This window comes from Streptomyces sp. NPDC018019, assembly GCF_044327805.1.
GTDB lineage: Bacteria > Actinomycetota > Actinomycetes > Streptomycetales > Streptomycetaceae > Streptomyces.
In genome coordinates, this window is the sequence record NZ_JBIRGD010000048.1 from 1 (window position 1) to 47,353 (window position 47,353).

51 protein-coding genes and 1 pseudogene are annotated in these 47,353 nt (G+C 69.5%); 19 read left to right on the plus strand and 33 right to left on the minus strand.

Annotated elements, in window-relative coordinates; all coding sequences use genetic code 11:
• The 3 genes from ACH4FX_RS40815 to ACH4FX_RS40825 form a co-directional block, all read left to right on the plus strand.
• On the plus strand, window positions 1-313 hold a 313-nt coding region (locus ACH4FX_RS40815), incomplete at its 5' end, for a DUF6349 family protein (protein ID WP_398486718.1).
• Window positions 314-514: 201 nt separating this feature from the next.
• Complete coding sequence (locus ACH4FX_RS40820) at window positions 515-793, plus strand: DUF6211 family protein (protein ID WP_398486719.1); 279 nt, start codon at window positions 515-517, stop codon at window positions 791-793.
• 44 nt (window positions 794-837) lie between these two features.
• Window positions 838-1,491: a hypothetical protein gene (locus ACH4FX_RS40825; protein WP_398486721.1), complete on the plus strand. Its 654-nt coding sequence runs from the start codon at window positions 838-840 to the stop codon at window positions 1,489-1,491.
• Between the two features lie 250 nt (window positions 1,492-1,741).
• On the opposite strand, the gene ACH4FX_RS40830 is transcribed toward ACH4FX_RS40825, so the two are convergent.
• The 5 genes from ACH4FX_RS40830 to ACH4FX_RS40850 form a co-directional block, all read right to left on the minus strand.
• Window positions 1,742-2,704: a hypothetical protein gene (locus ACH4FX_RS40830; protein WP_398486723.1), complete on the minus strand. Its 963-nt coding sequence runs from the start codon at window positions 2,702-2,704 to the stop codon at window positions 1,742-1,744.
• A gap of 421 nt (window positions 2,705-3,125) precedes the next feature.
• Entirely contained in the window at window positions 3,126-4,604 is a 1,479-nt protein-coding gene (locus ACH4FX_RS40835) for an MFS transporter (protein ID WP_398486725.1), read from the minus strand.
• A gap of 511 nt (window positions 4,605-5,115) precedes the next feature.
• Window positions 5,116-5,943, minus strand: a complete 828-nt coding sequence (locus ACH4FX_RS40840; protein WP_398486727.1) for a hypothetical protein — start codon at window positions 5,941-5,943, stop codon at window positions 5,116-5,118.
• A 517-nt stretch (window positions 5,944-6,460) separates the two neighbouring features.
• Entirely contained in the window at window positions 6,461-6,886 is a 426-nt protein-coding gene (locus ACH4FX_RS40845) for a tautomerase family protein (RefSeq protein ID WP_398486729.1), read from the minus strand.
• 33 nt (window positions 6,887-6,919) lie between these two features.
• Window positions 6,920-7,633 carry an SDR family oxidoreductase gene (locus ACH4FX_RS40850; RefSeq protein ID WP_398486731.1) on the minus strand — a complete coding sequence of 238 codons (714 nt, stop codon included), beginning with the start codon at window positions 7,631-7,633 and terminating at the stop codon, window positions 6,920-6,922.
• 79 nt (window positions 7,634-7,712) lie between these two features.
• Here ACH4FX_RS40850 and ACH4FX_RS40855 point away from each other — a divergent pair, with 79 nt between their 5' ends.
• The 5 genes from ACH4FX_RS40855 to ACH4FX_RS40875 all read left to right on the plus strand — a co-directional run bounded on the left by ACH4FX_RS40855 (window position 7,713) and on the right by ACH4FX_RS40875 (window position 11,904).
• On the plus strand, window positions 7,713-8,195 hold the full coding sequence (locus ACH4FX_RS40855; RefSeq protein ID WP_398486807.1) for a winged helix-turn-helix transcriptional regulator: 483 nt from the start codon (window positions 7,713-7,715) through the stop codon (window positions 8,193-8,195).
• 112 nt (window positions 8,196-8,307) lie between these two features.
• Window positions 8,308-9,156, plus strand: a complete 849-nt coding sequence (locus tag ACH4FX_RS40860) for an ABC transporter ATP-binding protein (RefSeq protein WP_398486733.1) — start codon at window positions 8,308-8,310, stop codon at window positions 9,154-9,156.
• On the plus strand, window positions 9,153-10,016 hold the full coding sequence (locus ACH4FX_RS40865) for an ABC transporter permease (protein ID WP_398486735.1): 864 nt from the start codon (window positions 9,153-9,155) through the stop codon (window positions 10,014-10,016). Before ACH4FX_RS40860 ends, ACH4FX_RS40865 begins: the two co-directional genes overlap by 4 nt.
• Entirely contained in the window at window positions 10,013-11,275 is a 1,263-nt protein-coding gene (locus ACH4FX_RS40870; protein ID WP_398486737.1) for a sensor histidine kinase, read from the plus strand. Before ACH4FX_RS40865 ends, ACH4FX_RS40870 begins: the two co-directional genes overlap by 4 nt.
• Window positions 11,272-11,904 (plus strand): response regulator, encoded by a 633-nt coding sequence (locus ACH4FX_RS40875; RefSeq protein WP_398486739.1) that lies wholly within the window; start codon window positions 11,272-11,274, stop codon window positions 11,902-11,904. Before ACH4FX_RS40870 ends, ACH4FX_RS40875 begins: the two co-directional genes overlap by 4 nt.
• A gap of 256 nt (window positions 11,905-12,160) precedes the next feature.
• On the opposite strand, the gene ACH4FX_RS40880 is transcribed toward ACH4FX_RS40875, so the two are convergent.
• Window positions 12,161-12,403 carry a hypothetical protein gene (locus ACH4FX_RS40880; RefSeq protein ID WP_398486809.1) on the minus strand — a complete coding sequence of 81 codons (243 nt, stop codon included), beginning with the start codon at window positions 12,401-12,403 and terminating at the stop codon, window positions 12,161-12,163.
• Window positions 12,404-12,412: 9 nt separating this feature from the next.
• On the opposite strand from ACH4FX_RS40880, the gene ACH4FX_RS40885 reads away from it, so the two are divergent.
• Window positions 12,413-13,168: an SDR family oxidoreductase gene (locus ACH4FX_RS40885; protein ID WP_398486741.1), complete on the plus strand. Its 756-nt coding sequence runs from the start codon at window positions 12,413-12,415 to the stop codon at window positions 13,166-13,168.
• Between the two features lie 188 nt (window positions 13,169-13,356).
• Window positions 13,357-13,619 (plus strand): annotated as a pseudogene (locus ACH4FX_RS40890) (DUF1524 domain-containing protein); the annotation flags it as partial.
• Between the two features lie 606 nt (window positions 13,620-14,225).
• Here ACH4FX_RS40890 and ACH4FX_RS40895 read toward each other — a convergent pair.
• Entirely contained in the window at window positions 14,226-14,390 is a 165-nt protein-coding gene (locus ACH4FX_RS40895) for a hypothetical protein (RefSeq protein ID WP_398486743.1), read from the minus strand.
• Window positions 14,366-14,839 carry a TnsA-like heteromeric transposase endonuclease subunit gene (locus ACH4FX_RS40900; protein ID WP_398486745.1) on the minus strand — a complete coding sequence of 158 codons (474 nt, stop codon included), beginning with the start codon at window positions 14,837-14,839 and terminating at the stop codon, window positions 14,366-14,368. The genes ACH4FX_RS40895 and ACH4FX_RS40900 overlap by 25 nt, the downstream gene beginning before the upstream one ends.
• Window positions 14,840-15,235: 396 nt before the next feature.
• Here ACH4FX_RS40900 and mobF point away from each other — a divergent pair, with 396 nt between their 5' ends.
• Window positions 15,236-19,684 (plus strand): MobF family relaxase, encoded by a 4,449-nt coding sequence (mobF, locus tag ACH4FX_RS40905; RefSeq protein WP_398486747.1) that lies wholly within the window; start codon window positions 15,236-15,238, stop codon window positions 19,682-19,684.
• A 163-nt stretch (window positions 19,685-19,847) separates the two neighbouring features.
• On the opposite strand, the gene tgmC is transcribed toward mobF, so the two are convergent.
• Genes tgmC through tgmA form a run of 3 tightly spaced genes read right to left on the minus strand, consistent with a single transcriptional unit; the run spans window position 19,848 to window position 22,206 of the window.
• Window positions 19,848-20,990 carry an ATP-grasp peptide maturase system methyltransferase gene (tgmC, locus tag ACH4FX_RS40910; RefSeq protein WP_398486749.1) on the minus strand — a complete coding sequence of 381 codons (1,143 nt, stop codon included), beginning with the start codon at window positions 20,988-20,990 and terminating at the stop codon, window positions 19,848-19,850.
• The gene (gene tgmB / locus ACH4FX_RS40915) at window positions 20,987-21,955 is read right to left on the minus strand and encodes an ATP-grasp ribosomal peptide maturase (RefSeq protein ID WP_398486750.1); all 969 of its coding nucleotides are present in this window, start codon (window positions 21,953-21,955) and stop codon (window positions 20,987-20,989) included. Before tgmB ends, tgmC begins: the two co-directional genes overlap by 4 nt.
• On the minus strand, window positions 21,952-22,206 hold the full coding sequence (gene tgmA / locus ACH4FX_RS40920; RefSeq protein ID WP_398486752.1) for a putative ATP-grasp-modified RiPP: 255 nt from the start codon (window positions 22,204-22,206) through the stop codon (window positions 21,952-21,954). Before tgmA ends, tgmB begins: the two co-directional genes overlap by 4 nt.
• A gap of 227 nt (window positions 22,207-22,433) precedes the next feature.
• Here tgmA and ACH4FX_RS40925 point away from each other — a divergent pair, with 227 nt between their 5' ends.
• Window positions 22,434-22,709 carry a DUF6087 family protein gene (locus ACH4FX_RS40925; protein WP_398486754.1) on the plus strand — a complete coding sequence of 92 codons (276 nt, stop codon included), beginning with the start codon at window positions 22,434-22,436 and terminating at the stop codon, window positions 22,707-22,709.
• Window positions 22,710-22,842: 133 nt separating this feature from the next.
• Here the strand turns inward: ACH4FX_RS40925 and ACH4FX_RS40930 are convergent, their stop codons facing one another.
• The 8 genes from ACH4FX_RS40930 to ACH4FX_RS40965 form a co-directional block, all read right to left on the minus strand.
• Window positions 22,843-23,322 (minus strand): hypothetical protein, encoded by a 480-nt coding sequence (locus tag ACH4FX_RS40930; protein ID WP_398486756.1) that lies wholly within the window; start codon window positions 23,320-23,322, stop codon window positions 22,843-22,845.
• A 67-nt stretch (window positions 23,323-23,389) separates the two neighbouring features.
• Window positions 23,390-23,707, minus strand: a complete 318-nt coding sequence (locus tag ACH4FX_RS40935) for a hypothetical protein (RefSeq protein WP_398486758.1) — start codon at window positions 23,705-23,707, stop codon at window positions 23,390-23,392.
• Entirely contained in the window at window positions 23,704-23,910 is a 207-nt protein-coding gene (locus ACH4FX_RS40940) for a DUF5999 family protein (RefSeq protein WP_398486760.1), read from the minus strand. The genes ACH4FX_RS40935 and ACH4FX_RS40940 overlap by 4 nt, the downstream gene beginning before the upstream one ends.
• Window positions 23,911-23,941: 31 nt before the next feature.
• On the minus strand, window positions 23,942-24,097 hold the full coding sequence (locus tag ACH4FX_RS40945) for a hypothetical protein (RefSeq protein WP_398486761.1): 156 nt from the start codon (window positions 24,095-24,097) through the stop codon (window positions 23,942-23,944).
• 86 nt (window positions 24,098-24,183) lie between these two features.
• Window positions 24,184-24,669 carry a LuxR C-terminal-related transcriptional regulator gene (locus tag ACH4FX_RS40950; RefSeq protein WP_398486763.1) on the minus strand — a complete coding sequence of 162 codons (486 nt, stop codon included), beginning with the start codon at window positions 24,667-24,669 and terminating at the stop codon, window positions 24,184-24,186.
• 30 nt (window positions 24,670-24,699) lie between these two features.
• Window positions 24,700-25,431: a hypothetical protein gene (locus ACH4FX_RS40955; RefSeq protein WP_398486765.1), complete on the minus strand. Its 732-nt coding sequence runs from the start codon at window positions 25,429-25,431 to the stop codon at window positions 24,700-24,702.
• A 55-nt stretch (window positions 25,432-25,486) separates the two neighbouring features.
• Window positions 25,487-26,350: a hypothetical protein gene (locus ACH4FX_RS40960; protein ID WP_398486767.1), complete on the minus strand. Its 864-nt coding sequence runs from the start codon at window positions 26,348-26,350 to the stop codon at window positions 25,487-25,489.
• Window positions 26,351-26,641: 291 nt separating this feature from the next.
• Window positions 26,642-27,154 (minus strand): hypothetical protein, encoded by a 513-nt coding sequence (locus ACH4FX_RS40965; RefSeq protein WP_398486769.1) that lies wholly within the window; start codon window positions 27,152-27,154, stop codon window positions 26,642-26,644.
• A gap of 395 nt (window positions 27,155-27,549) precedes the next feature.
• Between ACH4FX_RS40965 and ACH4FX_RS40970 the strand changes: the two genes are divergently transcribed.
• The 3 genes from ACH4FX_RS40970 to ACH4FX_RS40980 are packed head-to-tail and all read left to right on the plus strand — an operon-like array spanning window position 27,550 to window position 29,806.
• Window positions 27,550-28,713, plus strand: coding sequence for a helix-turn-helix transcriptional regulator (locus ACH4FX_RS40970; RefSeq protein ID WP_398486771.1), 1,164 nt, complete (start codon window positions 27,550-27,552; stop codon window positions 28,711-28,713).
• A gap of 15 nt (window positions 28,714-28,728) precedes the next feature.
• Window positions 28,729-29,454 carry a 5-formyltetrahydrofolate cyclo-ligase gene (locus ACH4FX_RS40975; protein WP_398486773.1) on the plus strand — a complete coding sequence of 242 codons (726 nt, stop codon included), beginning with the start codon at window positions 28,729-28,731 and terminating at the stop codon, window positions 29,452-29,454.
• Window positions 29,455-29,470: 16 nt separating this feature from the next.
• Window positions 29,471-29,806, plus strand: a complete 336-nt coding sequence (locus ACH4FX_RS40980) for a GNAT family N-acetyltransferase (RefSeq protein ID WP_398486775.1) — start codon at window positions 29,471-29,473, stop codon at window positions 29,804-29,806.
• Here the strand turns inward: ACH4FX_RS40980 and ACH4FX_RS40985 are convergent.
• Window positions 29,754-30,611 carry an alpha/beta fold hydrolase gene (locus ACH4FX_RS40985; RefSeq protein ID WP_398486777.1) on the minus strand — a complete coding sequence of 286 codons (858 nt, stop codon included), beginning with the start codon at window positions 30,609-30,611 and terminating at the stop codon, window positions 29,754-29,756. The two genes, ACH4FX_RS40980 and ACH4FX_RS40985, sit on opposite strands and share 53 nt — an antisense overlap.
• Window positions 30,612-30,672: 61 nt before the next feature.
• On the opposite strand from ACH4FX_RS40985, the gene ACH4FX_RS40990 reads away from it, so the two are divergent.
• On the plus strand, window positions 30,673-31,263 hold the full coding sequence (locus ACH4FX_RS40990; RefSeq protein WP_398486778.1) for a TetR/AcrR family transcriptional regulator: 591 nt from the start codon (window positions 30,673-30,675) through the stop codon (window positions 31,261-31,263).
• Window positions 31,264-31,352: 89 nt separating this feature from the next.
• A complete protein-coding gene (locus ACH4FX_RS40995; protein ID WP_398486780.1) occupies window positions 31,353-31,814 on the plus strand; it encodes an NUDIX domain-containing protein in 462 nt (153 codons plus the stop codon).
• 298 nt (window positions 31,815-32,112) lie between these two features.
• Here ACH4FX_RS40995 and ACH4FX_RS41000 read toward each other — a convergent pair whose 3' ends face one another.
• From ACH4FX_RS41000 to ACH4FX_RS41055, 12 genes are all read right to left on the minus strand, one after another.
• Window positions 32,113-32,601 carry a hypothetical protein gene (locus ACH4FX_RS41000; protein ID WP_398486782.1) on the minus strand — a complete coding sequence of 163 codons (489 nt, stop codon included), beginning with the start codon at window positions 32,599-32,601 and terminating at the stop codon, window positions 32,113-32,115.
• Window positions 32,598-33,872, minus strand: coding sequence for a type IV secretory system conjugative DNA transfer family protein (locus ACH4FX_RS41005; protein WP_398486784.1), 1,275 nt, complete (start codon window positions 33,870-33,872; stop codon window positions 32,598-32,600). The genes ACH4FX_RS41000 and ACH4FX_RS41005 overlap by 4 nt, the downstream gene beginning before the upstream one ends.
• 212 nt (window positions 33,873-34,084) lie before the next feature.
• Entirely contained in the window at window positions 34,085-34,354 is a 270-nt protein-coding gene (locus ACH4FX_RS41010) for a hypothetical protein (RefSeq protein WP_398486786.1), read from the minus strand.
• A complete protein-coding gene (locus ACH4FX_RS41015) occupies window positions 34,354-34,683 on the minus strand; it encodes a DUF6238 family protein (RefSeq protein WP_358976575.1) in 330 nt (109 codons plus the stop codon). The genes ACH4FX_RS41010 and ACH4FX_RS41015 overlap by 1 nt, the downstream gene beginning before the upstream one ends.
• Before the next feature lie 55 nt (window positions 34,684-34,738).
• On the minus strand, window positions 34,739-36,175 hold the full coding sequence (locus ACH4FX_RS41020) for an ATP/GTP-binding protein (RefSeq protein ID WP_398486788.1): 1,437 nt from the start codon (window positions 36,173-36,175) through the stop codon (window positions 34,739-34,741).
• The gene (locus ACH4FX_RS41025) at window positions 36,172-37,698 is read right to left on the minus strand and encodes an SCO6880 family protein (protein ID WP_398486790.1); all 1,527 of its coding nucleotides are present in this window, start codon (window positions 37,696-37,698) and stop codon (window positions 36,172-36,174) included. The genes ACH4FX_RS41020 and ACH4FX_RS41025 overlap by 4 nt, the downstream gene beginning before the upstream one ends.
• A 5-nt stretch (window positions 37,699-37,703) precedes the next feature.
• Window positions 37,704-39,476 (minus strand): hypothetical protein, encoded by a 1,773-nt coding sequence (locus ACH4FX_RS41030; protein WP_398486792.1) that lies wholly within the window; start codon window positions 39,474-39,476, stop codon window positions 37,704-37,706.
• Window positions 39,457-40,656: a hypothetical protein gene (locus ACH4FX_RS41035; RefSeq protein WP_398486794.1), complete on the minus strand. Its 1,200-nt coding sequence runs from the start codon at window positions 40,654-40,656 to the stop codon at window positions 39,457-39,459. Before ACH4FX_RS41035 ends, ACH4FX_RS41030 begins: the two co-directional genes overlap by 20 nt.
• 136 nt (window positions 40,657-40,792) lie before the next feature.
• Window positions 40,793-41,140 (minus strand): hypothetical protein, encoded by a 348-nt coding sequence (locus tag ACH4FX_RS41040; RefSeq protein WP_358976560.1) that lies wholly within the window; start codon window positions 41,138-41,140, stop codon window positions 40,793-40,795.
• Between the two features lie 46 nt (window positions 41,141-41,186).
• Window positions 41,187-42,167, minus strand: coding sequence for an NlpC/P60 family protein (locus ACH4FX_RS41045; RefSeq protein WP_398486796.1), 981 nt, complete (start codon window positions 42,165-42,167; stop codon window positions 41,187-41,189).
• A gap of 11 nt (window positions 42,168-42,178) precedes the next feature.
• Window positions 42,179-42,598: a hypothetical protein gene (locus tag ACH4FX_RS41050; RefSeq protein ID WP_398486798.1), complete on the minus strand. Its 420-nt coding sequence runs from the start codon at window positions 42,596-42,598 to the stop codon at window positions 42,179-42,181.
• Window positions 42,599-42,873: 275 nt separating this feature from the next.
• Window positions 42,874-44,598: a collagen binding domain-containing protein gene (locus ACH4FX_RS41055; protein WP_398486800.1), complete on the minus strand. Its 1,725-nt coding sequence runs from the start codon at window positions 44,596-44,598 to the stop codon at window positions 42,874-42,876.
• A gap of 1,144 nt (window positions 44,599-45,742) precedes the next feature.
• Here ACH4FX_RS41055 and ACH4FX_RS41060 point away from each other — a divergent pair.
• On the plus strand, window positions 45,743-46,201 hold the full coding sequence (locus ACH4FX_RS41060) for a lamin tail domain-containing protein (RefSeq protein WP_398486802.1): 459 nt from the start codon (window positions 45,743-45,745) through the stop codon (window positions 46,199-46,201).
• Window positions 46,202-46,305: 104 nt separating this feature from the next.
• On the plus strand, window positions 46,306-46,740 hold the full coding sequence (locus ACH4FX_RS41065) for a hypothetical protein (protein WP_398486804.1): 435 nt from the start codon (window positions 46,306-46,308) through the stop codon (window positions 46,738-46,740).
• Here ACH4FX_RS41065 and ACH4FX_RS41070 read toward each other — a convergent pair.
• A partial coding sequence (locus ACH4FX_RS41070; RefSeq protein WP_398486806.1) for a GlxA family transcriptional regulator occupies window positions 46,664-47,353 on the minus strand: 690 nt, incomplete at its 5' end. The genes ACH4FX_RS41065 and ACH4FX_RS41070 overlap by 77 nt on opposite strands.

Consider the following 47,353-nt stretch of genomic DNA (forward strand, 5'->3'; position numbering starts at 1 on the left):
AACACCCCGGCCCCGCCGGCATGCAACCGAACTCGTCGGCATGTTCAACGCCGGAGTCGTGCCCGCGACATGGGCATCGGGAATGCCGCTCAACAAATGGGCGCTGGCCCGCAGTGAACGCCTCTGGCGGCACATCTCCGTTCGCTACCCACCCGGCTGGACCGGTGCCGGCGCGCCGCTGCTGGTCCGGGCCCGCTACCGCAAGGAGCCACACGACCCGCCGTACAAGGTGCGCCCTCGGTACGAGCTGCGAGTGAGCCAGGAAGAGCAGCAGGCAACGTCCGCCCCCACGGAACAGAAGACGCTCTTCTGAACGGCCACGGCCCGGAACGCAGCGATCCCCGCCAGCCCCGGGAAGAAGGTGGTTTAATTTCATCGTCGCGGTCGGAGCGGGCAACCTCCGGCCAAAACCCCGGCCCGCCTGGTGGCCGGGCCTCCAAACAGAAGTGACGGCCAGCGCACAAGGGCAACAAGGCGCTGGCCGTCGTGTTCTCTCACCAGAAAGAACCCCTCCATGCTAAGCGACCACGACGCCGCTCGTCCCCAGCCCGGCGACCTCGCCCACCTCAAGGCGGGTAACAGCATCGGCGCCGGACCGGACGACCTCTTCGTCATCGTCGACGACGTCCCGCCCCGCGGCGAACGCCTCGTACTCAACCGCCCGGACGGCCACCCGGACCGAGACGACTGGGCCGCAGCCCTCGTCCCGGCCGACATCGCCACCCTCATCCGGATCACCCCCGAAGGCACCCGCACCTGGGCGCCAGCCCCTGACCCCGAGGCCAGCTCATGAAACCGCCGGCCCCTGCCGACCCCGAGCACGGACAGGAGAACGCCTTGCACCGCGACAACGGCCGCACGCTCTACTCGCGCGCCGACCTCCAGGAGGTACACCAGCTCAGCGAATCGACCCTTCAGAACCTCTGGACCGACCGGGAGAACAACGGCCACCCTGACGCCGAGATCATCGATGGCGTCATGCACTGGGACGACGCCGAGTGGGCCCTCTGGTACCGGGAGCTCCAGCGGCAGCGCGCCGCCGCCGTCACCAAGAACCCACCGGACCTCGCCGGCGACCCGGAAGAAGAAGTCGGCCCGGCCGGGGCCGCCCGCATCTGCGGCTACGCCGACACCTCCACCGTCTCCCACAACGTCAAGAACCCGCCCGAGGGCTGGCCGGCGCCGTCCAGCTACGACCTGCTGCCCAGCGGACGCCAGCGGCCCAAGTGGAAGCGGTGGGAGCTGTGGCGGTACGTCGCGGAGCGCAAGGGCCGCGGGCACGCCGGCGGCCGTCCGAAGGGCCGGCGCGGGCTGGCGTACCCGTACCAGGGAGACGAACGGCTCTCCCTCGCTCGCCAGGCTCTGAAGGAGAACCCCGGGGCGACGAACGCAGAGCTGATCACGCAGCTCCAGGGACAGACGGAGCGGACGTACTCGCGTCCCGTCTGGAACCTGATCCTGAAGTCCGCCCGCGAGCACCCCGAGGAGTGAGCATGCCCGAGACACGCTGCCCCCGCTGCGGCGGCCCGCTCGGCGACCGGCCGGCACGTTCCCGCTTGACTACCGTCCGCGAGGTGTCCATCTGCACCTCATGCGGTACGGAGGAAGCCGTACGGCAGGCAGATGGGAAGTCTCCCGTGCCGTTCGGGGAGTGGCCCATCGGGAACTGAAAGGCAGCGGAACGCCCCGCCCCCTAGCGAGCTGGGGTGCGGGGCGTTCTCGTCGCGTACGGCTGCCCGCCTCATGCCAGCGTGTCTGTCCGACCGACGCACGCGATACGAAGCATCCGCAGCCGTGCGATGACCTGCCGGTGCACACTGTCGTCCGCTCCATCTGCGCGGAGCGCGCGGTAGACCAGGTGGTGCAACTCCGTGATCGTTGCTGCGGGCAGAACGAAGACACCGGAGATGCTGAGGCCCGTGTCGATCTTGTGCGAGAGCGTGCGGCGGAGGTTGCCCCACGCCTCCTCGACCGGTTGCTTTTCCTCCGGTGCAGCGCGGAATTTCTCCAACTCCAGGATCAGCTTGTGGGCGTGCTGGTCGAGGGCGGCGCACAGGCGGCGCACGCGGACGAACACCTTCAGCGAGGCGCCGAGAACACCCAACGTCACGGTGGCCATGACCCCGACGAATACCGTGCTGTACGGGCTGTTCGTCCGGACGTGCTGCAACAGCAGGAGAACACCGACGAGGCCGCACGTATGGACCGCGACCCGCAGGGGTGCGGCGCGGCGAAGCCGCCCAGGGAGCCGCTCATACGCCCAGCTCGAAGGCTCGACGCCGGAGCCATACAGGGAGTGGTACGCCCACACGAGGAACAGCAGCACCGTCGCCATGACGCGGTCGGACGGAGCCAGCAACAAGGCCACGGAGAGCACGAACACGGCGGTAAGGGCGACGTAGGCAACCAGCGGTGCGGCGGTTATCCGTTGTTGGGCCTTTCGAGGTAGCTCCTCGATCATCGGCCGCAGCAGCCAAGAGGCCGCGATGCTGGCGACGACGCCGAACCCGAGGCTGCAACTGAGCAGGGTGAGGCTGGTTGTCCCTGTGAGCACCACGGTGAACTGGAACGTGATGGTGACCACGATCAGGGCGCACGCCCAGGCAGCCTGCCAGGTCGTGGAATGATCGCGTATCCATTGCGCTCCCCGTCGCGTGGCCGTAGCCGGATCGAGGGCGATAACGCGCTGGTTTGACCGGTTCATCGTGCTCCCCGTGGTGCTTGGCTCCTCGCTGCCTTCTCGCATAAGGCCTCGGGCTACCGCTAACGCCAGCCGGCCCGTGGCCCAGCAGCCAGGTAACAGTCCTAGTCAGGAAGCGCATCCTGCCAAAGTCCCCGGTCGACGCGAGAGGGGTGTCCGGTGCAGTCGGAGGCTGCGCCGCCGGGTGCGGGTGACCAGCATGGCGAAGAGTAAGTCTTCAGAGCGTGCGCCGATGTTGTGAAGTCCCACCTCGCGTTTTCGACGGGCGGTAGCTCGTCCCCACCGCTCCCGTACCCGCAGGTGTCCGCGGGTTCGGTTGTGGGCGGGGACGTTGTCGTGAGGCTTCACCCCTCGTGGCTTTATGTGTAAAGGGAGAGGACGAGGCGGCGGCACGGGCCGGGTGCCGCCGCCTCGGGGAACTGGACTACCCGGCCTGGTTCTTCGTGTGCTTGGGCAGGCAGAACATCAGGGCCCACAGCAGGGCCAGGAGGCTGCCGACCCACCACAGCACGGTGATGAACGCGTCGCGGTTGAGTGCGGCGTCAGGTGAGCCGTCGGTGGTGGCGAAGAACACCAGGGCGGTCAGCGCGGTGCCCAGGGCGATGCCCAGGTGCATCGCGGTGTTGAACAGGCCCGAGGCGGCGCCGGCGTTCTCGTGCGGGACCTTGGCCAGTGACAGGTCGGCGAGCGGGCCGCCGACCATGCCGAGGCCGAAGCCGATCAGTATCACCGGCGCGGTCATGCCCAGCAGGGTCAGCTCCGCCTGACCTGCGTGGATCTGGAGCCCGTAGGCGGCCATCGCAGCGATCGTGATGAGCGCCCCGGCCTGGGGAAGGCGGCGGGCGAAGCGCCCGGCGCTCTTCGCCGCGACCGTCGCACCGCCCAGCTCTCCGACGGAGAGCAGCACGAAGGCCAGCGCCGCGAGGACGGGGCTCATGCCCAGTCCGTGCTGGAGGTACAAGGTCCAGGTCATGAAGAACAGCCCGCACAGCAGGCCGTGCATCAGCTGCGCGGCCATGCCGCCGGAGAACTGCCGGCCCCGGAAGAGGGACAGCGGCACGAGGGGTGCGTTGTTCTGCTTGCGCTTCTGGTGGCGCAGGAAGACGCCGAGGACGAGGAGACCTGCGGCGAGCAGGGCGAAGCACCACAGCGGCCAGTGATGCAGGTGCCCCTCGGAGAGCGGGAAGACGATCAGGACGATGGCCAGTGCGGACAGCGCCATCCCGGTCAGGTCGGGCCGGTCGGCCTTCCGGGCGGTGGACTCGGGGATGAACTTGCGCCCCAGGAGGAACACGGCGAGGCCGACGGGCACGTTGACCAGGAAGATCGGCCGCCAGGACAGCCCGAACAGGTTCGCCTGGGTGAGCAGGCCGCCCATCACCGGGCCCAGGACGTTCGCGATGGACAGGACCGCCCCGTACAGGCCGAACGCCTTGCTGCGGCTGTGCCCCTCGAACGTGACATGGAGGGTGGCCAGGACCTGCGGAATCATCAGGGCCACTGCCACGCCTTGGAGCAGGCGGGCACCGATCAGCATGCCCGGCCCGGCAGCGAGGCCGCACAGCAGTGAGGCCGCGGTGAACACGACGGTGCCGATCAGGAGGAGCTTGCGCCTGCCGTAGAGGTCGCCGAGGCGTCCGCCGGTGATCAGCCCGATGGCGACGGGCAGGGAATAGCCGGTGGTCAGCCACTGCAAGGCCGCCGGTCCCGCGCCGGTCGACTCCTGGATCGCGGGCAGCGCGGTCAGGACGACCGACTGGTCGAGGAGGTTCAGGAGCTCGGCCCCCAAGAGCACCAAGAGGGCGATGCGGGCAGCCAGGGCCATTTTCGGGTGGTGTGGTGCTGGGTCGTCCGGGGACGAGGTGGTGTGCTGCGGCTCGTTGCCGAGCGCGGAGGAAGACAAGACGGAAAACTCCAGATCCAAAGGATCGGGGAGCCCTGCCGGCAGCCGCACCGGGTCCGGAAAGCACGAAACCCGGGGCAGACGGCAGAGCTGCACCCGGGAAGAAAACTGCGGGAAGGGTGACGCAACTCAGGCCAGCGCGACGTCCGCCCCCGGACACGTGCGACACATCAGCACGCGGGGAACGCGGACGGCTACATGGCCCGGTTAATAAGTCGTCACCTCAAGATCGACACAGAAGGAAGAGGAAATCCATCGCTGCCACCGATACCTCGGCACAGGAACTCTCTCACTGTACGACATCCCAGGCTCCCGACGCAAACCAGACGTCTGTGACAGCATCCGAGGCGCCCTGCCGCTCGCATCCGGCGCGGTGGCCGGCACCTACCACGCCGGTCGCTTCAGTGCGGCAGGTGAGGGTCTGTTCCTTCGAGTGCTCGGCGCTCCTTCGCGGCCTGTTCCTTCATCTGGTCGTCGGTGCGCGTGCTGTGCCAGATGGTGCCCTCCCACTTCACATACTGAAGTTCGCGGTCTCAGAGGAGGACCGGCTTGAGGTGGCCGTGGAAGAGGAGCGTACGGCCCTGGTCCCGGCGGCTGCGGCTGAACCACATCGCGCTCTTCTCGTGCCGGGCGAGCCGGTTCGCCGCGACGCCGGGGGGTGCCGCGGACACGGCCGGGTGTGTAGGTGGTCAGGGGGGCGGCCGGGTAGTTGCCAGGAGTCGGCGAGAGCCCAGTGCGCGATGGCGTCGCCACCGCGGTCGGGTGGGCTGTAGGGGTAGGTGACACGACCTGCGACCTCAGCGAGGAAGCGGGCCCGCTCGGCTTCGCTGCCGCCGGCCAGCCGACGCCAGTAGGGCGAGGCGATCAGCGGGGCGAGGGTGACGGCTTCGGGATAGACCGCGGCGAACAGCCGCGAGGTGCTGTAGTCGACGTACTCCTGCTTCTTCCGGTCGAAGGGGATCAGGAGGTGGAGGCGGTCGTCCCAGGTGTCCCAGGAGCCGAAGGGCTTCGGGCGTCCGTCCACGGACCAGATGTGCGCGCAGAGCATGAGGGCGGTCAGTACCGCGTCGTAGGTGGCGGCCCAGCCGTAGCGCCGCAGGAGAAGCATGTGGCGCCGCTGTGCGTCGATGATCTCCGGGAGCCGGGCGAGATCGACGGCGAGATGGTCGACGTCGGGCGGCCCGATCCAGGTGCCGTGCCGCAGGCAGACGTAGGTGTGGTGGGGCAGGAGCCGGACCACCTTGCCGCCGGGATGGCGGGCGTCGCAAAGGTGGCAGCCAGTCTGCGGCTGGTGGCGGAACATCTCCCAGTTCGGCGCCGGGTCGCGCAGTTCCGGCATCGCGCCGGCCAGGCCGTGGACGCTGCGGCCGGTCAGCGCGGCGAGCCGTTCGGGGACGACGACACGGCGCCCGGCCCCGGGATAGGCGGGCCGGGTCGGGCAGCGTGCGGATGAGCATCAGGCCGCGCGCCTCCGCCGCCTGGTCACCTTGGCCGAGGCGGGCCTGTCGTGCACCATGCGGCGGGCGCCGCCGCTGAGGCCAGCAATGTCACCGTCTCCGAAGCCCTGGCCCGGATGCGCGCCCACGCCTTCAGCCACTAACGGCTCCTCAAGGACGTCGCCCACGACATCCTCACCTGGCGGCTCCGTCTGGAGGAAGATCGCGACCCCCCTGGCTAGTCGCCTTCGTCCCGCCTCTGGCGGCCCACGACCGGCTAACCCCACCCCTCGCCGCAAGGTAATTCTTCAGCCCGCAAGATCCTCCGCAAGTGAAGCTTCAGTCCACAGACTTCGACGTGACAGGACACGAGTGACCGAGGCTCGCCCCGGTTGATCACGATCTGGGGTTCAGGCGCGATCAGTAGGAGGACGCCGAGTTGTTCTTGGCCCAGAGCTTCTCGGCGTCGGAGCCTGCCGGGGGCGGCACGAGCCCGTTGATCATCCAGAGGTCATCGCTGGTCTCGTCGATGTGGAACTCCCAGTGCAGCCCTGCGCTCCGTTCGAGATGGGGCTGCAGCATGCCCCTGATCCATTGGGCGGTCCGGCGCCGGCTCTGCTGGTCGGGGTTGCGGCGGGCGATGTGGTCGATGGTGATGCGGACCCCGGCCGGGGCGGGCTCCCCGCCGACGTAGAAATCCTCGGGCCGGGTCTCGCGGAAGAGGGTGACCACGTAGAACCTGGGCAAGCCGACCTGTTCGTAGTGGTCAGCGATGTGGGAGGCGAGTCGGTGCTTCTGCGCATCGGTGAAGGTTCCGGGTGTGTGATGAATGGTCCACAGCGGCATGGCGGTTACTCCTGGAAATGTCGGGACGGGGCGTCAACGGGCGGCCGAGAACGCCAGGCCTTCCACGGGGCCGGACAGTGCCGCCTTGGCGGCGGCCGAGGCATCGTCCGCGAGCACCTCCGTGGCCTCGGCCTCCAGGCCGTCGACGATCCGCGCGGCCACCTCGGCCGGCGTCGCCTTCGGCAGTTCGAAGGCGGAGGTCATCCCGGTGTCGATGAACCCTGCGTGGACGCCGACGACCTGGGTGTTCTGGTGCCCCAATTCGAGTCGGAGCGAGTTCGTGACGGACCACGCCGCCGCCTTGGACGCCCCGTAGGCGCCGCTGCCGGCCAGCCAGGACAGCACGGAGTGCATGTTCACCAGTGCGCCCCCGCCGTTCGCGGCCAGGATCGGTGCGAACGCTCGTGCCACCCGCAGCAGCCCGAAGACGTTGACGTCGAACGTCGCGGTGACGCGTTCGAAGTCACCCGTGAGCAGTGGAGCCGGCAGCAGGACTCCAGCGTTGTTGAACACGATCTCGGCATCGGCGGCGGCCTCCGTGAGAGCGGCGGCCGACGCCGCCGAGCGGACCTCCAGTTCGGCGGTAACCACCTCCGGGCGGTTGTCGGTGTACGGCGAGCGCGCGGTCGCGTACACCTTGCGCGCCCCGCGTGCCAGCACCTCGTCCACCAGCGCCGCGCCGAGCCCCCGCCGGCCCCCGGTCACCACAACCACCCTGCCTGCTACTGCAACCACAGCATCTCCCACCTGGATAACGAGAACGTTAGCGAGATGGAAGCACGTCCCGCTGGATAACGCAATCGTTAGTTACAATGGCGGGGTGGTGATGAACTTCGAGGAGCGGCTGCACGACCGGGACGCGTGGTCGGTCGGTGACGGATGCTCGGCGGGGCGGGTGCTGGACCTGCTCAGCACCAAGACGGTGTTCCTGGTGGTCCGCGAATGCTTCTACGGCACCACCAGGTTCGAGGATTTCGTGGAGCGGATCGGGGCCTCGGCGCCCGCGGTGTCACGCGCACTCAAACAGCTCAAGGCCGCACAGATCGTCGCACCCGTTCGCTACCGGGAACCGGGGAGGCGGGCCCGCGACGAGTACCGGCTGACCGAGGCCGGCGAGGACCTGCTGCCGGTGTTCCTGTCGCTGATGCAGTGGGGCGACAAGTACCTACAGGACGACTGCCCGCCCCTGACGTTCGTCGAGGCCGACACCGGCCGTCCGGTGCGGGTTGGCGTAAGCGCCGACCCGGCGCCGGAGGCGGCGTCCGACGACATCGAGATTCGGCTGAACCCCGCCTGGCGGCGCGGCTGAACCGGGCCGCCCGGCGAACAGACCGATCCCCGCCCGCTGTCCACCGATCGGTGGACACAGGACCGCCCCCTTGGTTGTACTACCGCGCCTTCGCAGCTGGAAATCTGGAGGCATGGGAGAAACAGCAATACGGGTGCGGGGCTTGTGCAAGAAGTACGGTGACCACGTCGCCGTCAACCACCTCGACCTTGACATCCGACGGGGCGAGGTCTTCGGCATCCTCGGGCCGAACGGTGCGGGCAAGAGCACCACCGTGGAGATCCTGGAAGGCCACCGCAGCCGCGACCGCGGTGAGGTGGAGGTGCTCGGGGAGGACCCGGGGCGCGCCTCGCGGCGGTGGAAGTCCCGTATCGGGATCGTCTGGCAGAACGAGGTCGTCACCGGCGAGCTGACGGTCGCCGAGACCGTACGGCACTACGCCCGGTACTTCCCCGACCCGCGCGGCCACGAAGAGATCATCCACCTCGTCGGGCTCTCCGACGAGGCAGGCGCCCGGGTCAGTGAGCTCTCCGGAGGCCAGCGACGCCGGGTGGACGTGGCCATCGGTGTCATCGGCCGCCCCGAGCTACTGTTCCTGGACGAGCCGACCACCGGATTCGACCCGGCGGCCCGGCGGCAGTTCTGGCACCTGATCCGGTCGCTCGCCAACGACGGCACGACCATCGTGCTCACCTCCCACTACCTCGACGAAGTAGAGGCTCTCGCCGACCGGCTGGCCGTCGTCGTCAAGGGCAAGGTCGTCGCCGAGGGCGACCCCGCCACCCTCGGCGGGCGCGCCCGCGCACGGGCAACCGTGTCCTGGCTCGCCCCGGAGGGGCCGAGGGAGTGCCACACGGACACGCCCACCAGCGTCATCCACGAGCTTGCGGCGCAGTTCACCGGCGAGGTCCCGGAGCTGGCGGTCAGCCGCCCCACTCTCGAAGACATGTACCTCGGCCTCATCAAGGAGCAGGAGGCATGACACAGACTCTCGTGGGCGACCCAGCAGCCAACCGGCCGCACCCCGTCGGCGGGGGCGGCAAGCTGCCTGGCGCTTTCCGGCTCGGGCTGCTCCGCGGCGGCCTGGAGATCAAGCAGTTCTTCCGGGCCAAGGATGCGGTCGCGTTCACCTTCGCCCTGCCGGTCGTCATGATGGCAATGTTCGCCTCGATCTTCCACGACAAGATCCAGGGCGCAGGGATCACCGTCTCGCAGCTGTATGTCGCCGCCATGCTCGGCGCAGGCCTGATGTCGACCAGCTTCCAGTCCATCGGTATCGGCATCGCCACCGAACGAGACGAGGGAAACCTGCGCAGGCTGCGGGCCATGCCCATGCCGCGCAGCTCGTACTTCCTCGGCAAGCTGTGGCTGGTCCTGGTGACCGGTGTGGCGGAAACCACACTGCTGCTCGCCGTCGGCGTCGCCGCTTTCGACATGGAGCTGCCCACGGCACCGGGCAAGTGGCTGACTTTCAGCTGGGTGCTGCTCCTGGGCCTGATCGCCTGCGCGCTGCTGGGCATCGCGATGAGCAGCGTGCCGCGCGACGCGAAGAGCGCCACACCGATCCTGATCCTGCCTTTCCTCATCCTCCAGTTCATCTCCGGCGTTTACATCTCCATCAACAGCATGTCCGGCTGGATGCTCAAGGCCGGCTCGTTCTTCCCGCTGAAGTGGATGTGCCAGGGTTTCCGTGCGGTCTTCCTGCCCGACCAGGCGAAGGTGCTGGAGCAGGCAGGAGACTGGGAGCTCGGCCGGGTCGCCCTCGTCCTGGGCGCTTGGTGCATCGGAGGATTGGTACTTTGCCTGACAACGTTCCGCTGGAAGAGCCGGCGCCACGGATGACCGTGCCCTCAGCGGCCCCGCAGCCAGGCGTCCGCGCCCCGCACGCGTGGCAGCAGAACGCCTGGATGTGGGACATTCACTTCGCGGTGGCGCTGCTGGCGGCGGAACTCTTCGTCGTCTTCTCGCACGGACCGCAGCCGTGGGTCTCACTGCTGGACGGCTGGCTGCTGTTGTCCGCCCCGCTGTACGTGGCCGTCGGGCGGCCCGCCCTCCTCCACGACCCGGAGAACTCCCCGCGCGCCCTCGCCTTCGGTACCGGGATGGCCGTGCTCTACACGCCCGCGGCGATCGTCGCTCAGGAGGCGTCCGTCGCCATGGTCGCCCTGGCACCGCTGTCTTACCTGCTGCTGTCCCGCTTCCGGGCGATGACCTTCCTGCTGGTGTACAACTTCGCCCCGGCCCTCGGCTGGGCGGTCCTATGGTGGGACGAGCCGGGGCACTTCCTGCGCGCCATGCTGATCGCCGCCGCCGTCGCCGGGTCCTCGCTGACCATCGGCGGGTGGGTGGAGAGCATCGCCGCGCAGAGCTCCGAGCGCGCGAACCTGGTCCGCCGGCTCGAGGACAGCCGGAACGAAGTGGCCCGGCTCTCCGTCGCGCACGGCGCCTTGCTGGAGCGTGAGCGGCTCGCCCGCGAGATCCACGACACTCTCGCCCAGGGCTTCACCAGCCTCGTGATGCTCTGCCAGGCGCTGGAGGGCGAGCCGGACCACACCACCGAACGGGCCCGCCGCTACGTCGATCTGATGCAGCGGACCGCCCGTGAGAACCTCGCCGAGTCCCGCTCCCTGGTCGCCTCCCTCACCCCTGCTCAGCTGGACAGCAACTCCCTGGACGAGGCCGTAAGCCGCCTCGGCGAGCGACTGGCCGAGGAACTGGGTATCACCGTGGACATCCGGGTCACCGGCACTCCGCGCACCCTGCCGCCCGCCGTCGAAGTGGTGGCCCTGCGCGCCTCTCAGGAGGCCCTGTCCAACGTCCGCAAGCACGCCGACGCCTCACACGTCGAGCTTGCCCTGACCTACACCCCCACCAGCCTGGAGCTCACGGTGCGGGACAACGGGCGCGGCTTCTCACCCACCGCATCAGCCACGGGCTACGGCCTGCCCGGCATGCGCGCCCGGGTCATGGAGATCGGCGGTACAACACGGCTGACCAGCGCTCCCGGCGAGGGAACCCGGCTCACCGTACGGCTGACCGCGGTCCCCTGTCCCGACAAGGCCCACGTCTGCCCCGCACCGTTCCAGGAGACCAACCGATGATCCGCATCCTGCTCGTTGACGACCATCCTGTGGTGCGGGAGGGACTGTGCGGCATGCTCGACGTCCAGCCCGACCTGGAGGTGGTCGGCAGCGCGTCGTCGGGGCCCGAGGGCGTCGCGCTGTGCGCGCGCTTGAAGCCCGACCTCGTGCTGATGGACCTGAAGATGCCCGGCGGCGACGGCGTGGAGGCCACCCGGCAGATCCTCGCCGCGGACTCCGGCACCCGCGTCGTGGTGCTCACCACGTACGAGACGGACCGCGACATCCTACGCGCCGTCGAAGCAGGAGCCGCCGGTTACCTTCTCAAGGACGCCTCCAGCCGCGACCTCGCCGACTCCGCCCGAGCCGCTGTACGGGGCGAGACCGTGCTCGCCCCCACAGTGGCGGCGGCGCTCGTTTCCAAGCTGCGCGGTGGCGAGCCGGAGCGGCCCCAGCTGTCACAGCGGGAGCTGGAGGTCCTGCGGCTGGTGTCCGAGGGATGTACCAACTCCGAGGTCGGCCGCCGCCTGTTCATCGGCGAGAGCACCGTCAAGACCCATCTGATGAGAAGCTTCGGCAAACTCGGGGTCTCCGACCGTACCGCCGCGGTCGCCCGTGCGATGCAACTCCGGCTGCTGCCGACGGAATGACCGGGCGGCGGGCGCTCACGCCCCCGCGCCCGCCGCCCGGCCGCTGACCGCTCGCCTCGGCCTCGCCAGCCCCCGGGCTTCAGGAAGAAGCGGCGCACAGCGGCGTTCGTGGCCAAAACCCGGATGCCGGATTCCCGGTGACCGGGAACATCTGCTCGGCCCTGCGCCGCATGAGAGCCTGCCTGACCGGCTTCGTATCCACGTGCTCCACCGCCCCTGATCTCTCCAGTGGGCCCTGCGGCGTGAACGCGCGGGGTCAGCCGTATTCGGGGGCCTTCGGGCCCAGTTGTCGGGTGCTGGCGAGGCGGTAGGGATCGGTGCCGGTATCGCTGGTGTCGCCGCCGAAGGTGAGGCGGCCGACGATGGCAGCGCACAGTCGCGGATCGGTGAAGGTCTTGGTCGGTGGCACCGCCGTTCGCCACCAGGAAAGCGCGGTGGAATAGGGCCACCCGTCGGTGCGTTGCCGGGCATTGATCACGTATATGCGCTGCACCGACAAGGAATCACCATGAGCCAGTTGCCTCTTGATGCTGAAACCCGCCACGACGGGCGCCTCGAAGGGCGCACGGTCGTCCTGATCGGCGGTGGTTCGGGCATCGGGCTGAGGGTCGCGCATCATGCGGCCGCAGCCGGCGCTCGCGTCGTCCTGGGAGGCCGCACTCCCGCGCGCCTGGCCGCCGCGGCGGAGCGGGTGGGTGACTCGGCGACCTGGCGGACCGTGGACGTCACAGACGGCGCCTCGCTCACGGCGTTTTTCGCGGAACTCGACCGCGTGGACCACCTGTTCACCTCCGCCGCCTCCTACCAGGTGGGCCCGATGCTGGAGCTGAGCGACGAGGCGGCGGCGAGCCCGTTCGCCTCCAAGTTCTGGGGGCAGTACCACGCCGTGCGATGTGCCGCGCCCAAGCTGTCGGCGGATGGCTCCGTGGTACTGATGTCCGGTGCCGCGGGCGCCCGGCCCCCGGCGCCCGCACCCGCCTATGCCGCGTGCAACGCGGCGATCGAAGGACTCGGGCGAGGGCTGGCCCTCGAACTCGCACCGGTCCGCGTCAACGTCGTCTCGCCCGGCACCATCGACGGCAATCTCTGGGCGCAGCGTCCGGCCGCGGACCGTGAAAAAGCCTTCGCGCAGTACCGCAGGGACACGGTCCTGCACCGGCTGGGCACCGAGGACGACATCGCCCACGCTGTGATGTTCCTGTTCACCAATGGCTTCACGACCGGTTCCACCCTCTATCCCGACGGCGGCTACACCCTGCGGTGATCCCATCCGCGGGCCGGCGGATCGCGCCCCGGGCGTTCCGGCCTCGCGTTCCTCCGGATCGGCCGCCACGATCTCTTCTCCGAACCAAGGGAGGGGTCTTCGTTCGGTGGAGCTGAGAACTGCGGGAACAGTGTGGAATCGGGCCGAGGCGGGTCCTCCGGACGCGTCGAGGGCCGTGTTCCGCGCCTGGTAAGGGCTGCACGCTGAGCGGCGGGCAGTGGAAGTCGTACAACGACGGCAAGACCGTCGACAGCCCGTCGAAGCTGGACATCGATCATGTGGTTCCTCTGGCTGAGGCGTGAGATTCCGGGGCCTCGAAGTGGACGGCCAAGCGCCGTGAGACCTACGCCAACGACCTGACGGCCGAGCGCGGGCTGGTGGCGGTCAGCTCCGGACCGAACCGAACCGCGCCAAGGGCGACAAAGGCCCGGCCGAGTGGCTGCCGCCCGCCAACCGCCCCTTCGCCGTGCGTGGCCTCCACCGTTTTGATCACGCGGCGGATCAGCCGGGACCGTGTGCCGGTCGAGACGTGCGTCTCGCTGTCGAGGACTTCGCGGATCGCGGCGACCAGCCGGGCGTCCGCCCGGCCCGTGGCCTCCCACCGGCGCATCGTGCGCTGATCGACCAGCCCCCAAAGCCCCTGCTTGAGGTAGCGCGACCGCTTGCCCTCCACCGTCCGCAGGCTCACCCCCAGCTCGGCCGCCTTCGCCTGCATCCGCTCGGTCAGCGACCGCGTCGCCGGGTCGTACTCGCCCCGCGGCGCCGTGCCGGGCTCGGCGCCGGGCGGCAGCCCGGTCTCCACCTCCACCACGTGCCGCTGTCACCGTTCCGCCGCCTTCCGGGCAGGCTCCGGCAGCGTCTCCAGCAGCCCGAACGGCTCCAGCTCCGGTCACCGCGAAGTCCGGCGCCGCCATCAGATAGGAGGCCAGCACCACCGACTCCGCCCCGCCGGCCGACCGCGGCCGCACCGCCGTCCCCGCCAGCGCCACCACCTGGTGCTCGCCGCCGTCGCAGGTGACCCAGCTGCCCGGCCGCAGCACCGAGCCCCCGCCCGCGGTCACCGACTCGCCCTCAGGCAGACCAGCGAGCCGCTGTGCAGTGGCATGGAGATGTCCACCGTCAGCTCGTGCGACCACAACAGGTGGAACAGCGCCGGCGGCACCGCCAGCGGCTCACCGGCCGCCGCGGCGCCGTCCATCAGCGGCAGCGGTTCGGCGAACACCTCCCGCAGCTGCGCGGCGGCCGCCTCCGCCCGGTCCCGGGGTGCCGGTAGCCCGCTGGCCACCGAACGTTGCGGACCACGACCGCATCCGGGGCGCCCAACAGCCGGAACTCCCACCCCACCTCGGCGCAGGCCGCCCCGGTCGCCTCGAACTTCGCCACATCCCGCGGCCGGCGCCGCTCGGCCGGGCGGCAGTCGACGACCACACCCGTCCCGTTCTCGCGCCGGGCGAAGTAGTCCGGCGCGTGCGAGAGAGGCCGTCCGTTCGCCGCCGACCAGAACAGCCAGAACGGCTGGGAGGAGATCCCCACCACCGCCGGGTCGAAGTCCAGCAGCATGACGTGGTCGCGCTCCAGCCAGGGCTCGTACCCGATGTGCTGGCCCGTCGTCGCCGACCACCACAGGCCCGGCAGATTGCGTTGCCGGCGGTACGACGCGAAGACGCGCACCGGGGCAACGTGCTCGAACGACACCGCCCACGCATCCGCCAGAGGGCGCCGCAACTCCGTCCCGTCCGGAGCGATGTACGCGACCTCGAACCCGGCCGCCGACGGCCCGGCACAACCGCCCGGCAGAACCTCTAACGCATGGACCACGACCAGCTAACCCCGCCCCTGTCCGCAAGGTAACTCTTCAGTCCGCAAGATCTCCCGCAAAGTGAAGCTTCAATCCGCAGCCTTCACCGTCACAGGACACAGGAGCCTCGTCCGTCTCCCTCCGCACCAACGGACGATCTTTCATAGGAGGACCAAGGTATCGTCACTTCGTGACGATACAATCAGCCAAGACGACCGAAACTGACCGATTCTGAGCGGAGGGTAAGCGGGCCGGTGGGGTGGGTGACGATGATCGGCCCGTTGGACGGGCAGGTCGAGTACCGCCTGACCGGGGGCCACGGCTGCGGCAAGACCACCACCGTTGACGCATCCCCGCTCGTCTCCGCCGTCGAGGCCAAAGCCGAAGAAGCCGGAACCACCGTCGCCGCCCTCCTCGGTTCCACCGAAGCGAAGAAGGCGTTCTACCGGGCCCGTACCCAGCTGCGCAACGCCAAGAAGGCCCGGTTCACCGGCTTCGACGCCGTCGAGGTGGCCGCCGCGGCAGGGCTCGAAGCGCGCGATCTGTACGACGCTGACGTTCTCCCTGCCCCAGCCACCGACGGTCAGGTGGACTACCACCTCGATGCCAGCGAGCGCCCCCTGACGTGGATCGGGAACGGCCTGACCGAGTTCGGCATAGCCCCCGGCAGCGTGCTCGCGCCCGAACAGTTCCAGTCCGCCCGCCGGCTCATGCGTGGCGAGGACCCGCGCACCGGCCAGACCCTGGTGGAACCGAAGCTGGCGATCGCCCCGGCGGCGAAACTCAGCGCCGCTCCACTGGTCAGGGCTGTCCGCCGGACCGCCGCTGCACGCGGCGTGAAGCCGGAAGCGCTGCTCGACTCGCAGCGCAAGAAGGCCGCCTTCGGCTCGATGGAGCGGCAGCTCACCCGGTTCGGAGAGGCCCACAAGGCCCCCGCCTCCACCCTGCTCAAACTGGCTACTGCTGTCGGCGTCAATGCTGTCGAGCTGTACGGCGAAGAGGCGCTGGAGGAGGCCCTTGCCGCCGAGACCGGCGGTCGGCTCGACGCCCGCGCGCTCCTGCACGCCATCGACACCAAGGCCCGCGAAACAGCACAGCAACCCGCGGACCTCTTCACCTCCGCCTCCATGAAGCGGCGCTACCTCCAGACCGAGGCCGAAGGCGGCCGACGGCTGCGCGATCTTCCCATGGCCGTCCGCGAGGCGGTTGCCATGGCCAAGGCCGCAGGGCTTGACCCCGAAGAGGTCTGGGACGCAGAAGAGATCAAGGCGGCCCTGCGCGAGGGACGCGTCGAGGTCGGCAACCGGGGCGCCGATGCCACCTTGGATTTGGGCAAATCCAAGAGCGTCTTCCTCGCCTACGCACCCCCGGAGATGGCCCGCGAGGTCGAGTCCGTCTACACCTCGTGCGGGCGAGAGGCCATCGACGCCTTGGAACGCTGGACCGCGTACGGGATGCGCGGCCGGCACGGCGACGGCGAAGAAGCCCGCACGATCGAGACGAGCGGCTTTGCCGGATGGATGATGGTCCACCGCGCGGCCCGGCCGGTCGGCGGTGCCCCCTACGGTGACCCCCACTTCCACTTGCACTTCACCCTGGCCAACATGGTCAAGGGCACCGACGGGCAGTGGTCCACCGTGGCCGCGGGAGGCCGTGACCTGCACCGTCACGCCCGCGCGACACAGTCCCTGATGAACGCCCGCATCCGCCGCGAGCTCGCTGACCGCTACGGCCTTCGCTTCCGACGCGAAGAGCGCACCGGCGCCTGGGAGATCGCCGCCATCCCCGAGGCCACGATCAAGCTGTTCAGCAAGCGTGACAGCCAGGTCCGCGAGCTGCTGACCAAGCTCGGCCTCGACTACGACAGCGCCACGCTCCGCGAGCGGACCGCCGCTTCCGCCGCCTCGAAGGCCGCCAAGAACGGCGAGGCCGCCGGTGTCGAGGACGATGTCCTGCGCGCGTACTGGCAGGCCGAGGGGCGGGCCGCCGGAGACGACCCCGAGGCCATCACCACCGGCGCCATCCACGACGACGCGCAGGGCCCGAATCCCGACCTGGACGAGCTGTGCCGCACCGTCTTCGACCCGAAGAAGGGCCTGACCAGCCACTCCAAAGAGTTCACCCACGCCGCCGCCATCGCGGCCGTACTCGACGCCCTTCCGTACGGCATCGGCACCCTGGACGAGGCCGAGCAGCTGACGACCGACGTGCTTCGTCACGCCGGATACGCGGTCGAGCTCAACCCCAAGGGCGCCCAGCACTACACGCACGCCACCCGGTACACGACCGCGGACATCGTCGCCGCCGAAACGCTGATCGTCACCGAGACCACACGGCGCCTGGACGAACAGGCCGCCGTCGTCCGCACCGACACGGTCGAGATGACCGTGTCCGCTGTCGAAGCGCAACAGGGCTTCGCGTTCTCCGACGAGCAGCGCGCCGTACTGGAGCGGCTGCTGACCGCCGGCCACGGTGTTGATGCGGTGATCGGTGTCGCTGGTGCGGGCAAGACGACGATCATGGATGCCGCCCGGCAGGCGTGGGAAGCACAAGGACTCGTCATCGCAGGCGCCTGCACGGCGGCCGTCGCCGCAGCCAATCTGAAGGCCGAGGCCGGTATCCCGTCCCGCACCGTCGCCTCCTGGCTCACCGGTGTTCGCACCGGCGGGCGGGGACTGGCCGGCGTGGACGTCCTGGTCGTGGACGAAGCCGCGATGTGCGATGACCGCGACATCGCCGAACTCCTCGCACACGCCGCGACGACCGGTACCAAGGTCGTGGGCATCGGCGACCCCAAGCAGCTGCACTCGCCCGGCGTCGGCGGCCACTTCGCCGCCGTCCACCACCTCGTCGGCGGGCTCACCCTCACGGAGAACTTCCGGCAAAAGGACGCCATCGAACGCCGCGCGCTCCAGCTGTGGCGGGACGACCGCCGCATGGAATCGCTCCGCACCTTCGCCGGCACCGGCCGCGTACACGCGCTCGCCGACAAGGACGAGACCCTCGCCGCGATGCTCACCGTCTGGGCCGACAAGCGCGCCGCGCACACCGACGACCACACGGCCGTGCAGCAGCTGCTCATGCTCGCAGCGACCAACGAGATCGTGGACGAACTCAATCTCGGCGCCCGCGCGCTGCGAAAAGCCCAGGGTGCCCTTACCGGCCCGGAACACACCTACGCCCTCCCCGGCGGGCACGAACTCGTCCTGTCCGTCGGCGACCAGGTCCTCCTACGCGCGAACGACTACCGGGCCAAGCAGAGCCGAGGCGAGCACGAGGACGTGCTGAACGGCTACCGCGGGATCGTCCGCGCCGTCGACGAGCGGCAACGGGTCCTGGTGGAGTGGCGCGAGAAGACCGCCGACGGACACCGTGACGTCGCTGAGTGGATCAGCGCCGACTACATCGCGGAGGGCGGCCTGAGCCTCGGCTACGCGATCACCGGACACAAGAGCCAGGGGCTCAGCGTTCAGGAAGCCCTGGTCTACGGGCCCGGCGCGCAGGCCAACGCGCTCTACACCATGCTGTCCAGGGACAAGAAGGAGTCACACCTCTTCCTCCCGATGTCGGTGTACGAGACCGACGCCGACCAGGCCCGCAACGGCGCGCCGTCCACAGAACAAGAACGTCTGGACCGTGCTGTGGCCGGCCTGATCCGCGAGGTCGAAACCGGCACCGAAGAGCGCATGATCCTCACGGAGCTTCCCGAGCACGCCGTCCCCGCCGACCTGCGCGAAACGGTGGCGACACTGCCGACACCACGAGCCCCCGGGTACGGGACGACCACAGCCGAAGAGACGACGCACGACGCCGCGGGGGAAGCGGAAGCGCAACCGACGACGGCCCCTCCCGCCAACGGCACAGAAGCGGCCCGCACCATGCCCACCTCGAACGAGCAGCGCCCATACGGCCACCTCAGCGACGACGCACTACGCGCCGCCATCCGGAAGGCAGCCGCAGCCACTCGCGCCACGCGCCGCACCGCCGACGAGGCGGAAACGAGCGCTGACCGCGCTGAGCAGCAGGCGGCGGCAGGTAGCGGTCCCAACGTCCTGGCCCTGCGACGGGAACACGACGACCTGACCGCCCGCGCCGACGCCATCACGAAGCTGAGGGCCGTAGCCGCCGCCGTTGACCGTCTTTCGCAGGAGCAAGGAGACGTCACTCAGCGCCTTCAGCAAGTCGAGCAGGACCTGACGAACGTTGGCCGATTCGGACGCCCGGTTCTGCGCGGAACAGGCCGGACACGGGCCGAGGACGAGCGCGACGCGCTACGCGACCAGAGCAGCAAGCACGCCCGCGAGCTCGCCGCTCTCCGGGAGCAACTCGAAGGGCTGACGACTGCGGCCGGCCCTGTCGAAGAGCATGAGGAGGTCCTGCACGACCTCTCCTCCATGAAGGAGAACGAGCCGGAGCTGATGAGCCGTGCGCAGTCCGCGGACAACCAACGTGCGCGCGACCTCCGCCGTACAGCGGTCAAGGCGCGGACGACGGCCCGGAGCGCGGAACACCGCGAAAGCGGCCTTCGTCAGGAACGTGACCGTCGAAGTGGTGCCTCAGCGGACGAGCACGAGCAGCACACCACACCTGCGGGCGACACCCCGCGGACTCGGGCTCGGGCGAACAGGTCTCCGTACGCCGACCCCTACGGCTCGGACGCGGTGGAGACCGATCAGGCGGAGAGCGTTGCTCAGGGAACTGGCCCCCTCGCTCCGTAACGCTTCTTCCGCATCGCCACGCCTCCGCCCCCCGTGAACTCCGACTTCCGCGGGGCGCCTTCTCGGTCGGTGCGCGCCGTTCGGTGCTGACCGGAGAACACCGCGCTGGCGACCTCCTCCAGCATCTTGAAGAGAGCTGACGGTTCTTCCGTCCGGCGTCGGGTCATACGGGCAAGGGCCAGCAAGGGCCGTCAGCATCTGTGAGCCAGACGTACTGGTCATCCGGTGTGGCGGTCATCCCGAAGGCTGTGATGTCGGGGGCGCCTTCCTTCTGCCACGTCATGATGGCGTCTTCGACCTGGTCCCACAGGCGCAGGGGGCCGTGCTGATGGACGGCCGTGTCCGGGGCGCCGCTTTCGGTCCAGGCTTGTGAGCCGGTGGCTACGTCCACGAGGACGTAGCTGTCGCCGACAGTGACGAGTTCGGCGGAGGGCGCGGCGAGCTGTGCGACGAAGCGGCCGGTCGGGTCGGTGAGGAGGCTGGGTGGGATGCGGGTGGGCCGGGTGTCGCCGGGGTGGCGGTAGAGGGTGGGGCGGGGTGGGCGTTCGTGGGGGCGGGCGAGCATGTACGAGACGGTGTCGCCGCCGGCCAGGAAGCGGCCGTGGGCGTCTCCGTTCTCGTCGAGGGTGAGGCGGATCATGCCGGAGGCGAGCATCCAGCCGCTGAGGGTGCAGGTGATGCTGCCGTTGTCGGTGATCTGGTACAGCCAGGAGCGGGGGATGGAGCGGATGGAGCAGGTGGCCACGATGGCGTCGTATTCGGCTGCGTCCTGGTGCCCGCGCAGGCCGTCCGCTTGGACGAGAGTGGGGGCGAAGCCGGCCTTACTCAGGTGGGTGGCGGCGCGACGGGCGACGTCGGTGTCGTACTCGACGCTGACGACGTGGTCTTGGCCGAGTTGATGGCACAGGAGCGCGGTCGAGTAGCCGGTGCCCGTGCCGACCTCCAGGACTTTGTCGCCGGGGCGCAGCCCGGTGGTGTGAAGGGTGCGCACGACCAGGGAGGGCTTGGTGCCGGAGGAGGTGGGTGCGCCGGTCAGCGGGGCTTGGGCGTCGGCGGCGTCGGTGCCGTCGACCTGGGTGACCCAGGTCTGGTCGGTGTAGACCATGCGCAGCCATTGCTCCTCACCGAGCTGGGCGCGGTGGGCAGGTTCCCAGCCGGCCGCGGTGGGGCGGTAGGTGGAGTGGTCCACGAACAGTTCGCGGGGAACCGCGGCGAGCGCCGCGGCCCACGCCGGATCGAGGGACGGGTTCTTGGCGGCGACCTGCTCGGCGAGGGCGCTGCGCAGTGTGGCGGCGAGGTCAGTCACGGTGCTTCCCCTGCGTGCTGAAGGTGGTCGGCCAGGGCGGCGGCGATCTTCTCGGTGATGGTCTCCCCGCAGAATGCCCACTGGCCGTTCGGGTTGCATTCGTACATCCATGGCCGTTCGTCGGCGTCGAGGCCGAAGTCGAAGGCGCCGAAGACCAGGCCGAAGGCGTCCATGTAGGCGCGCACGCCCTTGACGAGTTCGGGTGGGGTGTCGATGGGGGTGTAGGTGAGCTTGTCGTAGTGGCGGCGCCAGTCCTGGCCCGGGGCGCCGTCGATGCGTACGGTGAACAGCTGCTCCCCGACGACGGTCAGGCGCAGGTCGGCGACGGAGTCGATGCGTTGCTGGAACAGGTGCGCGGTGTGGGACACGCCATCGTGCAGTTCGTCGGGGGCAACGTTCTCCACCCAGACGGTCAGTGGGCGGTCGTCGGGTGCGGTGAAGTCGGTGTGGCGCAGCGGTTTGTAGATCACTGGGCCGTACTCGCGGGCGAACTGCTGCGCTTCGGGCGGTTCGTTGGTAATGAGGGTGGGCGGCACGGACAGGCCGCACCGGATGGCGGTGGAGAGCTGGACGGGCTTGTACTCGGCGTCGCGGTTGCGCCAGGGGTGGTTGACGTAGTGGGCGCCGGGCAGGGAGGCGAGCACCCCGCCGAGGCCGTAGCGGGCCTGGTCGATGCACCACGTCCGGGCCTGCCCGACCAACCCCGCGGGCGCGGTGTACGGGCGGGGCCGGCGCCAGTACACCGACCGCACCCGCTCCAGTGCCACCTTCCGGGACGCGGTGCGCAGACGCCCGCTGAGCCCGTCGTCGTCCAATCGGGCGCTGAGGGTTGCCGTCTCGGGAAAGTCGCCGGGGTCGAGGCGGATGACCGGCACGCTCCGCCGGTTGAGATGGTCGATCACCACATCGGCGGTCACATCATCGAGCCGGGTGACGACGAGGACCGGTAACTGCCTGCCGGTCAATCCTCGTCCCCCTCCTGGTCGTGCCCCTGGTCGGGCTGGGAGTCGAGGTTCGTGGTGGTGTTCGTCTCCTTGGATGTCTCCGACTTCTTGTGCCGGTCCAGCGTAGGCAGTTCGCTGCCGTCCGCCTCCATCCACCGGACGGTCTGTGTCTTCTCGTCCAGCTCCAGACGGGAGGGGGTGAAGGCCGTCGCGCTGTCGGGGTACGGCTTCATGCGGGAAAGCCCCCAAGGGGCCACGATGGGAACGCTCACGGTGCCTCCATGGTCATGCACGACACCAGGCGACTGGACCGCAGGCGCTTGCTCCGTCCTTGTGGCCTGTCGTCGTACTGCAACGCCAGCAGCATGGCGGGGTCGCGCTTGTTGGGACAGAGCACCCACACACTCGCAGCAGCTCGTAGAGAGCCGCACGCGCCCGCCGTGACATCTTGGCCACTACGCTGGGAGAGCACTAGGCCCCCTTCCGGCTGGAGTTCTGCATGGGGAAGCACCGACGCCCTGGGCCGCCGAACCAACCTCCCAAGACGACCCCGGCCGCGGAACGTGAAGGTGTTACGTACACGTACGATCGCCGCCGCCAGCCGCCCCCGGAAGGCCCACGGCGGCACCGCCCGGTTCATGACCACGGTGGTCACTTGTATCCCGACGAACCGCGCGTCCTGGAGGAGTGGACCGGCTTCCAGTACGTGATCGTCGGCACCACCGCTGACCTCGCCGCGGCCGCACAGTGGGTGCAGGAGTCGCCCGCCGGATGACGTGGCCGAGATCGTCCACCGCGGTGGCTGTGTTCACGAACACGTGAACACAGCCACCCTGGCGCTCGTGTTAGTCGAACGCGCGGGAGCGTACGCGGCGCACTCCCACCTAAGCGAACGGTAACGGCGCCGCCTAAGAGATCGATTTCTCCCGGTGTCTCATCCCTGGATGCCGGGCCCGATGTGTCTCACGGCATTCCAAGAGCGGCGGGCGATCAGCCATGGCCACCTGGAAGGGGATGCCCGGGCTCCGCATGCGCCGAACGGGCTTGTCGAACCGCCCGACTGTGGCCTGGATGCCCCTGACGAGAGGTTTCTCGTGGATACGGCGGTCGACCAGTACTTGCCACGTAAGGCCGTCATCGTCACTGACCTCGTAGCGGCCGGGCCGGCGGGGGGCCAGCTCGGCAACGGTTCGTGCGCGTTGCGCCGCGGCCATGTAGGCATCGGCGAGCGGCGGGAGAACGCCGCCGCTGTTCAGGTGCCGGGCATAGCCCCACACCACGTCTTCGCTCATCCTGACCGGCAGAGAGGAACTGAACGACAGCAGGTAGCGCCAGGGAACGATGCTGTCGGCCGGGGGCAGGGCTCCGCGTACCGGCGGGAGCCACAACTGTGCTCCTTGCGGCGGTGGATTCGCCGGAAGGCGGCAGGACGCCGCCGCGTGGCTGGTGCGGTACTCATAGGCGTGCAGCCCGGTTTGCCCCCACCACCATCTGGTGGCACAGGCCGCGGTTCTTGGAGCGGTCGCGCACGCAGTACAGCCCGCGCTCGGCCGAGTGCGTCCAGGTGCCGGCGACGATCAGGTGCATGGTGAGTGCCCGTAGCAGTCGGGCGCCGAACCAGGTGTCGATGCGGTGGATGCCGGCGAAGGTGCCCTTGATGGCGGGGGAGACGTACATGGTGTGCGGGGCCCGCAGCGCGGTCGCGGGAGCCTCGCACGGTTGCCAGGTCGTGCCCTTGAGCAGCCGCGATTGTGGGTTGAGGCGGTAGGTCACGCCGCACTGCCTGCCGCTTCATGACGGCCGGGTCGGCACGGGCGGATGACCTGGCCGTCGGGCAGCAGGTCTCCGGTGTCCTCGAAATGCAGGACGCCGTTGCACAACAGGCTCCAGCCCTGTTCCGGGTGGGATGCGATCAGGTGGGCGGCGTCCCGGTCGGTGGCGTCGGCCGTCGGGCAGGGCGGCTGGTGCTGGCACATGCGCAGTCCTTTCACGACGCGGTGACGGCCGTTACATCAGGCCGTGCCGGTTGGGGTCCGTGCAGTGGCCCTTGGTGGTGCCGCAGCCGATGCAGCCGTGGCCGGCTCCCAGGTCCAGGTCCAGGTCCAGGTCCTGGTCCTCGTCCTTGTTCTGGCTGTCCTGGTCGCTGGTGTTCTGCTCGGGCATCGTGGTCCTCGGTGTGGTGGTGTACGGGGAAGTGGATGCCGCTCGGTGGGCCAGGGAGGATCGCTCCGGCGCACCGAGCGACGGCTTCAGGCCGCCCGGCCAGTGCGGGTGGGGACGGCCGGGCCGGCGCCGGCCGCGGTCTCGTCCAGGAGGCGGTGCTGCTCGCAGATGCGCATCGCGTCGATGCGGTCCTCGGCCCCCAGCTTGCTGAGCAGCTGCGCTATGCGGAATTTGACCTGGTCGTGGGACTGGCCGGTCCGCTCGGCGATTTCGGTCAGCGTCAGGCCGGCAGCCGCGTCTTGCAGCAGGCGCCGCTCACCGCCGTCCAGCGTGGGGGCTTCGCCTTCGGCCGGGCCGGGGTCGATGTGCCGGTCGCGGAAGGCGACGCGGGCCAGGGCCGCGCGGTGTCCGTTGACGCCGAGTTTGCGGCGCAGCGAGACCAGGTAGGTGCGCACGCTCGTCGGGGCCAGGAACAGCGCCTCGGCGATCTCTTTGTTCTTCTTGCCCTGCGCGACCAGGATGAGCAGCTGCTTCTCCCGCGGGGTGACGTGCGCGGGGTTGGGGGTTGTCATCGGCTTCTTCTCCTTCGGGAACGTCCGGCGTCAGCCCGTGCCGGGACGGGCTCCGGCGTCAGTCCGTGCCGGGACGGGCTCCGGGGGCTTGCCGGTGGTGGGGGAGGGGTGCGGTGACCAGGCCGATTCGACGGTGCAGCCGGTCAGGGTGGCCACGAGCTGGGATGCCAGCACCCAGCGCACGTCCGGGGCGTCGTAGAGCCGGATCACCTTCGTGGCGGGGACGGGCAGCGGCCGGCCGGGGCGGTAGAGCCGTCCGAGGATGCCGTCGAGGAGCGGTTCGCGTACGCGCACGGTGACCCAGTTGTCCCTTAGGTGCGGGCACCGCTCGGTGACCTCTTCGACGCAATTGCCGCGGCAGACGGGCGGGTGGACGGTCAGCTCGCCGTCCGGCCAGTCCGGCCGGTCGGCGCGGCCGTCTTCCAGCAGCCACCTGATGCCCTGCTCGTTGCGGTCGGCCGGCTGGCGGCACACCTGGCAGCGCAGGCGCCGCATCGCGTACCGCTGGCGCACCGAGTGCACCTTGGCAAACAGCGGGCTGCCGGCGCCCTGGTTGACCTGGCGCCGGACCCACAGCACACCGTGCCGGTCCCGGTCGTGCAGCTGCTCGTCCGCGAAGGCGATCCCGTCCCCGCCCCGGGTGGGGATGACGGGGGCGGGGAGCTCATGCTCGGCGCTCCAGCGGCTGACGTACGGGACCAGGCCCGGCGGCCAGGGGACGCCGGTGGTGGGTTCTGCTGGTGCGGTTACGGGGATGGTCATGGCGGGCTCGTTCTCTTGTGTCCATGGAGGAGTACGGGGCTGGGGGCGAGCAGGCTCACGGGCCGACGCGGCGCAGCCACGCCTCGGGCTGCTGGATCTCTTCGGCGGTCGGCACCAGGCACAGCTCGTGCCAGACCTTGTTGAACCGCGCCACGTCACCGACACCGGCCACGGCCGCGGCAACGAACCGGGCCCCGACGTCGCGCGGGTCCAGGGCCGGGCTAGACGGTTCCGGCGGGGCGGGGGTGTGCCGCTGCGCGCGGCGGATGTCCTCGCGCAGGAGCCGCTGGTGCAGCCGGTAGCGCCACGAGCTGCGCAGCTGGTCCGTGGACGGCAGAGCGCCGAACACCTCAGCCGTGTAGTGGCGTTCGGCCCATTCGGCGTGGCCCTCTAACAGGACGGGCACCGCACGGTCGTCGAAGGCGTAGCGGCGCACCGACAGGCGGGGCGGGACGACAGCGCCCTGGCTGGCCAGGATCTGCCCGTGGTGGACGCACTCGTGCACCAAGAGCCGGTGCAGGGCGGTGCGCTCGCGTCGGAACCCGGTGTGGTGCAGGGCCCGCGGCGCGATGAGCGTCTGCGGCTGGCCGTCCGGACCGGTCAGCGTCATGCCCTCCTGCAACGGCCAGGTCAGCGCCGTCCTCCTGCGCCAGGACTCCACCTTGTGCGCGGCCTCCAGCCGCTCACGCTCGTAGACCTCGGAGCCGGCGAACGCCTGCTGAATGCCGCGCTCGACGTAGGCCACCACCTCCTTTCGCCAGGTGCGGGGCGTCACCAGGCGGAAGACGACCGTGGGCGTGGTCAGGCCGGTGATCTCCTCCAGCCGCGGTGCCGCCTCGGCCAGCATCTGCCGGGCCTGCCAGGCCAGCCGGCGCGCCCGGCCGGTCTCGTCACGAACCTCCACCTCGATGCCGCTCACGACGCACCATCCGGAGTGTGGAGGGGCTCAGGGGCGGTGGCAGGCAGGGGCGCGCTGGCGTGGAGCGGCACGGTGATCGTCCCGGCGGGGGTGCGCTCTATACGCACCCGCCCGAGGTACTGCGGGACCGAGACCGGGCGGCGCACCGACCACGGTGGTACGAGGGAGTGGGAGGTCATGGCTTCTTTCGAGGCGAGTGAGCGGGAGAGACGGGCCCCTTCGCCGGGGGCAGGCGGACCACGGGGCCCGGCGAAGGGGCGGTACGGGAGGCCGGAAGACGTCGGCCGGGCATCAGACGCGCAGGACGGTGACCAGCTCGCCGAGGCCGTACAGGGACGGCAGGCACACCACGGCCGCCAGCATGGCCGCGCCGGGGTGCCGCCGCAGCAGTCCGGCGGCGCGGCGCGCACAGCCCGCGCGCCGGTGGCGGGTGGTGGCCGGGGCCGGTGGCCGGGGGTTGACCGGCCCGGTGCGGTGCCGGGGCAGGCGCGCGGTGACGGCAGCAGGCAGCGGGGCCGGGCAGCGGTTCAAGGCGTCAGGTCCCGCACGCAGGTAGCGCACGTGCTGCTGGAGCACTTCCGCCAGGTGCACCATGTGCAACGTCGGACCCATGGGACCGGCCGGTGTCGCTTGTCGGATCAGGTAGTGCGCCCGGGTCAGCAGGCGGTACAACTCTGGCTCCGGGGACTCGTCGGCCTGGTGGGCCAACATGGTGGTCACGGATTGCAGATGCCGTCGCAGTCCGGCGATCCGCCGGTGGACCTCCTTGTCCGCCAGCAGCCGTGAGTCCTTGAACAGGATCACATCGGCGGCGCGGGAAGCTGACTGAAGGAGGTCAGCGTCTCGGCTGGCCCTTAGGCAGGTGGCGGCGCGCTGTAACTTCTCAGCCGACCACGGCGGTTGCCAAGAAGTGGTGGCTCGCGCAGCGTGTTGCTGGGCGGCGGAATGGAGAGCAGTGGAGAAAGACGGTCGTGCGATGACGGGGGACATCGGTGCACTCCTGGTCGGCGCAGAACGGCACAGTGGTGCGGTGCGCACTCGCCGTCGCTTACGGAGAGTGGAAATCCAGGAAACCGCCGCCTCACGATGCGCCCCAGAGCGAAAGTGACGCAACAATGAGGCATTCACGTAGCAAACCCGAGCCTGGCCTGCGAAGTTGTTCGGCACAGACACGTGTTGCGAAGACAGGAGCTGGTGTTGTGGCTCTCAAGCGTCAGCGTTTGGCGCGCAGGCGGGAAGCCGTGGGTCTGACTCAGGAGCGCCTGGCCGAAGCACTGGGTGTCGAACGTTCGACGGTCGTCCGGTGGGAAGGCGCACGTGGAGCCCCCAGGCCGTGGATGCGGCCAAAACTGGCCCGGCTGCTGCGCGTCGATGCAGAACAACTCGAAGAACTGCTGAACAGCGTCACCGACACCAAGCAGCCACCACATGCCCTGGGCAGTACTTCCAACGACCCCGCACGAGTTGACCTGACCGTCACAGCAGCTCTGCGCACGGACCTCGACCACCTGACTGCACGGTATGACCGGGCACCGTCAGCCAGCCTCCTCGCCGACGCGGGACAGCATCTGAACCAGCTGGCGCACTTGGCCAACGGCGCGAAGGCCGGACGCGTCCAACGGGAATTGCGGACCCTTCAAGCGGACGCCTCCACCCTGATGGGACAGCTCGTGTGGGACGCCTCCCAACGCCGGGACCATGCCACCGCCCGCACGTACTACGAGCAGAGCGTCAGCATCGCCCGCCACCTGCGCGATCCCGTGATCGAAGGCCACGCACTGCTGCGCCTGAGCCACGTCGCACTCTACGGAGCCCGAGACCCCAGCGTCGGCCTGGCCCTCTGCCGTCAGGCCGCCGAGGTCGCCGAAACGGCCAGCAACGCGCTGGCCGGACTGTCGCTCCTGCACGCCGGCGAAGCCCACGCCATGCTCGGACAGGCAACCGACTGCGAACGCACCCTCGCCAACGCTCAGGAACACCTCGGGAGGGCCGAACCCACCGACGCCGCAGCAGACCTGCTCTCCCCCACCCAGTTCGGCCGTCTCGCCGGCTCCTGCTACCTTTCGCTCGGCTGGTACCACCGAGCCCAGGACTGTCTGCACACCACCGCTGCCCAACTGCGCGACCGACGGAAATCACGCGCCATCGTCCTGGGCAACCTCGCCCTCAGCTACGTTCGGCAACAGGAAGTCGACGCGGCCGCCGCCACCCTGCACGAAGCCATCGCCGAGCTGGAAGAGACCCGAGGCGGTGGCGGCATGAACCTCGTCTTCGCCGCCGCGCGCGAACTACGCCCCTGGAAAGACCAGCCCGCCGTAGCAGACGTGCACGACCGACTCCTCGCCCTGATGGCAAGCCCGTGACCTAGGAGGAACTGGGTGACCGAAGAGAAAACCAAGCAGGCCGTACGCACCCAGGTCTGGGATGCCCTCGACGAGGCCCAAGCCGTACACGACGAATCGGTCCACGGCCGCATCCCCAACTTCAAAGGCGCGGAGCAGGCCGCAGCCCGCCTGGCCTCCCTGCCACGCTGGCACGACGCCAGGGTCATCAAGTCCGTACCCGACAAAGCCCAGCTGCCCGTCCGGATCCGCGCCCTCGAAGAAAACAAAACCGTCTACATGGCGGTCCCCAAACTCGCCGCCCCCAAGCCGTTCTACCTCCTGGACCCCCAGGCGCTGACCGTGCCACCGCACACGGCCGCCGTCAGCCGCAACGCAGCGAACCATGCCCCCACGGTAGAAGTCGAAGAACTGCACCCGATCGACATCATCGTCTTGGGCAGCGTCGCGGTGAACCGCTCCGGCACCCGCATCGGCAAGGGCGCCGGCTACTCCGACATCGAATTCGCCCTGCTCACCGAAGCGGGCCTCATCTCGCAAGACACTCTCGTCGTCACCACAGTCCACCAGCTACAAGTCGTCGACAGGCCAATTCCAGCGACCGCGCACGACGTATCCGTTGACCTCATCGTCACCCCGGAAGAAATCATCACCTGCCCCGAACCGCACCGGCCTTCAGGCATCCTGTGGGAGCGCCTCGACACGTCGAAGATCGCCGCGATCCCTGCACTTCAGGTCCGCGAACGCGCGAAGCAACACTGAGGGCTGAGAGGCGCGCATGTACCCGGTCACCCGTCACAGCAGCCGCCTCGCACTGCGCGAGCTGACGACCGATGACGTGGACGCCGTGCACGCCATCTACGGCGACCCGGAGGTTACCGAACACCTCAGCTTCACCCCGCGCACGCGCGATGAGGCCGGCGGCATCGTCGCCCGGGGCATCGCCGCGGCCACCGCCATCCCGCGCCAGGAGTACGTACTCGCCGTCGTCACGCAGGGGGACGACGGCGACCTTGGCCGACGGCGGGAGTGGCTGTCGCATCCGCCTGTCGCTCCCGCCCTCAGGAGGCGTGTCGGGCCGGTTCTGCTCCGGTCTGGGTCAGGAAGTCGGTGAGTACGTGGGCGAGTCGTTCGGGCTGGTCCTCGGGGATGAGGGTGGACGAGTCGGCGATCTCGACCAGTCGGCCCTGCGGGTACAGCTCGGCCAGCCGTGGGCCGTGCTCGCGCGGCATCAATCTGTCCTCGGTCGCCCAGACGACCAGTACCGGGCGGTCGAAGTCGCGCAGTCGCTCGCTCCAGGCGAGCAAGGTCTTGCGGTCGGGTGCTCCGGTGGCGAATTTGGCGAAGTCCCGGCGGATGGCCCTGCTGCGGGTGGCGGGAGCGAACCAGTCGTCCATGATCTCGTCGGGAATTCCACGCAGGCTCATTCCGCCGTATCCGCCCCGGCTGTGACGGAAGGCGGGGATGCGCATGAGGCGTGTCAGGAGCCAGACGCCGCCGGGAACCCTGCACACATGGGCCGCCGCCTTGGCCGGCCCTGGGGGGAAGTTGTCGAAGGCTTCACAGGCCACCAGTACCAGGCGCGCGATGTGCTGAGCCTTCCCTTCCGACACCAGGAACTGGCCTCCGCCCCAGTCGTTGAGGACGAGGGTCGCCTGGTCCAGGCCGAGCCGCTCGATGAACTCCCCCAGAAGCCGGGCGACACCGCGCTGGGACAGGTCGGCATCCGGGTGCATCGGCTGACGGTGGCCCCCCAGGGGCAGCGTGGGCAGGACGCAGCGGTATCCGTCCAGCAGCGGAACCACCTTGCGCCACTGCGTCTCGTTCATCGGCAGACCGTGGCCGAACACCAGCACAGGCCCCTCACCGCCGGTGTCCTGGTAGTCGGTCGGTCCGGACGACAACTCGATTCTCGGCATCCCAACCCCCTACTTGATAGATCGTTCTACTGTAATATGGCGGGGAAAGGGGTGGAAGGCAATGGGGCAGACGGACACGCGAGCCAGGATCCAGGGGGCCGCCACGGTGCTGTTCCGCCGACACGGCTACTCGGCCACCGGCCTGAAGCGGATCGCGGCAGAGGCGGACGCACCGTTCGGCTCGATCTACCACTTCTTCCCCGGCGGCAAGCAGCAACTGGCCGAGGACATGATCCGCACGTCCGGAACCGAGTACGGCCGCATGGTCCTGGCTCTGCTGGACAGCGTGCCGGACCCGGCGGAGTCCCTCGTGCACGCCTTCGAAGCGGCCGCGGACGATCTTGCAGCGGCCGATTATGCCGACGCGTGCCCGATCGGGACGGTGGCCTTGGAAGTGGCGAGCAGCAATGAGGTGCTGCGTGGCGCGACGGCTGACGTGTTCGAGGAGTGGGTCGGCGCCGCGACGCGATGGTTCGGCCGCTGGGTGCCGGACCCGCAGGCGGCGCGGTCCCTCGCGCAGTCGATGATCATGATGCTGGAGGGGGCTTTCATGCTCAGCCGGGCTGCCCGTGATCCCGAACCGCTGCGGGTGGCCGGCCAGTCGATGGCCAAGTTGCTGCGCACAGCCATCACACAGGCCGACCAGGACTGATCTCGAACGATGGGTGCAAAGGCTCGGCCAGCCCCCGCGGCCGCGCCATAATCGGTGGCTTCACCGGACTCACGAGAAACGTCCTCGCCGTGACCGCACCCCTCACCGTCCAGCGCCACCGCCGGATCATCGACGTCCACCTGCTGCTGATCCGCGACAACCGGGTCCTGCTCAGCCTGCGCCAAGGCGGATACGCCTCCGGGCAATGGCAGGTCCCCTCCGGCCACCTCGAAGCGGACGAACCCACCGACCACGGCACCGTTCGGGAAGGATGGGAAGAGATCGGCGTACGCGTCGATCCGGACCACCTGGAACTGGCCCACGTCATCGACCACCGCGCCCCCGGAGAAGAGCCCCGCTTCGGCATCTTCTACCGCGCCCACTCCTGGGAAGGCGAACCGTACAACGCCGAACCCGACAAATGCGGCGGCCTGTCCTGGTTTCCCCTCAGCGACATCCCTGATCCGACCGTGCCCTACCACGCAGCCGCCCTGCAACACATCGCCGCCGGCCGCATCAGCAGTAAGTACGGATGGGAACCGATGCGCTGACCTTTGCACTCGCAGGCCCTTGCTTCGGGCTAACTATTGCCGACAGGATCGGGCCGGCGTGCAAGCGAAACCGAGGACCGGTCTGCTACAGCAAATCCGTGGTGTCGAAGCATGGCGATCGCACACATGGCGGCTTCCTCCGGGTCCGACGCGCAGGGGGGAGCCATCGCGTGGTGCTGCGCATCCCACTCCCAACCGAGCCGGTGAAGCAACGCTCTAGCCTCCAATTGTTCCCACCCGCTGACCGCTACGAGTCCGTGGACATGGCTCGTCCTGATGACCACGTTCGGTTCTTCGATCATTGACCCATCTCTTCCTGGCGGGTTCCTACGGCTGGCCAAGCGGCGAGCTGGAATCGCGAGGGCCGTTCTTCGTGGCGTCCGACGCGGCACTGCTCGCCGGCCTTGCCGAGAGCGGTATCCATGCGGCGGGACAGGAAGCGAGCCCACTGCTCGTGCCACACCACGGCCGCACCCGCGTCCTGGTAGGCGTCGGTACGGGCGAAGGCCAAAGCGGCGATCTCATAGGCCAACCCCTCGTGAAGCCGCCAACACGGAGGGATCACGTGCTGAGGCTGCCAGGCGTACGTACGGTTCAGCCACCGGCACACTGCGTCGAGCCACTCGTCCAGCGGGCCGAGCAGGTCGGGTGGCAGGGCGCCGATGTCCCAGGGCGGCGGTCCGTCGGCCGAGAGCTCCTCGACGCTTCTCTCCGCCACGTAGGTGGCGAGGACGGCCGGTAGCTCCGGGAAGGGCTGGTAGACGGCCAGGGGGTTGGTGGTGCTCATGCTGCGGTGGCTTCCTGCCGTCGGGCCCAGGCGGCGGCGTGGGCGTCGGCCTGCTGTTCCCGTACGGCGGCCAGGCGAGCGCGTTCGGCTGCGTTGGCGTCCCGCAGCGACCGGACCTGCGCCTGGATCTGCGGCCAGGTCCCCCAGTTCCACATTCCGTCGAGGTGAGTGATCACCGGGGGCAAGTTGTCGGCGAGGACGAGAGCCTGCCCTTCGCCGAGCGCCTTGATCTCGTCCGGCCGCAGGACGGGTTCAAGGGCCAGGTGCTTAGCAGTGGACACGCCTCCGCGGTCACCGCTGTTGGTGGTCTTGGTGGTGCGGACACGCTCGACCTGGCCGCAGAGGTCTGATTGGTCGCGGAGGAACTGCGGGTCCTTGGCGCCGCCGAAAATGACGACGTTGTTGGTGAAGGAGGCCAGCTCGGCTGCGGTATCGGGTCCGAAGCGGGCGACGGCGGATGCCCAGCCCTGGAGGCCGTAGATGACGGTGATGCCGCGTCCGCGTCCGTCGGCGACGCGCTGGCGCAGGCTGGGGATCGGGGCGATGTTGGGGGCTTCGTCCAGCGCGGCCAGGAGAGGAGGATCGAGCCGCCCGGCCGGAGCGGCGATCGCGTGTGCTTCCGCGATGTCGAGCAGGTCTTCCGTGACGGCCGTCGTCAGCGGGGCGACGGAGTTGACCTCCGAGTCCTTGCCGAGCAGGTAGATGGTGCCGCCGGCGTCGAGCAGGGCTTGTACGTCCGTGGGCTGGTCCGCCCCGCCGGTGAGGGCGTCGATGACCGTCTGGTGCGCGAGGGGTTCGAGCGCCGCGTCGATGGTGACGGCGGTGTTGCCGACGGTGCGCTCGTCGCCGCTGGTGGCGTTGAGGAGCATGTCTCCCCAGCCGGCGCCCGCGCCGGGGTGGGCGCTCAGGATGCCGAGCGGGGCCGGGTCGGAGAGCTTTCGTGCCCACCGGAGGAACTGATCAAGGCTCGCCCCGTCGAGCGCGGCTGCGTGCAGCAAGGCGGCCAGGACCTTGCTCGCCTGCCCCTTGTAGAAGGCGGAGCCTTCGGAGGACTGGGTGGCCGAGCCGGGGGTGCGCGAGCCCGCGACCAGGGCCTTGGCCCTGGCCATCGCGGTTTCCGTGTCCGCCGCTCCGGTGATGGGGGACCAGCGCAGCTTCGGCAGGGACGGGGCGAGGCCCTGCGGGTCGAACACCGCGATGGGGCGGTCACCGAGACGGCGTGCGTCCAACGTCAGCTCGACCAGGTCCGGCTTGGTGGAGGTGGCGAACACTGGGCCCACCCACCGGCGGATCACGGGCGCGAAGAATCTCAGAGTTTTCCCCGACCCCATCGGGCCGATCACCCGGGTTGCCTTGTCGGCTCTGGACCACAGGTCAACGCCTTTCGGGCGACGGGAGGTCCCCAGCGAATAGCCGAAGTCGTGGGGATTGTGGCGCATGGAGGTACTCCGAAGAACGAACGGGGAGCTGGCAGGTGGGGTGATCAGGAACCGTGGTGGGGCGGCTGCTTGGACAGGTCCACTGCCCCGACAGGCCGTGAGGCGGGGAGCGCATCGTGGCTGAGCGAGGGCCGGACCTCGGTCGCCTTGACGACGGACTTCGCCGAGAGATGGCGCTTGAGCTGGCTCTTGGCAGCGAAACCCGCGTTGCGTCGGCTACGGCCTGAGGAGATCCAGAGGACCAGGAGAACGACACCGAAGACGGCGGCGAGGCCGTACAGGGGGAGCGACAGACCGCTGGGGATGAGATCCATCAAGCCGCCTTCCGAGCAGCTCGCGCTGCCAGGTAGCGCATCCTGCGCGCGCACAGGCGCGCGAGCGGGGCGGCCGGGCCCGCGGCGCGGGGCGGGGACGTGTGGAAGGCGGCGTGCAGCTCTTCGGCGCCGCGCCAGACGTGCTGCACCGCGGCCCGCGCCCGGCCGCCGGCCGCGTGGGAGTCATTGCGGTCCAGGGCCTGAGCCAGGTGGGCCGCCCGCTTCGCCATTTCGAGGAACTCTCCATGCAGGGCATCGATCTCCGCGCGTACGGATCGTGCAGCGGAGGAAGCGGCGGTGTGACGGTGGTCAAGGGAAACTACACTCACGGGAAACTCCAGCGGAGGTAGGACCTCGGGCAGGGGATGAAGGACGGATGGCGCTTCATGCCGTGTCCGGAGCGGCCGAGGAGAGATCGGTCATCGAGCCCGAAGAGAAGCACAGGTGCTGCTCTGTCTCGGTCAGCAGGTGCTGAACACCGGGATAGATGACCTCGCCGACCTTCCACAGGGCAACGCCCCTGCGGAGCCGCATGATGTGCTCCGCTGTCCACGCGGGAAGCCCGAGCCTGGCGACAGTGTCTTCTGCCTCGGACTTCTTCATCGAGTAGATGATGATCGTGTCCGCCATCTTCAGGGCCGCCTGCGTTTCCGCAGAGTCATCGATGTCCGACAAGTGGTGAACGATGAAAATGCATGAAAGACCGTACCCCCGGGCGAACTTCAGGAACTTCTCCAGCAGGGCGGCGAGCTGCGGTGTGCCGAGAATGTGCCATGCCTCTTCACAGACGAGAATCCGCTTGCGCTGCGTGTAGCGGCGGCACCCGGTCCTCTCATTGGCGCCGAGTTCCCAGGCCCCGGAGGCGGCATCGACGGTGACCCGCTGGTGCTGCGCGGGCTCCGCACCACACTCGCACCTGGGCCGCAGCCAGACCTCTTCCAGGAAGATACTGATCACCGCGACGAGAATGGTCATGGCGACCCCACCGGAGGGGACCTTGGTGAGGTCGAAGACCACCATGTCCCCGTCCAGGTCGATGTCCAGGCTGGTCGGCCCGTCCAACATGCCGATCAAGTCGCCGGTCGAGTCCTGGTCGTTGCCGCACAGGCGGTCCAGCACGTACGAGGCTTCGAGGCCGTCGCCGAGGAGCTCTTGACGGGTGCGCTCCTTGGCCCGCGCGTCCGCCTCCTCGGGAGCACGCAGCGCCGCGGCGACATCGGCCAGGACCGGGGCCCGGCTTTCCTCACCGGCACGCTGATGGGCTCGGCGGATAGCGATACGCAGGGCCGAGCCCGCGAATTCGTCCAGGGGCTTGCCCAGCCCGAGTTCGACGATCGTGCGGATGAGCTCGACCTGCCGCTTCCCCGTGATCGTCGGGTCCATCGGGTTGATGCACGAGGAACCACGGCCGCCGCCGGGGGTGAACTTGACCGGCGCGCGGCCGGTCAGTGAGCGGCCCAGTGCCGCCCACTCGCCCTCTTCCCGCTCTTTCTGCTCTTTCGTGTCCAAGACGATGACCTTGCGGCCCAGCCGGATCTGCCGCGCGGTGTAGGTCTTGGTCAGGGCGCTCTTGCCGCGGCCCGTGTCCCCCATGACGATCATGTTGCCGCCGGGCAGGCCGTCACCGAAGGCCGAGAAGGGGCAGTAGATGAACGCCTTCCCGGAGTAGAGCTCCCGGCCGATGACCGCCCCGGCGGTGCCGAGGGTCGGCGGGGCGATCGGGAGGTAAAGAGCCTGGCTGGTGGTGGTCTCCGTGTAGAGCGGACGCCGCACCGTCTGGTGCATGGGCGTCAGGGGAGCAAGGTCGAGCAGGTCAGTCACTTGATGCCTCCGGCGAAGGGGAGCGTGGTGGCGATCGCCCGGGCGTGCTCCAGGTCCAGCCACTCGATGCGCAGGTGTGCGTTGCGGGCGCGCGAGGCGGTGGTGCGCTTGACGCGTTCCAGCTCCTCCGGGCTGCGCGATGAGACGGTGATGTAGCCGACGACGGCGGACCCGGCGGCACCGGAGGCGGCGAGCGCCATACCGCGGGAGCCTGTGGCGTTGGCGGCGATCAGGTCCCGGGGGTCGATGTTCTTCCCGCGCTGGCGGTCCCGGTGCATCTCGGCCTGGTTGTTCGTGTCCTCGCTCAGCATCCGCTCGACGGCCCTGTCATTGGGCTCCAGGTCCTGGGTGATCGCCATGGTCCGGATGACGTCCGGCATGCCGATCAGCAAGGGGGAGAGGAAGTCAGGGCCTACCGGGGTGGTGGGCCATGCGACGACGGCCGCGGTCGCGTGGCACCAGGTCTCGGTCGATCCGGCGGCGCGCGTGGCCACGTGATCGCCGGACCGGACGTCCACGTTGCGGGGGAAGGCGTGGGCCTGTGGCAGCTCGGTATCCCAGATGGGGTGGTCCGGGTCGTAGCTGTTGCGGATCAAGGCCGTCAGCCGACCCTCGTCCAGGGGCGCGATGACCGACAGGTCCGCGTCCTCGCAACGGGCCCACAACTCTTCCATGTAGGCGGCCATGGCCGCGGCCACGCCTTCGTCACCGGTTCCCCGGGCGGCGCCGTCGGCCGCCAGGTCGCGTGTGAACTTCGCGTGCGCGGTGATGTAGTAGCGGTGCTCCTCCGCAGAGGTGGACACGGCGTTGGCCAGCGTGTCGTACGACTCGCGCAGCCACTGCGGCGCCGATGCGGTCGCCCGCGACTCGTCACGCTGCTTGACGAACCGCTGGTGTGCCTGCGGGTCGGACTTCAGCTGCCGGGCCAGGACCTGGATGCGCTTGACGGGGTGTTCCTCCGTGTTGCCGAAGGCATCGAGCAGCTCGCCCCACCGCTCCAGGGCCACGATCTGTTCGCCGACCTCCTTGCCGCCGAGCCCGGGAGAGGCCACCTCCAGCGTCGCGGTGACGCAGCGGGATTCCGGCTGGAGCACGACGACGGCTTGCTGGCCGCGTACGGTCACCGGGACCCACGTCATCCCGGCAACGCCTTCCGGTTCGGTGAGGGCCGCATCGGGCGGGGTACCGTCCGCTCGGACGCCTGCCTCGACAGCCGGGGACACCCACACGCCTCCGGTCCGTTGCAGAGCCTTGCGGTGGTACCTCTTGATGCGCCACCAGCGGTAGAGCGTGCGTCGGTGCATCGTGCCCTTGGGCCGGTACGGCGCATAGACGACCAGGACCGCCAGGACGATCGGAAGGACCAGGCCCACCCCGGCCGCCACCGGAACGCTCTGGAAGGCGAACCCGCAGATGAGGCCCGCAGCGGCGCCACCCGCCAGGACGACCTGTTCGCCCAGGTCGCGGCGGCCGACAAGCCCCGTGGGCCGGTGTTTGCCGAACTGATAGGTACGAGAAGACATAGGGATCACTGGTCCTTGCCGGAGGCGGGCTTCGGGGAGCCCACCGGGCCACCGGACGGCTGCGACGGTGGCGTGGGAATCGTGGAGGGACCGGCACCGGAGGCGGTGCCGGAGGCGGGCTTCGGGGAGCCTGCCGGGCCACCGGACGACTGTGACGGTGGCGTGGGAATGGTGGAGGGACCGGCACCGGAGGCGGTGCCGGAGGTGGACGCCGGGGCGGCACCCGTCTTCGAGGGCGAGGCCGGGACGGTGCCCGTGCCCGGTGACGGGGACGGCGGGGCCTGCGCCGGTGTGGGAGAAGACCCCCGGCTGACGACCGGGTCGGACATCGCACCGCGGGAGCGCGCCGCAGCCGGTGCGCCGGTGCCTTCGGTACCGGAGCCGCCTCCCTGGGAGCCCTCTGCGCCCCCGGACGCCGCGTCGAGGCCCTGCGCTCCTGGGGAACTGGCGGCACGGTTCTTCGTCACATCGACACCGGCCTTCGCAGCCGCCGCCGCAGCACCGGCCGGTCCGCCAGCGGCAGCAGTTCCGCCACCGGCAGCTGCTCCGACTCCTGCGGCGCCCGAGCCGGCCGCCGCCTTCGCACTGGCCGTACCGGCCTGGCTGCCGACCGTCGAGGAGTTCGCGGCCTTCCCGCCGGCGGCGCGGGCCGCTCCCCCGCCGCCGGACGACTTGCCGCCACCGACCAGCGAGTCCTGGACGTGCATCGACATCGCCCGGTTGGCGTGCTGCGCGGGCCCGTCCACTGCCGAAGCAGGCCCCGCGGAGGTGGCCGCCTTACGGTCGTGGTGAATCTGTGCCATCTCATCGCCGAAGGCCGGGACCCACTTGTAGATGGTCGCCGAGGCGAAGACGGCCAGCAGCAGGATCAGCGCGCCGACCAGGATCTTCGAGACGGCATCGCTCATGCCTCCCGAGGCGTCACTGAGGATGGCCCCGCCCAGTCCGAGCAGGGCGAACAAGACAGGTTTGCTGATGCCGAGCGCGAATAGGGCGCCGACCCACTTCTTGCTCTTGCCCCACAGGTCCCGGTCCACCAGGCCCGCGTTGACCACGGGCCCGAGGGCAACACCCACATAGATCGCGGCACTGCGGATCAGCAGCTCCACCCACATCAGCAGAGCGCCGCACAGCATGATCAGGTTGACGACGATGAGCTGGAACACCCCGTCGTGGGGGTTGGCCGCCATGACCTTGAGCATGGTGGCGAGGAATGGTTTGAAGTTGTCGGTCGCATACGGCTCGAAGATCGCTGTGACCTCGTCGATAGCCTTCATCAGCAATGCGACGGTGCCGGGCGCCAGGGCATTGACGACGAACTGAAGGACGAGGAAGCCGACCGCTTCCGATACCGCCGTGGTCACCGAGACGCCGCGCGCTGCCCGCTTGGCGACAGCGATCAGCCACAGCGCCGCCGTGATCAGCGTGCTGGCCGCGAAGATGATCGCGTACTGCTTCAGGAAGCCCGGCGACGTCAGATCGATCTTCGACGTGTTCTGGATCAGCTCCAGCATCTTCCGCAGGAACCACAGGTTCGCTTCAGTGATCTTCTGGAGCAGGAAGCCCAGGGGGTCTGAGACGAAGTCGACGGCGGCCTTGGCCTCACACACCATCGGGATGTAGCAGAACGGATTGGCAACCGCCGAGGGCACGAAGAGAAATCCGAGGGTGACGTTGACCCACAGGATGGTGTGCAGCCGGCGCCCCAAGCTCCGGCCCGGGCCGGAGCGTTCGAAGGTGACGAGGCCAGGGGCGTCCTCACGCAAACGAAGGCGCATCAAAGACACCCCCCACCTCGGCGAAGCTCGTGGCCGGAGACGCCTGTTCGGCGGCAGGCGGCGAGGGGACCAGCGGTTCCCCCGGAGAAACCGCGGTCGTCTTCCACGTGCCGTCGATCCAGGCCAAATCGACGTTCATGCGCAGGAAGCCGACCTGGGGGTGCTGGGACTCGTCCTTCCCGGCGATGCCGCCGACGGACGCGGTCCACAGCTCGACGCTCGCGGCTTGGGAGGTGTGCGTCAGGGTGCGTGCCGCCAGCACAGCGGTCCGGGTCACGAGTCGTCCGCCGTCTGCGGTGCGGCCGTCTGCGCCGAGTTGGCGGTTCTCCATGACGAGCTGCGCGGTGGCGTCCGCGTCATGCGTAACGGCCTTCAACGTGCTCGGTGCGGTCATGCCGCGGAGCATCCGGTGCCGCCAGTCGGCATCGGTGAAGAACCGCGGATCTCCCTGCACCATCGCGGCGTTGGAGGCGGCTGCACGGGCCCCGGCCTCGTCGTGCGTGTAGGGGCCCGGGACACCGTCGTCCGTGGCGCCGCGGACAACCGGGTCGGCGGCTTCGCCGGAAACGTACTGGGCGAAGTCGTTGGCGGTGTTGGTGGCCTGCTGGCTGGAGAGCGGTGCGACCAGGCCGCGGCCTGTGGAAAAGCTGGCCGCCTTCCAGTCGCCCGCCTCCCAGACGAGGTTGACCGTCACAGACCGAAACGCTGCGTGAGGCGGGGTGTTACCCGCTGTGTTGCCACGGACCGTGGTTGTCCACAGTCGGATCGTCGCGTTGTGGATATTGAAGGCCAGAGTATGAGCCGAGAAGACCCCGGTACGGGCGATCACGTCCCTGCCCGCCACCTTCTTGGAATCGCCTTGCAGGTCCTTCGCCGCTTGGACGGCGACCTGGTTCGCGTCCTCCCCGGCCGACCGCTTCGCCTCGGCGGTACTCATTGCAGCGGTGGCCCGCTGCCGCGCGGTTGGGTTCGTCAGGAAGGCCGCGCTACCGCGGACCGTCGCGAAGTTGCTGGCGGCTGCCTTCGCGCCGGCCTCGGTGCGGGTGTAGCCGACGGGGACGCCATCGAGGGTCCGCTTGCCCGTGGGCTGGCCGCCCTCTACATGCTCGGTGGGGCGCGGGGACGCGGATGCTGACTCCGGGGAGTGCGGGGAACCGCCGGAGATGACGCTGACGGCCAATCCGGCCGTGGTGACGGCGGTGACGAGGCCGACCGCGATGCCCCACTTCTTGGTCTTGTTCGGCCCATGAGGAGGGGCGTGGCCGCCGCGTCCGGCGGCTTCGCGCCGCCCGGTACGGGAGTGCTGAGTCATCGGTTCACACACCCATGCCGTAAACGATCGTGAAGAGCGTGCCGAACGAGGCGACGAGGAAGACCGTCACGCCGCCCCCGACCATCAGGCCCTTGCCGCGGGAGGAGTCCATGGTCGAGTGGCCGTCGCCCACCCAGCCCTTCGACTTCGCGAGCCCGGCGAAGAAGGCGCCAGCGCCGACGACCAGGACGAGTGCGGCCAGCACGCCGAGCATCACCTTGGCTGTGCCGCCCAGCTTGCTGAACGGGCCCCAGTCCGGCTTGACCCCGCTGACGACATCGGCTCCGGCGGCGAGCGTGGTGAGGTGCTGGTGCAGGGCGGGGTCGGAGGCGGCCGAGATCAGGTGGTGCATGGATCTTCCTTTGGTTGTGCAGGTGAAAGGAGTGAAAGGGGAGGCGTCAGCCGACGTGCCGCATCGCGACGATCTGGTGGGTCCACCAGCTCATGGGCTTGATGCGGACCTGGGCGCCGGTGTGGGGTGCCTCGATGACCTGGCCGTTGCCGATGAACATCCCGACGTGTTCGGGGTGGCTGGCTGAGCCGACGGAGAACAGCAGGTCACCCGGCTGAAGTTGGGAAATACTGGCGACGGGCTTGCCCACGCGGACCTGGTCGTAGGTGACGCGCGGCAGGTTCACGCCGGCCGCGGCCCACGCCATCTTGGTCAGCGAGGAGCAGTCGCACCCGTTCTGGCCGGTGTACGGGGCGACGCAGTCGCCACCCCACCGGTACCAGGTGCCCAGCGCGGTCTTGGCGGCGGCGATGGCTCGGGCCGCACCCTTGCCCGCGGGCAGCGGAGTCGGACTCGGGGCCGCCGCCCACTTCTCGGCGAGGTCACGGATCTTCTTCACGTAGGCGCGGGTTTCCGCGTACGGCGGCACCCCGCGGTACTTGATCACCGCGCCGCCGCCCGCGTTGTACGCCGCCAGCATGTTGTCGGTGCTGTCGCCGGGAACGTTCTTGACTTCCTTGGCCAGGACGCAGTCGTAGTGGGCCTGCGCGGCGATGGCGTCCTCGGGGTCGAACACGTCCTTCTTGCCGTCGCCGTTGCCGTCCTTGCCGTACTGCGCCCAGGTACCGGGCATGAACTGGGCGATCCCCAGGGCGCCCACCGGCGACCTCGCCTTCGGATTGAACCCGGACTCGCTGTAGAGCTGTGCGGCAAGCAGCGACTCGGTGACCTGCGGGCATTCCCCCGCGGCCTTCTTGATGATCGGGCGGACCCATGCGGGCACCGGCGAGTCAGCCGTCAGCCCGGCTCCGGGCCCGGTCTCCGTCGCCGAGGCTTTGTCCGCGCCGCCGAACGTCAGCAGGAGGACGAGGCCGCCGAGGCTGAAGCACAGCAGCAGCGCCCCGCAGGCGTATGCGATCTTCTTCACGGCCGCCCCCGTCAGGCCCAGGGCAGGGCGGTGACACGCCAGCCGTCGGAGGTGTTCTCCAGCCGGAGGGCCAGCTGCTCGCTGCTCTTCCGCGCCGGGCCGGAGACGGGTGCGGTGCTGAGCGTGTAGGCGACGCGGACCAGCGCGGTGCCCGGCGTCGGAGCCGGGGCGCCGTCCGGAACCCGGACCGACTCGATCCCGACGGTCGTACGTGCCTGCTCGTCCCGCAGGGCCGCCCACGGGGCGTCCTGGCTGGGACGTTTCTGCGTCAGGATGTCGACCAGCTCGCCGGAGGCGTACTTGGCGGCCCGAACTCCGGCGTCGGCGTAGGAGCGGTCATGGCCGTCGCGGGCGTCGTGCTGGGCGTACGCCGTGGTGAAGGCCCGCGCCACGGTGGCCGCAGCAGCCGGCACCTCGCTGCCGGTGGCCACTCTGGGAGAGGAGGAACGGGGGCCGGAGGTTTCGGTGCCCCCAGCTGAGACCACTGCGGGGCGGGACCCGTCCGCAGCGGGGCTGGCGGGCTGCGTGCTGCCGCAACCGGTGGCGCAGACGGTCAGCATCGCAGTGGCCCCCACAAGGATAGAAATGCGTACATAGTGGGCGTGTGAAGGCATGGGGGAATCTCAACCTCGGGCAGGAAGGGGAGGGTGGGTGTTGCGGCCCCTGTGAGCGGGGGGCCGCAACACCCGGGGCAGGAGCTGTGGACTTACTCCTGCGGGCTGTTACCGGCGTTGGCCGGGCCCTGCGTGCGTCGGCGGGTAGCCCATACCGTGCCGCCGCCGAGGGCGAGCAGTGCTGCCGCGCTGCCGAGGGCCCAGGGCGTCATGTCGGCGCCGGTGTGGGCCAGGGAGCCGTGCTTCTCCGGGGCGTCCGGCGGAGTGCCGTGGTCCTTCGGAGCAGGCGGCGGGGTGGTCTCCGGCGTCGGGGGTGTGGAAGGCGGCGGTGAGGGTGCCTTGCTGTCCTGCGCCCGCACCGTGACCTCGCTGTCGGCCCGAGCGGTGAAGGAGATCGGCCGGGAGAGCGTGTCGTACCCGCTCGGGGCCCTGGTCTCGGTCAGCAGATACTCGGTGCCGGCCTCCACCGCGGCGTCCAGCTTGAGCGGCTTGGACTTCCCGTCGGCCTCCGTCGTCCCGGACACCACCTTCGTACCGGCGACCTTCTTCCCCGACGCGTCGACCTTCACGGTCGAGATGTCGAAGCCCATGCCGCCCAGAGGCTTGCCGGTCTCCTTGTCGGTCTTGAGCACGCGCATCGTCGCAGGGATCGGGTCATCCGCCAGCGTCACGTTCACCTCCTGCCCCGGCTTCGCGGTGAACGGGCTCGGCGTCGCGTCGAGCTGGTAGTGCTTCGGAGCCGTCGTCTCCTTGGCCCAGTACCGGGCGCCGTCCTTGACCGACATGCCGAGCTTGGCGCGGGCCGTACCGTCCGCGCCCGTGGTCAGCTCAGTGATCTTCTTGCCCGGCCGGTGCTGGCCCGCCGAGTCCACGCTGTCCGCGTCGATCTCGATTACGCCGTGCCCGAGCGGCTTGCCCGTGGACTTGTCGATCTTCTTAAGGACCAGCTCTGCGTCGCGGAAGGGATCAACGAGAGTCACCGGGTGCGCCGTTGCGCTCTGCCCAGCGGTGATCAGCACGTCCTGATCCGGGATCAACGCATGGACACTGTCGCCCGTCGAGGTCTCGTGCAGCCGGTACTTGCCGGGCCGCAGCCCCTCGAAGACGAGGACCCCGTCATGGTTGGTCGTGCCCTTCGCCACCTCCTTGCCGGTGGCCGGATCAAGGAGCTGGAAGCCGACACCCGACAGGTGCGTGCCCTCCGGGCCCTGCTTGTTGATCTGCACGCCGCCCGTGGCCGGCCTGACCGTCACGGCCGCAGAGTCCCGGGCCGTAGACGTGTCCCCGGCCAGCAGCATCCGCTGTGCGTGGGAGTCACGAGGCAGCAGCGCCTTGAGCTGAGAACCAGGAAGCCCACCGGCCGTCGCGGTCACCGTGGCCTTCCCCGCCTCGGCAGGAGCGAACTGCCACTGCGCACGGCCGTCGCTGCCGGTGGTCACCCTGCCGTGGGCCGAGCCCGCGCTGACGTCGACCGCAACTCCCGGCACCTTCTGCCCGGACAGCTTCGCGGTGACGTCCAGAGCGACCGTAACCTTCTGCCCGGCCGTGGTCTGCTCCACCGACGGCCGGACGTGCAGCTCGTACGGGCCCGCGTACCGCCGCGCCTCGCTGAGATAGCGCTGAGCCAGCGGGCGAGCCCCCGCCGACACGTTGGAGTAGGACAGCCGCTGCTTGCCCCGGGCGCCGTTGAGTCCGTACTTCCCTCCGGCGAGCAGCTCGTAGGTAGCCGCGTCGACGGCCGCCGCCTGCTCATCGGAATGAGTCTGCCCGTACCGCCCGATCACGTACGACGCGTAGGCGACATTCGCGTCCGGCACCTGCTGGCCGGTCTCAGACGAAATCCAGTGATTGACCGTCTTCGGCGCACCGTACCCACCGGCCGAATCGGGCCCCCGACGTTCCGGATCAGCACAATACGTTTCCCTGTCCCGCGACACACGCATTCCGGGAGGACCGTAAGCCCCGATATGGCTGGCAGCGGCGTGACCGTCGGAATCTGGGATCTGGTACCCCGGGCCGTACCGATCGGCGGCTATCGCCGTTGGGGACCAGGCCAGTGTCCCGACCACGCCGGCAGCCACGGTGACGGCGGCCAGCCGGGACGGGGGAGGTATGCGTGAACGCATGGAAGTTGTGCTCCTGCGGACGGAGGCCACCCCTTCGGAGGGCCTTCGGTAACGGGAGCCGGTCTTCGTATACGGACCCGACTCCCCTTGCTAAGGATTCCTCGCGGAAACCCGGCACAGCGTGCTGAAAGCTCCGCTTTCCTGCTGCTGTGAGCACGTGCGACAAGATGACCGGACCGCAGTCCGGCCACTACTGCCGCTCAGCTTCATATCAAGGCGCATCAACTCCCTTTCTGGTCCGTGCGGCTCGGGACGTGCATGCTCCGAACGACCGCGAGAGCCCCTTTGGCGTTGGCCGCAAAAAAGCCTGACAGGGGTTGGCGGGGATTTCTAACGTCCATAAATTGATGGAACTTTCTTCCCTGAAATCTTTTCCGTTTTGGAGAACGCCTGAGAAGGCCCCTACGACGCGAACGAGTTGATAGCCCCCGCGCGCGGAGGGGGCGAGATGGCAGGGCAGTGGCCCGCCGCCCATGGAGGGGCCGACCACGCTCAGCGGGTCCCTCGCATCTGCTCGCCCGCTCCCAGATTCTCAACGGGGCTGGAACAAGCGAATGGCCCTTCACTCGCCGGAGATCTGGCCTGGTGCGTTCCGCCTGCACTCCTGACCGCAGCAGGGGCACGGTGACTTGATCGGGCGGCGCTCGGCCCTGGTCAAGCGCGGGGGTGTGCAGTCCGGGCGGGCCGGGGTTGTGCAAATGTCCGTGTTCTGTAATGACAGTCGCATCTTCAACCAGCATTCGCGGCCAGGCTCCACAGTGGTCTCGCCCGGCAAGAGGCCGGGCATCGGAACCATCAGCCCCGCTGTGCTCGGGGCTGCTCGCAGGAGGTCGTCATGCTCCGTTCCGCCCGTGCTGCCACCGTCGCCTTCGGCTCGGCCGCCCTGGTCGCGACCGCGTCACTGCCCGCCGTCGCCGACGTGCACACGCTGCCGGCCACACACCGCTCCCCGGTCGTGATCGGTGCGGTGCAGGCTGACAGCCCCGGCCGCGACGACGGCTCCAACCGGTCCCTGAACGCCGAATGGGTCACGGTGAAGAACACCAGCCGCCGCGCGATCAACCTCCAGGGCTGGACCCTGACCAGCGAACGCAGCCACAAGACGTACCGCTTCAACAACCTGCGCCTGGCCGGCAACCAGAGCGTGCGCGTCCACACCGGCCGAGGTCGTGACGCGGTCCGCGACATCTACCAGGACCGTCGCGACTACGTCTGGCACAACCAGCGCGACACCGCCACACTGCGCGACCACCACCGCCACACCATCGACACCAAGAGCTGGGGTCGCCGCTGACCCTCCGCCCGGACGGCTTTCGGCTGGACCGGGCACCGGGTGCGCCGCAGCCACGGAAAGGGCTGCGGCGCGCCACGCTGGACCCTGCTGCACTGTGAGTGGCCGTGCTGCGCCGCGAACTCCCCCACGCGCGCCAAGGAAAGGGCGAAGCACTCAACCACGGCATCCGGCTGATCCGCGACCGGGTCGCGGCCCGGGGCCAGGACCCCGCCGAGACGGCCGTCTGCGTCATGGACGCCGACGGCCGCCTGTCGGACCGTGCACTGGCCGCCTCCTTCACCTACCTTCGCCGCGACAGGCAGGTCGGCCCCGGCCGGGCCCTCCTCCTGGGCCACTCCTTCGTCGTCATGAACTACCTGTCGTTCCTGTGCGCCTGGCGCGCCCTCTTCCGCATGTTCCGCGGCCACACCGGCTGGACCAAGACCACCCGCGAGACCGAGCCCGGGGCGGGCAGTGGGCGGATCACGGGACCCGGAGCGCTCGCCGGTAGGCGCCCGGGGTCGTGCCCGTTGCGGTGCGGAAGCGGCGGCGCAGGTTGACCGCGGAGGAGAGGCCGACGCGGGCTGCGATCGCCTCGACCGGCAGTTCCGTCTCCTCCAGCAGGGCGCGTGCCGCGGCCACCCGACGGGAGAGCAACCACGCACCCGGGCTCGTGTCGAGCTGGTCGGCGAAGCGCCGGGCCAGGGTGCGGGACGAGACACCGAGGTAGGCGGCCAGGTCGGCTACCGACAGCGGTGTGCCGAGGCGCTCGTCGACCCACTTGAGCAGGCCGTCGAACGCGTTCCCGGGCGGTGGGGGCGGCGCGTACGGCGCTCGGCCGGCCTCGCGGTGTGGCGGCAGCACCATGTGCCGCTTGAGCACAGCGGCGTATGCGGCCCCGTGATCCTTCCGGACGAGGTGCAGGCACAGGTCGAACCCGGCGCCCGCGCCGGCGCTGGTGGCGATGTCACCGTGATCCACGTAGAGCCTGTCCGGTTCCACGCGCACCCGGGGGAATTCACGCCGCAGTTGCTCGGCATGCGCCCAGTGCGTGGTGGCCGAGCGGCCGTCCAGTAGTCCGGTGCGGGCCAGTGCGAACACCCCGGAGCAGATCGTGACCAGCCGGGCCCCACGCGCATGCGCCCGCAGCAGTGCCCGGCACACCGGGTCGGA

Excerpts from the sequence above, each read along its gene's own strand:
- ACH4FX_RS40830 (WP_398486723.1), bottom strand. The coding sequence starts at position 2,704 with ATGAACCGGTCAAACCAGCGCGTTATCGCCCTCGATCCGGCTACGGCC.
- ACH4FX_RS40865 (WP_398486735.1), top strand. The coding sequence starts at position 9,153 with ATGACACAGACTCTCGTGGGCGACCCAGCAGCCAACCGGCCGCACCCC.
- ACH4FX_RS40950 (WP_398486763.1), bottom strand. The coding sequence starts at position 24,669 with ATGACAACCCCCAACCCCGCGCACGTCACCCCGCGGGAGAAGCAGCTG.
- ACH4FX_RS40990 (WP_398486778.1), top strand. The coding sequence starts at position 30,673 with ATGGGGCAGACGGACACGCGAGCCAGGATCCAGGGGGCCGCCACGGTG.
- ACH4FX_RS40840 (WP_398486727.1), bottom strand. The coding sequence starts at position 5,943 with ATGCCGGAACTGCGCGACCCGGCGCCGAACTGGGAGATGTTCCGCCAC.
- ACH4FX_RS40985 (WP_398486777.1), bottom strand. The coding sequence starts at position 30,611 with ATGCCGAGAATCGAGTTGTCGTCCGGACCGACCGACTACCAGGACACC.
- ACH4FX_RS41025 (WP_398486790.1), bottom strand. The coding sequence starts at position 37,698 with ATGTCTTCTCGTACCTATCAGTTCGGCAAACACCGGCCCACGGGGCTT.
- ACH4FX_RS40980 (WP_398486775.1), top strand. The coding sequence starts at position 29,471 with ATGTACCCGGTCACCCGTCACAGCAGCCGCCTCGCACTGCGCGAGCTG.
- ACH4FX_RS40870 (WP_398486737.1), top strand. The coding sequence starts at position 10,013 with ATGACCGTGCCCTCAGCGGCCCCGCAGCCAGGCGTCCGCGCCCCGCAC.
- ACH4FX_RS40855 (WP_398486807.1), top strand. The coding sequence starts at position 7,713 with ATGAACTTCGAGGAGCGGCTGCACGACCGGGACGCGTGGTCGGTCGGT.
- ACH4FX_RS40945 (WP_398486761.1), bottom strand. The coding sequence starts at position 24,097 with ATGCCCGAGCAGAACACCAGCGACCAGGACAGCCAGAACAAGGACGAG.
- ACH4FX_RS41060 (WP_398486802.1), top strand. The coding sequence starts at position 45,743 with ATGCTCCGTTCCGCCCGTGCTGCCACCGTCGCCTTCGGCTCGGCCGCC.
- mobF (WP_398486747.1), top strand. The coding sequence starts at position 15,236 with ATGATCGGCCCGTTGGACGGGCAGGTCGAGTACCGCCTGACCGGGGGC.
- ACH4FX_RS40925 (WP_398486754.1), top strand. The coding sequence starts at position 22,434 with ATGGGGAAGCACCGACGCCCTGGGCCGCCGAACCAACCTCCCAAGACG.
- ACH4FX_RS40860 (WP_398486733.1), top strand. The coding sequence starts at position 8,308 with ATGGGAGAAACAGCAATACGGGTGCGGGGCTTGTGCAAGAAGTACGGT.
- ACH4FX_RS41000 (WP_398486782.1), bottom strand. The coding sequence starts at position 32,601 with ATGAGCACCACCAACCCCCTGGCCGTCTACCAGCCCTTCCCGGAGCTA.
- ACH4FX_RS41030 (WP_398486792.1), bottom strand. The coding sequence starts at position 39,476 with ATGCGCCTTCGTTTGCGTGAGGACGCCCCTGGCCTCGTCACCTTCGAA.
- ACH4FX_RS41010 (WP_398486786.1), bottom strand. The coding sequence starts at position 34,354 with ATGGATCTCATCCCCAGCGGTCTGTCGCTCCCCCTGTACGGCCTCGCC.
- ACH4FX_RS41040 (WP_358976560.1), bottom strand. The coding sequence starts at position 41,140 with ATGCACCACCTGATCTCGGCCGCCTCCGACCCCGCCCTGCACCAGCAC.
- ACH4FX_RS40845 (WP_398486729.1), bottom strand. The coding sequence starts at position 6,886 with ATGCCGCTGTGGACCATTCATCACACACCCGGAACCTTCACCGATGCG.
- ACH4FX_RS40955 (WP_398486765.1), bottom strand. The coding sequence starts at position 25,431 with ATGACCATCCCCGTAACCGCACCAGCAGAACCCACCACCGGCGTCCCC.
- ACH4FX_RS40885 (WP_398486741.1), top strand. The coding sequence starts at position 12,413 with ATGAGCCAGTTGCCTCTTGATGCTGAAACCCGCCACGACGGGCGCCTC.
- ACH4FX_RS40940 (WP_398486760.1), bottom strand. The coding sequence starts at position 23,910 with ATGTGCCAGCACCAGCCGCCCTGCCCGACGGCCGACGCCACCGACCGG.
- ACH4FX_RS40875 (WP_398486739.1), top strand. The coding sequence starts at position 11,272 with ATGATCCGCATCCTGCTCGTTGACGACCATCCTGTGGTGCGGGAGGGA.
- ACH4FX_RS40820 (WP_398486719.1), top strand. The coding sequence starts at position 515 with ATGCTAAGCGACCACGACGCCGCTCGTCCCCAGCCCGGCGACCTCGCC.